Below are 56,235 nucleotides of genomic sequence, written 5' to 3'. Positions count from 1 at the left end.
CCGCTCCACCGCGACGGGCAGCGCGAGCACCAGCCGCAGCGGTGCGGCCAGCCGGCCGGCCACGGCCCGCAACAGCGCGAACGCGGCGCGCTCGCCGTGGGCCAGCCACAGACCGCACAGCAGCGCGGCGAGCAGGTGCGCGGCGAACATGCCGGAGGAGGACGTGTACGCGCCGTCCAGGAGGTGACCGGTGGGGTCCACATGGTCCATGTGAGCGTTCGGGCCCATGTGGACGGTGTGACTCAGGTGGGCGGAGCCCATGTCCATGGCGTCGACGGACACCGCGCCCGCCTCCGCCGAACCCGACGGCCGCGCCAGCTCGAAGCCCAGGTGAAGGGTCGTCTGTGCGGCGACCACGACGGACGTGATCAGCGGGAGGCCGCGCTCACGTCCGGCCAGGCACCAGCCGGCCGCACCGGTCGCGACGGCTCCGACGGCCAGGGCCCACCAGGGGACCTGAGCCCCCGACATCAACACGTGGCCCAGGGCGGCGAGCAGCACGCAGACGGCCGCGAACATCGCGGCGCGTGTCGTGCGCGTAGCCCACCCTGCGGTCATGGCGCCCCATCCTCGCATCCGGACATCGCCGTCATCCCGTCCCCCTTGAGTACGTTTTTCCACCCGCCGTGGCACTCACACCGGCAACTGTGATCCGGATCACTGGGGGACCGGCCGTGTCGATGAGGCAGTCTTCTGCCTCGTGGGGAGCCCTTCGCAAGCCAACAGCCGTACCGGCCCCGGCCGGCAGCCGGGTCCCGCCGACCCCGGCGCGCACATGGTCGTCTGCGGGGACGACGGGCTGGCGCACCGGCTCGCCGCCGAACTGCGCACCGTGTACCGGGAGCAGGTGACCCTCGTCGTGCCGCCCACCGCGCGGATCGCCCAGCGGCCGGTCGTCGGGCGCGCCCGCACCGCCGCCGCGCTCTTCGACCGGGTGACGGCGGCCGTCAACAGGGCGGCGGGCAACGGCGATCCACCCACCGGCGACCGGACCGGCGACCGGACCGGCACGGCCGGCGACCGCACCGGCGATGGCAGGAACAGCCCGCGGGACGGCGGCGAGCGGGTCCTGGAGGCCGCCGAGGCCACCGAGGCGGTGCTCGCCGAGGCCGGGGTGGAGCGGGCCGCCGCGCTGGCCCTGGTGTACGACGACGACGAGACCAACATCCGCGCGGCCCTCACCGCCCGCCGCCTCAACCCGCGCCTGCGGCTCGTCCTCAGGCTCTACAACCGCCGGTTGGGCCAGCACATCGAGGAACTCCTCGACCAGGCGTCGGCGTTGGCGACGGGAGGTACGGCCGCCGACGGGGTCGACGGCTTGGGCGCCTCGACGACCGTCCTGTCCGACGCCGACACGGCCGCGCCCGCGCTGGCCGCGACCGCCGTGGCCGGGACCAGCAAGGTCGTCCAGACGGACGGTCTGATGCTGAGGGCCGTGGAACGCCCGCCGGGTCACGCGGGCCAGGGCGCGGGAAGCCAGGGGCAGGGCGGGCAGGGCTCGGGAGGACGGGGCTCGGGTGGCCTCTGCACCCTCGCGCTGCTGTCGGCCACCACCAACGACCCCGCCGGAACCGAGGGTTCCGAGGGCAGCGGGGAACGCGGACCCCAGCTCCTGCCCGACGAGAGGGCGGTGGCGGCGGCCACCGGGCGCGGCACCGTCGTGCTCGACACCGTGCGCTACACGGGGCCCGCGCTGCGGCCCGGCCGGTCCGGCGGCGGTCCGCTCGGCGCCGTCGGCTCTCTGCTCTCGCGGCGGCTGCGGTGGTCCCTCGCGGGGATGATCGGGTGCGTGTTCGCCCTCGCCGTGGCCCAGATGGTGATCACCGGGGAGCATCCGCTCCAGGCGACGTACGCGACCCTGCTCGACCTCTTCGGGATCGCCGACCCCGCGACCGACCAGAGCGACTCCCGCCAGATCCTCCAACTCCTCTCCGGCCTCATGGGCTTACTGCTCCTGCCCGTGCTCCTGGCCGCCGTGCTGGAGGCGCTCGGCACGTTCCGCAGCGGCACCGCCCTGCGCAAGCCGCCGCGCGGTCTGTCCGGACACGTCGTCCTCCTCGGCCTCGGCAAGATCGGCACCCGCGTGCTCGCCCGGCTGCGTGAACTCCACATCCCGGTGGTCTGCGTCGAGGAGGACCCCGAGGCACGCGGTCTCGCCGAGGCCCGCCGGTTACGGGTGCCGGTCATCCTGGGCGACGTGACCCAGGAGGGCGTCCTGGAGGCCGCCAAGATCCACCGAGCCCACGCCCTCCTCGCCGTCACCAGCTCCGACACGACGAACCTGGAAGCCGGCCTGTACGCCCGTTCCGTACGCCCCGACCTGCGCGTCGTCCTGCGCCTCTACGACGACGACTTCGCGACGGCCGTCTACCGCACCCTGCGCGCCGCGCACCCCGGCGCCCTCACTCGTAGCCGCAGCGTCACGCACCTGGCCGCGCCCGCGTTCGCCGGCGCGATGATGGGGCGCCAGATCCTGGGCGCGATCCCCGTCGAGCGCCGTGTGCTCCTCTTCGCCGCCGTGGAGGTCCGAGGGCACCGGCGTCTGGAGGGGCGGACGGTCGCGGAGGCGTTCCGGGCGGGGGCGTGGCGGGTGCTTGCCCTCGACACGGCGGCGTCCGGGGATGCGGGCGCGGAGCGGGGCCCGGGGCCGCTGCCGGGTTCGGGGCTGATCTGGGACCTGCCGCCGACGTACGTCCTGCGGGCCGAGGACCGTGTGGTTCTGGCGGCGACGCGACGGGGGCTGGCGGAGTTGATGGGGAGACGGGCGGGGGAGTAGCTCTGGGGACGTCAGGTCCGGGGCGTCGGGTCGGGTCGTGGGTCGGATGCGGTCCGGTGGGGCGTCTCGCGCAGCTCCCCGCGCCCCTGAAAGACCAGGCTCCGCGCCCCGGAACGGCCGGGCTCCGCAGGCCGGAAGGGCCAGGTCCGCGGTCTGAAAAGCCCGGGGCGCAGCCCCTGCTTTTCAGGGGCGCGGGGAACTGCGCGAGACGCCCCCACTCACCCGCAGCCGCCCCACAACCGCGCCCACGCCCCCGCACTCGACCTCACTCGCAGGTCACCCCATGCATCTCCCATGCCGGAAACGGGTCGTCGAAGGTCACCCCGGACCGCACCTCGGCCTCCGTCACCAGACACCCGGCGAGAGCCGTCCGCAGGGCGTCCCCCCGCAACCCCGTCCCGATGAACACCAACTCCTGCGCGAACGGGGCCTCGTCATCCTGCGCGGCCGTCGGTTCGAAGCGGGCCACCGACCCGGCCTGCGACCACAGCCCGACGACCTCCGCCCGCCCGGCGAGCGTGAAGAACCCCTTGGACCGCAGCACCTGCCCGAACGCGCCGCTGTCCAGCCCCTCGGTCACGAAGTCCCACAACCGCCCGGGATGGAAGGGTCGTTCGGCGCGGAAGACGGTCGACGAGATGCCGTACTCCTCGGTCTCCGGCACATGCTCCCCGTTCAGCTCCCGCACCCACCCCGGTGCCTGCTGAGCCCGTTCGAGATCGAACGCCCGCGTGCCGAGCACCTCCCCGACCCGGACCCGCCCATGGCTGACCGGCACGATCCGCGCCGCCGGATTGAGCCGCGCCAGGGTCGCCGCGAGCCGCTCGGCGGTCGCCGTGTCCACCAGGTCGGTCTTGTTGAGGACGATCACGTCGGCGAACTCCACCTGGTCCATGAGCAGATCGCTCACGGTGCGCTCGTCGTCCTCGTACTGGTCGAGCCCCCGCGCCACCAGTTCGTCGCCGCCCGCGAGCTCCGGCAGGAAGTTCACCGCGTCGACGACCGTGACCATGGTGTCGAGCCGGGCGAGATCCCCGAGCGTGGCCCCGTCGTCGCGCGCGAAGGCGAACGTCGCCGCGACGGGCATGGGTTCGCTGATCCCGGAGCTCTCGATCAGCAGATAGTCGAAACGACCCTCCCGCGCCAACCGGTCCACCTCCTCCAGCAGATCGTCGCGCAGGGTGCAGCAGATGCACCCGTTGGTCATCTCGACGAGCCGCTCCTCGGTGCGGGACAGCGCCGCCTCGCCCCCGCGCACGAGCGCTGCGTCGATGTTGACCTCGCTCATGTCGTTGACGATGACCGCGACGCGGAGTCCCTCGCGGTTGCCGAGGACATGGTTGAGCAAGGTGGTCTTGCCGGCGCCGAGGAACCCGGACAGAACGGTGACGGGCAGCCGCTCCCGGAGCGTCGTCACGGCCTCAGCCCTCGGGGTGGATCAGCCCGCGCTCGTACGCCTTCAGCAGCCGCTGCGGTACGAGGTGGGTGGTGCCGTCGACCGTGAACGGCACCAGCTGGGGCGTGCTCGCCTTCCACTGGGCGCGACGGTGGCGGGTGTTGCTGCGGGACATCTTCCGCTTGGGTACGGCCATGGGGTCCTCCTCCACAGGGTGATGGACCGGAACGCTACATGAAAATGGATCCCATTACTAAAAATGCGGTCCGGGGGCCGTGAGCAACCGAGGGCCGGGCGCCGTATGGGAGGAAAGGGTCGAACAGGCCCGCTCAGCGCAGCCGTTCCCTACGGAGGTACCGTCCCCCGTGGCCACAACCAAGGAAGAAGCCCCCCACCGCGGCCGGCATCTCGACCCGCCCCTCCTGCTCACCATGCTGCTGGTCCTCGCGGTGGTGGCGCAGGCCCCCCTGCGGGGTCTGCTGTCCGCGCCCGTGACCCAGAGCTGGATGACCGTGTTCGTCGCGGTGGTCGTGCAGGCCCTGCCGTTCCTGGTCATCGGGGTGCTGCTGTCGGCGGCCATCGCGGTGTTCGTGCCGGCGTCGTTCTTCGTCCGCGCGCTGCCGAAGCGGCCCGCCCTGGCGGTCCCGGCGGCGGGCGTGGCCGGGGTGGTGCTGCCGGGTTGCGAGTGCGCCTCGGTGCCGGTCGCGGGCGCCCTCGTACGCCGGGGCGTGACGCCCGCGGCGGCGCTCGCCTTTCTCCTCTCCGCCCCCGCGATCAACCCGATCGTGCTGACCGCGACCGCCGTGGCGTTCCCGGGCAACCCCGAGATGGTGCTGGCCAGGCTCGTGGCGAGCCTGCTGGTGGCGTGCGCGATGGGCTGGCTGTGGCAGCGGGTGGGCCGCGGCGAGTGGATGCGCCCGCCGGAGCGGCCGTCCTACGAGGGGCAGAGCAAGGGCGCGGCCTTCTGGGGCTCGGTGCGGCACGACGTGATGCACGCGGGCGGGTTCCTGGTCGTCGGTGCGATGGCGGCGGCCACGCTCAAGGCCGTCGTCCCGGCGAGCTGGCTGAACGCCGCCGCCGACAACCCGGCGATCGCGATCCTCGCCCTCGCCGTCCTGGCCGTCCTGCTGTCGATCTGCTCGGAGGCGGACGCGTTCGTCGCGGCCTCCCTGACCCAGTTCTCCCTGACCTCCCGGCTGGCCTTCCTGGTCGTCGGCCCGATGATCGACCTGAAACTCTTCGCCATGCAGACCGCCACCTTCGGCCGCGCGTTCGCCCTCCGCTTCGCCCCCGCCACCTTCACCCTCGCGATCCTGGTGTCGGCCCTGGTCGGGGCGGTGCTGCTGTGAACCGCCAGGCCCAGACCGTCGTCCTGTTCCTCACCGGCGGAGCCCTGTTGCACGCCGGCTTCACCGACCTCTACCTCCGCTACGTGAAGGCCGGCCTGCGCCCCCTCCTCATCGGCGCCGGCATCGTCCTGATCACCGCCGCCGTCGCCACGCTCTGGTACGAACGCCGGGCGCGACGCCAGGGGCCACAGGCCAACGAACCGCACACCCAGGGGACCGAGCCGCACGCCCACCGCGAACCCCGGGTCTCCTGGCTCCTCGTCCTCCCGCTCCTCGCCCTCGTCCTGGTCGCCCCGCCCGCCGCCGGTTCGTACACGGCGATGCGCACCGGCACGGCACTCCAGGAGCAGCCCTGGGGCTATCCGACGCTCCCCGCCGACGGCACCCTCCGCCTGAGCGTCGCCGACTACGCGGGCCGCGCGGTCTATGACAAGGGCCGGGCCCTCGCGGGCCGCACGCTCAAGGTCACGGGCTTCCTCGCCTTCGACGACTCCGGCCGGCCGTATCTGGTCCGCATGGCCCTCAACTGCTGTGCCGCGGACGCCCAGCCCGTCAAGATCGCCCTCACCGGCGAGCTCCCCGCCGTCCTCCAGCCCGACACCTGGATCGAGGTCACCGGCACCTACACACCGAAGCGGACCGAGGACCCCCTCAACGGCACCGCCGTCCCCTACCTCCAGGTCACGACGACCAAGCCGGTCAAGGCGCCGCAGGACCCGTACGACGAGGCCTGGAACGGCTGAGACGGGCGGGGGAGGGAAGAGCGCGGGGGCGAAGGGGAGAGTGCGCGGGGGCGGAGCCCCGGCGGGCATGAAAGGGCCCGGTCGCTGGCGACGGGGGATGCACCAGCGACCGGGCTATGGCCAAGGCTAACAAGGCTGTTCGCGAGACGGGACCCGACTGGTCGATAGCGTTGGCAAGTTGTGATCGGGATCACGCGGCCGCACAGACCCTTCCACCCGCCCCCGGCCCCGCCCAGTAGGCCGGACGTGACCGGCGAGAACCGGGAAAAGAGCTGCTCAGGGGCGGTTCAGGAACCCTCGCACGGTGGCTCGTACGACAGCCGGGGCAGGTACTCGTCCCACTTCTCCCGCGTGAGCACCCCGCGAGTCGACGAGCAGATGTGCCGTACGGCGTCGTCGACGTCCAGATTCCACAGCCGTACGGTGTCGGCGCCGCTGGAGACCCCGAGCATGTCGCTCTTCGGGCTGAAGGACAGGAACTGGCCCGTCTTGGCGTTGGGGCTCATCGCCGGGCCGATGGAGGAGGCGTCGGCGGGGCGGGAGACGTCCCAGAGGTGGACGGTGCTGTCGTTGCCACCGCTGGCCAGGGTCCGCCCGTCCGGGCTGAAGGTCAGCGAGACGATCGCCTCGGTGTGGCCGACGAGCGGCGCGCCCAGGCGCCTCGCCTCGCGGGGGTCGGAGACGTCCCAGAGCCGGACCTTGTCGTCGCCACCGCCACTGGCCAGCGTCCTGCCGTCCGGGCTGTAGACGAGATCGCTGACCGCGCCGCGGTGGGCGGTCAGGGGCCCGTCGAGCCGTGTGGACCGGGCCGGGTCCGCCACGTCCCACAGCCGGATGGTGCCGTCCGCGCTGCCACTGGCGAGGGTCCGGCCGTCCGGGCTGAAGACCAGGGCGAGGATGTAACCCTTGTGCCCGGTGAGGGGCTTGCCGAGCGGGACCACGTGCGACGGGTCGCGGACGTCCCACAACTGCACGTCGTGGTCACCGTAGGAGGTGGCCAGGACCCGCCCGTCCGGGCTGTGGGCCTGCGCGTCCGTGTACCGGATCCGCAGCGGGAGCGGCGACGCCCGCAACACCGGGCGGGCAGGGTCGCCGACGTCCCACAGATACAGCGCCCGGTTCCCGGCCACGATCGAGAGGGTGCGGCCGTCCGGGGAGAACGACAGGGAACGGTTGCCGCTGTCCTTGAGCGTGAACGCCTTCCCCAGCAGCACGGGCCGGCCGGGCTCCGCCACGTTCCACAACCGGATCCGGCCGTCGCGCCCGGCGGTGGCCAGCACCCGACCGTCCGGCCGGAACACGCCGTTGCGGCCGACCATGTCCGAGGTCGGCAGGGCCCACAGCCGGACCTTGCTGTCGCCGCTCCCGGTGGCGAGGGTCCGGCCGTCCGGGCTGAATCCCAGGGCGAACATCTCCCCGCTCGCCCCGGCCAGCGGCTCGCCGACCTGCGACGGGTACGCGGGGTCCGCCACGTTCCACAGACTCGCCGTACTGTCCGCGCTGGCGGCGGCGAGCGTCCTGCCGTCCGGACTGAAGGCCACGGACCAGATGGGACCGGTGTGCCCGGTGAGCGGCGCACCGAGCGCGCTCGCCCGCCGTGGCTCGGCCACGTCCCAGAGCCGGACGGTGTTGTCCGAACTGCCGCTGGCCAGCGTCCGCCCGTCGGGACCGAAGGCCAGCGAGTGCACCAGACTCGTATGACCCTTGAGCACGGTGCCCAGCGCGCGCGGCGCACGCGGACCGGCCACGTCCCACAGCCGGATCGTGTTGTCGTCGCCCCCGGTCGCCAGGGTCTTCCCGTCCGGGCCGAACGCGACGGCGCGTACGGGAGCGCTGTGCCCGGTGAGGGGCGCGCCGAGCTCCTTCGCGTGTGCCGGGTCGCTCACGTCCCACAGCCGTACGGTGTGGTCCTCGCCCACGGACGCCAGGGTCTTCCCGTCCGGGCTGAAGGCGATCAGGAAGATCGTGCCGTCGTGCCCGGTCAGCGGTGCGCCCAGCGCGTGCGGCGCACGCGGGTCCCGTACGTCCCACATACGGATCGTGCCGTCGTCGCCGGCGCTGGCGAGCGTACGGCCGTCCGGCGCGAAGACCGCGCTGCTCACCCAGCTGGTGTGTCCGGTCAGGGGCTTGGCCAGGGCCTTGGGCCGGGACGGGTCCGCCACGTCCCACAGCCGTACGGACCGGTCGTAGCTGGCAGTGGCCAGGTAGTTCCCGTCGGGGCTGAAGGAGGTGAGGTAGACGGCACCGCCGTGGCCGAGGAGAGGGGTGGCGAGGGGCGCGTTGACGATCGAGACGAGCCGGTTGCCGGTGCCCTCGTCGTCGGGCCGCAGCTCGTGCGCCACCAGGTCGAGCTGGGCCGACAGCGACGGATCGGAGAACTGGACCCGATCGGCCTGGGCGACCACCTGTTCGAACACTGCGTCGTTGCGCTGCTGCCAGGCGACCACCGCCGAGCCGACAGCGACCAGGGCGAACGCCACCAGCGCCGCCACGGCACTCCGCCGGATCCGGACGGTACGCCGACGCAGCCGGACCGAGGCGGCCAGGAACTCCACCGTGCTACGGGTCAGGAAGGCGCCCCCGGTGTCGCCGGTGTCGCGGATGTCGCTGGGGTCCCCGGCGCGCCTGCCCCCGCCGCTCCGCTCCTTGCCGCCGGCATGGCCTGTGCCCCCTGCGTTCCCTGTGCCCCTTGTGTTCCCTGTGCCCCTTGTGTTCCCTGCGCTTTCGGCGCTGCTGGTGGACTGCGCCCAGGTGTGGGCCTGTTCGAGGCGCGAGCCCCGGTAGAGCAGCGAGGAATCCCGCCCGGAGTCCTCCCAGGCGCGGCCGTCCTCCTCCAGCCGCTGCCGCAGCAGATGGTCGTTGCGGCCCTCGTCGATCCACCCTCGCAGGCGCGGCCAGGCGTGCAGCAGCGCCTCATGGGTGATCTCCACGGTCTCCGCGTCCAGCGTCAGCAGCCGGGCGCGGGCCATCGCCTCCAGCGACTCCTCGGTCTTCGCCGGGTCCGCCGAGCCGTCCGCGAGCTGCCGCCGGGTGCCCCGGCGCCGGGTGGCCTGGGTGTCCTCGCCCAGCCGGACCAGCCGCAGCAACAGCAGCCGCGCCGCCGCGCGGGCCGCCGGGTCCAGCCCCGACCAGGCCCGCTCGGCGGTGGCCGCCACCGCGCCCTGGATACCGCCGGCCGCCCGGTAACCGGCCAGCGTCAACCGGCCCGCCTTACGCCGCTGCCACGTCACGAGCAGGGCGTGCGACAGCAGGGGCAGCACGCCCGCGTCGTGCGCCCCGCGCGGCCCGTCCGCGCTCACCTCGCGCACGATCAGCTCGGCCAGCCCCGGTTCCAGCTCCAGCCCCACGGCCTTGGCCGGGCCGGTCACCGCCTCCCGCAGCTCCGCCGTGGTCAACGGCCCCAGCACCATGTGCCGGTGCTGAAGGGCGTCGGCCAGCTCCGGATGGCCGAGGCACTGTTCGTAGAAGTCGGCCCGTACGCCCAGCACCACGACCACGGGCGCCGCCCCGCCCTCCTCCCCGGGCGAGCAGGCCGCACTGAGCACCTGAACGAACGTCCGCCGGTCCGCCTCGTCGGAGGAGAGCGTGAAGGCTTCCTCGAACTGGTCGACGATCAGGACGGGGCGGAGGGGTGTGGGGGTGGGGGCACTCCCGGGTTCGCTGGTGCTGGTGCTGGTGCTGTGGCTGTTGGCGTGGTTGCCGGTGCCGGTGTTGCCGCTGCTGGTGCCGTGGCTGGTGATGTCGTTGCTGTCCCTGGTCTCGCCGTCGCGGGTCTCGGTCCCGCGTCGCCGTGCCCACGCCGCGACCGCCTCCCGTACCGCCTCGGCGAACATCGGCGTACCGGGCTCGTAGGCGGCGGACACGACCTGCGCCAGCTCCGGTATGTGACGGGTCAACTCCCCGACCGGATCGGCCCCCGGTACGAGCTGGAGCACCTCACCGGCCCTCCGCCCACCGGCGGAGCCTGTGCTCCCGAGGCCCGAGCCCACGCCCGCGTTCCCCTGGCCGTTGCCGCTGTCACCGTCCGACTCCAGGGCCCCGCCGCGCACGGCGGGCACGAGTCCGGCGTTGAGCAGGGAGGACTTCCCGGCGCCCGAGGCACCCACGAGCATGACCAGACCGCCGGTGCGCCCCGCCGCGCGCAACTGCTCCACGAGCGCGTCGGTGCTCCGCTCCCGCCCGAAGAACCAACGGGCGTCCTGCTGCCGGTACGAGGCCAGCCCCCGGTAGGGGCAGACACCACCGGGGAGGGAGGTGCCGTCGCCGGGAGGCTGCTCGTCCGAGACGGCACCCGACGCGGCGGTGGCGGCGCCGGACGCGGAGTCCGCGGGGCGCTCCCCGGCGGGATCGGCCAGGGCCCGCTCCCAGAGCCGCTGCCACTGGGCCACGTCGTACAGCCCCTTGGAGACCGGAACGGGCCGCGCCCGTCGTGCCTCGGGGATCAGCACGTGCAGGACGGCGGCGAGGGCGGCGAACTGCGCGGGCACGTTCCGGGCCCGTCGCCAGTCACTGATGCGCTGGGCCGAGACCCGCACGGGGCGCCCGCGCTCGTCGACCCGCTGCAGCCGGACGACCGACTCGGAGACGCTCTTGAGGGGAGGGTTGCCCGCTTCCTTGTACAGCAGCGCGAGACGTTCCGCGAAGGCCGTGCGTGCCTCTGAGTCGTGACTCAAGGCATCTACCCCTTACCTTCCCCCGCTACGTGGACATCCGGACCGGAAAACTCAGCTTGCTGGTCTGACCTGCGGAAATTCCGTCACCGGACACCAGGGCCCTCCTCTTTCACCAGCCCCGACTGGCAGGATCTGGCCCAAGCCGCCCACGCCGGTGCACGCCCCGCAGGGGCCACCGGCGTAGCGCCCGCAAATCCGATCCATCATGCCGCACGCTTCCGGCCACCCTGGGCGACGCCCCCGGCCACCCCCCTCGGTCCACGTCCCCAAGCGTGGATCGACACCCCGCACCGTTCGGCACCGGTCCCCACGTGGGGAGGGACCGGTGCCGAACGAGGCGCCCCGAGGCGCCGACGCGTATACGGGGAATGAAATGAACTGAGGGCGAGGAAGCGGAACCGGCTCCGAGGTGGCCGGGCCCACCCCCGCGGAACCCGGCCACCGGCTGGGAGCTCTCATGGCCCGCGCCGAAGACAGCCGATCGGAGCCATGGAACACTCTGGTGTGAGTGACCCCCGTAGAACGTACACCGTAGTTGTGGTCGATCGTCAACTAAAGTTGATGAGAAGCCACCACGTTCCGCGCTCACACACACCAGAGTGGATACAGCGGCGATCAGGACAGGACGAACCGGACGTGACAGACGACGAGCCGCGCACCTTCGCGCAGTTGCTGGACCACCTCTTCCAGGAGGTCCACCCTGCGGGTCGCGGGCCCTACACGTACGCCGAGGTCGCGGAAGGGATCCGAGAGGCTTCGGGGGAGGCGGGCAAGGGGCTCACCGCGAGCGCCATCCAGCAACTGCGCACCGGCACGAAGAAGAACCCCACGAGGCACACGATCAAGGCTCTGGCCGACTTCTTCGGCGTGTCCGCGGGCTACTTCGTCGACGAGAAGGCCGCCGAACGCACCCGAGCGGAGATCGCCGTCCTGGCCGCCATGCGGGACCAGAACGTCCGCACGGTCGCCCTACGAGCCAACGGCTTGAGCGCGGAGACCCTCCAAATGGTCACAGCGGTGATCGAACAGGCCCGCATCCTGGAGGGCCTCCCGGGCGACATACCGCCGCCCGACCTCGACCTGGACAATTAGTGCCTGCGTGCCTGCGTGCCTGCGTGCCTGCGTGCCTGCGTGCCTGCGTGCCTGCGGGACTCGGTGCTGCGGGGCCGGCGATCGACGACCGACGGGCACATGCGGAGATCGGCAAGCGGAGGTGATCCGATCGGCGGTCAGTGGCTGATGGCCAGTGGACTCGCGACCGGCGGGTGGCCGGCTCGCCCACGGTCGGGGTGACCATCCCCTGTCCGGCCGGCGTCGACCTCTGTCCTGGACATGTTGGAGCGCGCCCACGCCACTGGCCTCCCACGCCCGGCGGTGGCCGACTCGCTCAGGACGCGCTGACCAGCCTCTTCCGCTGATCTTTCCTCCGCCCCAGATACTTCCCCAGCCCGGAGCCCGGAGCCCGGAGCCCGGAGCCCGGAGCCCGGAGCCCCAGCCCCCGCCTCAGCCCAAGCTCCGGCCCCGGGTCTGGTTCCTGCCCCTCCCCCCGCTCGGTCCTTGCTCCTGCTCCTTCTCCAACCCTGGCCTCGCCCAGGGCCCTGGCCTCCGCCCCTGCCCGACTGACCCACCACGCTCCCGCCCTCGCACCCCACCTCACCTCACCTCACCACCACCCGGCCCCGGCGGCCCGCAGCAGTCGGCCAGCGCTGGTGCCGGCGTTGGCGTCGACCCCGCCCGCGGCGTCGATCGCGGCACCACCCCCTGATCCCCGAAAGCGAGATCCGGCCATTCGGCCACAGCCCGGAGATTCCCTTGGACCGGCCTACGCGTTCGCCTAAGCTTTCGAACGATTCGGTGCCGGGGATCCCGGATCGCACTCCGGCCTTACGGGGGCACGCCGTCAGCGGCCAGACCCGAGCAACGTCAGGACCGGACATGGACCTTGAGCGGTTACGCCGCGCGTGCGAGGAACGCGTGGACGCGCTTCACCTCCCCCACCGCTTCAACACCCGGGACCTCTGCGACGCCGTGGCGGAGAAGCGCGGCCGTCCGATCATCCTCAGACCCCTGAGCACCCTCGGCGCGATCGACGCCCCCTGCGGGATCCGCCTGGAGACACCCGACGCGGACCTCCTCTTCTACGAGGAGGGAACGTCCGCCCTGCACCAGAACCACATCCTCGCGCACGAGGTCAGCCACATCATCTGCGACCACCCGGGCACGCTGGAGCTGGACCCCGAAGCCTTCCGCGCCCTCGGCTTCAATCCCACCCTCGTCCAGCGGATGAACGGACGCACGAGCTACTCCACGGACGACGAGCGCGAGGCCGAGACGATGGCCACCGTCATCCGACAGCACATCTACCGCGGACGTGAGTTACCTCCCCGCGAGCCCGAGAGGGGCGCCGAACGCTGGGAGGCCCTGTTCGCCAAACCCATCAGAAAGGGCCGTCGGCGCCGATGATCGACCTCTTGTTCGCAGGCGTGGCCCTCGTGCTGCTGCTCGCCGCCGGCTACTGGGTCCGGGGCCGCGGCGGCCACCGGCCGACCGGCACCTGGGCCATGGCCGCGCTGCTCGTCTCCTTCGCCTGCGCCTTCGGCTCGTACGTGTCCGTCGTGGAGAACGCCGTCGAAAGCGTCGTCCCCGACGGCGGGCGGCTGCTCAGCAACTCGTTCACACTGGCCGCCGCGACCGCCGTCCTCGCGTTCATGCTCCAACTCGATCTGGAACCCGACGAGGCCCGGCGGAGCATCCGACGGCGCGTGCTCTTCCTCGGCATCTCCGTGACCGGCATGACGGTGCTGTTCACCGCCAGCCGGCTGAACGACGACTCGCCCCAGTTGTACGCGCTCTACGTACTGATCTACATCACGTACCTCAGCGTCACCGCGAAGGACTTCGGCAAGCAGACCTGGAAGCAGGCCGGCCACTCCCGCCGGAGGAGCCAGCGCGTCGGACTGCGCATCACCGCCGTCGGCTGCGTCTTCGCGCTGCTGTACGCGGCCTACAAGGTGTTCGGCCTGGTCTCCATCGGTCTCGAACTGAACCTCCTGCCGCACGGCGTCCGGTGCTCGACGCCCATCAGCCCCGTCCGCTGCGTGTTCAGCGTGACGGCCCCGGCGCTGGCCGTACTCCTCATCACCCTGGGGCTCACGCTCCCGGCGGTCGTCTGGCCCTTCAGCCAGTTCCTGCGCCGTCGCTGGGAGACGAGGTCGTTCGCCGCGCTGGCCCCCCTCTGGAAGGACATCACCGACACGACCCCCGAAGTCGTCCTGGCCTCGGAAGGCTCGCAGCAGACGGACGACTCCGACTTCCTCCTTCACCGCCGGGTGATCGAGATCAACGACGGCGTACTCGCCCTCCGCCCCCACCGCTCGGCGCGCGTCCGGGAGAGCGCCGAACGAACCGTCGCCGCGCGCGGCCTGACGGGCACCCTGGAAGGCGACGCGATCGTGGAGGCCGCGATCCTCCGCGCGGCCGTCCAAGCGAAGCGAACCGGCACCCGATCGGTGACCGGCCCCCCATCGATGACCGGCATCCAATTGATGACCGGAACCCGACCGGGCGACCTCCGAGCCGAGACCGAATGGCTGCTCCTGGTAGCCCACGCATACACCCAGAACGAAACCCCCACCCTCACCACCGAACCCCTGACCCCGTCCGGAACGGACCCCCGAACGTGACCAACCCGCCCCACCCGCCCCACCCGCCCCACCTGCCTCACCCGCCCAACAAGTCCAGCCCGGCCCACCCAACCCAGCCCGACCCGACCCCATCGCGGCCCTCGGCCACCGACCCCCTGCAGGACCCCACCTTCTTCGCCGACCCCTACCCGACCTACGCCCGCCTCCGCGACGCGGCACCGGTACACAAGGTGCCCACCGGCTCAGGGGGAGGAGGCCGCCACAGCTACGTGGTCACGGGCTACGCCGAGGCCCGCGAGGCCTTCACCGACCCCCGCCTCTCGAAGGACACCGCGAGGTTCTTCGCAGGCCGGCCGTCGCAGCGCGATCTCCATCCGGCCGTATCCCGGAACATGCTCGCCACCGACCCTCCGGAACACGCCCGGCTACGGGCGCTGGTGACGAAGGCGTTCACCACGGGGGCGGTGGCGCGGCTGCGCCCCTACATCTCCTCCCTGGTCGACGAGTTGCTCGACGCCTGGCCGGCCCATGGAACGGTGGACCTGATCGCCGACCTCGCGGTGCCGCTCCCCGTCACGGTCATCTGCGAGCTGCTCGGGGTGCCCGAGTCCGACCGAGCCTCCGTACGCACCTGGTCGAGCGACCTGTTCGCCGCCGGAGACCCGCAGCGCATCGACGCCGCCTCCCACGCCGTCGGCGACTACATGACCGCCCTCGTCGCCGCCAAGCGCACCGCACCCGGCGACAGCCTGCTCGACGACCTCATCGCCGTACGCGACGGCCAGGACCGCCTGTCCGAGGACGAACTCGTATCGCTCGCCGTACTCCTGCTGGTGGCCGGCCACGAGACCACCACCAACTTCATCGGCAACGCCGCCCTGGCCCTCCTACGGCACCCCGAGTCGCTCGCGCGCCTGAGGGCCGAACCGCAGCTCCTCGGCGGTGCGCTGGACGAGTTGCTGCGCTACGACTCGCCGGTCGGGATCGCGACGTTCCGCTTCAGCACCGAGGCGCTCACGCTCGGCGGCACCGAGATCCCCGAAGGCGTGCCGGTCCTCATCGCACCCGGCGCCGCCAACCGCGACCCCGACCGCTTCCCCGACCCCGACCGCCTGGACCTCACCCGCAGCGCCACCGGTCACCTGGCCTTCGGCCACGGCATCCACCGCTGCCTGGGAGCCCCCTTGGCCCGAGTCGAAGCAGAACTCGCCCTCCACGCCGTCATCACCCGCTACCCCCGAGCCGCCCTGGCGACGCCCACCGAAAGCCTCCCTTGGCGCCACACCCGCCTGACCCGAGGTCTGGCGTCCCTGCCCGTCACCCTGCGAGATCACTTCAAGTGAGCGTGGTCTCAAGCAGTAGATCGCCGCAACGCCGAAGCCTCTCCCTGTCGTACTGACACACATGGATGCAATCCACGAAGACATCGAGGAGTTGGCGCTCCTGCTGACGCGCCTCAAGGAGCGCTCGCACCGCAGTTACGCGGCACTGGCCGGCCGTCTGGACATGAACGCCTCCACGCTGCACCGCTACTGCGCCGGCGAGGCGGTTCCCCTGGACTTCAACACGGTCAAGCGGTTCGCCGCACTCTGCGGTGCCTCTCCCGAGGAACACGTGGAACTGCACCGCCGCTGGATCCTGGCAGTCGCCGCACGACAACGCCCACGCCGAACCGCAGCCAGGCAGGCACGCGCGGAGGCGAGGAGGCAGCCCCCTCGCGCCACCGGGAGCACCGCCACCGCACCGATCGCATCGCCAAGCCACACCGACCCACCGAACGAGGCACCCGACCCGACCGCGCACCCCACCCCGTCGCCAGCCACGAACCCTGAACCAATCCCATCGGCCGACCGGCGCAACGAAGCCGCGCCCATCCCACGACGCCTCACCCGGCCACGCCCCACCCGACCCCACCCCCTCCGATCCATCGCACTCGCGGCCACGCTGGCCGTCGCGTGCGCCGGCCTCACCACATCCGCCGCCGGACCGCCCTCCGGTGGCGGCGAACCGACGGCCTCGGCCCGCGTCGCACCGGAACCCCTGGCAGCGGCCACCCCCGGCGGCAGCAGCCCACGACCCGCTGCCACACCCTCCCCGGACGCCGGTGAACGATCGATCTCGGCCGGCCCCACAACGAAGACGTCAGAGCCGACCATGATGCCCTCCGACAGCAGCGGCCCTCCTGACAACCGGGCGAACGGAGTTGGCGATGCCGACACGACCGCACGCCCGCCCACGCTCCCCCTCACCTGGACGGCCGACTCCCACGTCTGGAGACCCGAATGCGACCATGACTACGTCATCGCCAAGCCCCCACGGCAGGTCCCGCCGCCGCCCGCCCCGCAGGACGCCAGTGTGTGGGCGACGTCCCTGGGGGCGGTCCACGGGCGTACCACCCATCTGCAGATCACGGTCCAGGGCAGCGGCTCCGCCCCCGTCACCCTGGAAGGAGTGCGGGTGCGGGTGGTGAGCCGCTCCGCCCCCACCGCCCCGAAGGGCATCGCCTACTCCATGTACGAAGGCTGCGGCGCCATCCTGATCCCCCGCCACTTCTCGGTGGACCTCGACGCGCACCGCCCCCTGGCCCGTTCGCTCCCGGGCAACCAGACGGACAGCCCGGACCCGGCCCTCGACTTCCCCTACCGGGTGTCCCTGCGGGAGCCGGAGGTCCTGCTCCTCTCCGCACGCACCTACTCCTGCACCTGCGACTGGTACGTGGACCTCGACTGGTCCTCACAGGGCCGCACGGGAACGGTACGCATCGACGACCACGGCCGCCCCTTCCGCACCACCACCATCAAGGGCCTACCGCGCTACTGGTACCAAGACGCCGGCTGGGTCCCCACGACCTGAGCCGAGGCCGAAACGGAGACCGGCGACCGACACCCCGACGAAGGCACAAACCGCGATCAGCACCTGGAACTGTCGCTGATCCGGATCCCGTTGACGCTGTAGGCGTCGGTGAACACGGTGTGGGAGTTCGGCCCCAGACAGACCGAGCCCCCACTCTGCAGCCGCAGATGCACCACGTCGTCGTTGCGGGTGTTCAGGACCCCGTAGTGCGGCCGGGGCGTGACCGACTGGAAGCCGCTGGTGACGACCTGGTACTTCGCCATCGGCCGGCCTGCCAGCAGGGCGTCGTTGTCCACGTAGAAGCAGACATACGGGTACGGACAGCCCTGCGTGGGGGCCTCCGCGTGGGCGGCGGTCGCGCCGGTCACGGACATGGTCGCCACGGCCACGCCCACCGCCGCGAGGCGGACGCCTTTACGGATGACGGATCTCATCGAATCACCACAGAATCGGTTCGTCGGACTGGGAGGAGTGCGGATCGAGATTCCTCACCTCGACATGACGAAATCCAGGGCGAAACCGGGAGCGGTCGTCCAGTAGGTGACCCGCTGAAAGTCGTTGGCGTACAACGTCTTGACGGGCATGGGCACATCGATCGGCTTGCTCGCGCCGCTGCCGGGCCTTCGACCCTGGAGGCTGAGGGTGATGCTCTTCGCCTCGTACTCGTCCATGGGACCGTTGACCACCAGACCGGCATACGCCTCGTCACCCGGACCGAGAGTGACGGGAACCCCCGGGTCCGAGTCGCTCTCCTTGATCACACGAGCCGTGCGCTTGCCGTCGCCGAGCCGCACGAGAGGGTAGCCGTAGACATCGCACTTCTTGCTGCCGGTGTTCTGGACGGTCAGCAGAAGATGCCTGGCGTCCTTGCTGTCCGCGGGCTCCTTGGAGGCGGACACCCCGAGAACCTTCTGGGTGCAGGCGGGCACGGCGCCCTTGCCGCTCTTCACCACCGGACCAGTGGCGGAGGCATGCGCCGACACACCCCACCCGAGAGCCAGGACGAGACCCGCGGCCACGACCGCCCGCCGGCCCGTAAGGGACTTCACGTTCATTTGCGTGCTCAATGTGTGCTCCTTCGCTGATCTGCATGAGGTCGCACACGCTCACGGCCCGCGTCCCGGGCACTCCAAGAACTGAACGCTCCCGCGGACGGGCAAGGCGGAAACACCGAGACACCGCAGGGCGCCCGGCCGCCCCAGCCGGTGCGACATCCGTAGCCTCGGCCGCCCCACGAACCGAGGACAACACCCGCCCGCCAACCCGCAACGATGGAACAATCCCACCCCCATCACCTGCGAAAACGAGAACACCTGGGATACCGATCCGGGATGCCGCCCCCCGAAAAACAGCCTGACCCCGAACCACCCACCAGACACAGCAAAGCCAGGGGGCCCTTACCGACTGGTGAATTCCAGGGGGCGTCGCAACACGCGGTGAGTTGATCAAGCCGCGAGCAGTTCAGACAGACGCTCGGCTGGGGTTGCCCGGCCGAGCGTCTTGCATGGGCGGCTTTTGAGTTCGGCGGCGACGGCGTCCAGGTGCCTGGCGCACAGAAGCGGGGTGGTGCCACGTGACACATGGCACCACCCCGCTCGCTTCATCGGGCTATCGGCGGCTCTTCCAGGCCATCACGGCCACCGTCAGAGCACCGACGGCCAGACCTGCCAGGGCCCATGGAACGCTCGGTCGGCTGTCGTTCAGCTTGTAACCGACGAAGCACAGCAGGTTGAACTCCACGAAGGCGATCACGGGCCACCAGCGACGGGCAGGCATTGCCGATTCCTTTCCTCCGGTTTTCCCGGCTGGCGTACCCGGCCGCGTCACTTGAACTTGTAGGTGGCGGTCATCGCGAACCAGAGAGTTGTACACCGCTGTCGTCACGCCGTCGTCCGCGTCCGTGTACGAGATCGGTCGGCCGAGCGCGTCGTGATCCTGGAGGATCGTGCCCCGTTCGCCGACTCGATGACGCTGATCTGCGCAGCTCCGCCAGCCGAGCCCGCTGCTCGGCGGTGGTGCCCAGCGCCAGGGCGCGGTTGCCGGCGGAGAGTTGGCGCACCGTGTTGCCGTACCACAGCCGAAGCCACGTGGCACGGCGTGGCAGCGAGACTGGCCGTCGGCCCGGTTGTATGACGCGGTACCCCACCAGGAGACGCGGGACAGGCTCAGCAAGCCTCCGGGGCGCCTCTGTCGATCTCGACGTAGGGGCGGTAGATCCATCCGAAGGTGGTGGAGTACCAGAGGTTGCCCGCGTCGTTCACGTACCAGCAATAGACCTCCACACGGCTGTTGAGAGGGCGGTGGTCCGTGACCCGGCACCGTGCTGCCGGGCCGTTGTGGACCGCAGCATTCCTCTTAGTGATGATGCCGGACGCTGTGAGGACGTCGTCAGCGAACCAGCCACAGCTTTCCGCCGGCGCCGCAGCGGACTGTGCTGCATGCGCGGGCGCGACGGAAAGCGCCAGCGCCAAGACGGTCCCTGCCGCTGCGGACGTCCAACCAGGTTTCACGTGGTCGTACCTTTCTCTGAGGATGGAAGAGGGTGGCGGCCCGAAGTGGCGTGGTCAGGCGACGTGACTGCCGTGCCCTCGGCCCCCGCGAACGGCCGTCGGCTGTCGGCCACCCTGGCTCAGGTGAGCCGCGGATTCGGGTGCTCCGGTGGTCAGCATCCGGCCGTCACGTTTCCGCAGTAGATCCACCCGCGCGTGAAACCGTTGTCGACGTAGTACCAGAGGTTCCCGAACTCGTTGTAGGCGTTGTGGCTCCAGAGCAACTCGTCTCCGTAGGAGGTTCGGTAGTACCAGTCGCAGCTGGCCTTGTAGCACGCCCTGATCGGGCCGCCCAGTGAGGTGGTGGGGTACCAATCCACCTCTTCGGCACTGGTTGCCGGGCTCTCCGCTCCGGCCGCCGTGACAGGGGTGATGGACGTGGCGGAAGCCACCTGGGGCGGCAGCGCCGCAGTGGTGATCAGCGCACTCGCGAGAAGCGCACCTGTCGTCAGAAGCGACAACCTTGCCCGGACGCTCATGGCACCTCCCGTTCTGGGAGAGACCCGCACCGACCGCGGCAGGATCCGATCTCCCGTCCGCGCGGTCCGGGCCACGTATCCCGAACGCGTGAGTAGATGGATGCTCAGGCTTCGAACCACGACGAGCAGTTGGAGTTGACACCGCCGTTGCACACCTTGTACCGGGCGATTCCACGCTCATCCACACCGGTGACGTAACCGGCGATCGGCGCCGGCGGTCCGTCGTAGCCGTTGCTGTTCCGCGCCACGAGTTGCGTCGAACCCCAGCCTGCCGAGGTCAGCGGCTGCCCGTACAGCCGCGGCCCTGAGCCGGACGCCATCACCCCGATTGCAGGGATGACACGGGCCCTTTGAGAGGGCCGGACGCCTCGCCATGATGCACAGACCGTCACGGTCCCCGAGACGCTGGAAGCCGCACGCGCAGCAGTCCACCTTGCTGCGACGCTGGTGCGGTGGCATGAACGCCTTGAGAACGGCGTATGGCGGTGCGCGAGAGCTACGAGCGCACCGCGTAGGCAGGCAACAGACCGATAGCCACACAGTGAGTGGAGGACGTCAGCCTCCAGGGCGCGGTCCAGGGCTTGCAGGAGTGCGGGGGCGGTGCCCATCTGCATCAGCCGGTGACGGTGCACGAGCATCTGCCCGACCGGCACGGCGGTGAGGGGGCGGCGGCCGGACTCCCACCCCGCGATCGTGTCCGTGGACACCCGCAGCTGCTCAGCCGCTTCCTCCTGGGTGCGTCCCTGCTGCTCTCGTGACCCGGAAGACGAAGCCGGCGATGACGCCCACGCGTGGGCGCCCCACCGATCCCTGACTGCCGGTCAGGGTTTGTCGCGAACTCGATCGCATGAACAGACCCTTTCCCCGGTGTTCGCAGCAAACCACTTGTACTCGCAGTCACTTCAAGCAGTGATCACGGTTCTCTACCGTCGTATGCATCACCGAACGAGCCTAGTAGGGCCGTTGTCACGGTGGGCTTCGTTACCGAGGCTTCCGAGTTGAACCTCCGTAGGCGACAACGTCGAAGGGCTGCTGCTCACCCCGGCCACGGGGCCGGACCGAGCAACGGCGGGCGTGCGTCCTTCGCACACAGCCCTGACGGCCGGTGGTGGGGCTACACACGGAACGCGAGCACCCCCGAGGGACGCGACGACGACCACGACGGCTGCAACGGTGGGACCACAGCGCGCGCCTGCACGCCGCCGCCCAGCACGACGAGCTCGCCACCACCGGCCCGTACGCGTGGGTACGCCACCCGCAGTACGTCGGCTTCCTGCTCAACATGATCGGGTTCCTGCTGCAGTGGCCGACCATCCCCACCCTGATCATGTTCCCGGTCCTGGTGTACGTGTACGTACGCCTCGCCCGCAGCGAGGAACGCGAGGTCGCCACGGAATTCGGCGAGCAGTGGGACGCCTACGCCGCCCGCACCCCGGCGTTCTTGCCACGCCACCGCCCGGCCCGCGGCACCACGCCCCCGCCAGGCCCTCACGCTGCATCCGGGCATCAGCCGCAGCCGCCGCGCACGGCCGTCTCCCACAGCTCCCACACCGGGAGGAGCCGATGAACGGGATTTCCGTGGCCCTGCATCCCGCGATCGCCGACAGCGCAGTCGCCGGAATCGCGCTGCTGATCACCGTGCTCGACCGGGCAGAGCGTCACCGCCGACAACCCCGACCCGGCCGGAGGTGACCGAAGCGGACGCCGCTGTCCTGCTGACTTGGCTTCTTCTTGCGCTCCAGATCCTGGCTACTGCCGCCAGTGGGGTGCTCCTGGCCTGGCGGGGCAAGCGTGACGCCTCGCGCCTGGACCGCGGCATCCGCCGTACCGCCCCCGCCCTCCTGATCGCCGGGGTACTGCCCCTTCCGGCACTGCTCGCCACCGACGCACCGGCCGGTGCCTGGGGCCTTTGGGTGTCGGCTACAGCGCCGCAGCCCTCGCCTACGCCTTTGCCGACACTCTCCGTGACATCCGGGCCGTTCAGGGCGCGGCTGGAGCCGGGAGGACGCCGTGACCGGCCCGAGGCGTACCACCGGCCCCGAACGGGTGGAGCTGCCGGGCCGGTAGTGCGCCCGGACAATGGAAGAAACGGTCGGGCTGTGACCTGTGGCGGCGGATATCAGCGCGCACGTGCCCGCAAACGGCCCGGCCGGTCTCTCCCGCATCACCCGGCATCCGAGAGGCGAGAGGAAGGCGGTCGTCATGACCAGCATCACTCACCGTATCGCCGCCCTGTTCCGGATCAAGGCCAACAAGGCCTTGGACCGGGCCGAGGACCCGCGCGAAGTCCTGGACTATTCCTATGAGCAGCAGCTTCAGATGCTGCAGAAGGTACGACGTGGCGTGGCCGATGTGGCGACCAGCCGCAAGCGCGTCGACCTGCAGGTGAACCAGTTGCAGCAGTCCACGGGCAAGCTGCAGGACCAGGCGCAGAAGGCGCTCGCGGCCGGTCGTGATGACCTGGCGCGTGAGGCGCTCACCCGTCGGACGGCCGTGGCCTCGCAGGTCACGGATCTGCAGGAGCAGCAGGCGTCGTTGCAGGCGCAGGAGGAGAAGCTGACCCTGGCCGCACAGCACCTGCAGGCGAAGGTCGACTCGTTCCGTACCCGCAAGGAGACGATCAAGGCCACCTACGCCGCGGCGGAGGCCCAGACCCGGATCACCGAGGCCGTCACCGGTATCGGCGAGGAGATGGGCGATGTGGGCCTGGCTATGCAGCGCGCCCAGGACAAGACCGAGCAGATGCAGGCCCGCGCCGGAGCGCTCGATGAGTTGATCGCCTCCGGGGCGCTGGAGGACGCCACGCTGCCGGCCGGGCGCGACGACATCCAGGCCGAGCTTGAGCGCGTGAGCGCGGGTCAGGACGTGGAGATCGAACTGGCACGCATGAAGGCACAGCTCCCGGCCGCCTCCTCCCCAGCGGCGGTGAAGGGCCCTGAACCCCCGAAGACCCCGCCGGACCAGGAGGCGACATCATGATCATGCGCATTCTCGGCGAGGGACAGTACGAAGTCACCGACGAGCACCTGAACCTGCTCAACGAGCTGGACACCGCCCTGCAGTCGGCCGCCGACGCGGGCGACGAGGCGGCGTTCACCACCGCACTGTCGGCCCTGCTGGACGCGGTACGCAGCCTGGGCACGCCACTGCCGGACGAGCGGATCACGCCGTCCGACCTGGTGCTGCCCGATGCCGACACCAGCCTCGCCCAGGTACGGGACCTGCTGTCCGACGAGGGTCTGATCCCGGGGTGAGTACGCGATGCGCAGCCGCTTCGAGCCCGACCGGCAGCTGACCGCCCGCATGGCGGTCACCATGTTCCTGCTCGGGCTGGTGTACGTGGCATTCATTGCCGCACTGATCGTGCTGCTCAAGTCCGTCGTCCTGGTGGTCGTCATCGCTGCCGGGCTGCTGGCCGCGCAGTACTGGTACTCGGACCGGATCGCCCTCTACGCGATGCGCGGCCGAATCGTCACAGCCGAAGAACAACCCCAACTGCACGGCGTCATCGACCGGCTGTGTGCCACCGCGGACCTGCCGAAACCCCAGGTGGCCATCTCTGACATGGACATGCCGAACGCGTTCGCCACCGGCCGCAACGCCGACCACGCCGTCGTCTGCGTCACAACCGGACTGCAGCGCCGCCTGACGACCGAGGAGCTCGAAGGCGTCCTCGCCCACGAGCTCTCCCATGTCGCGCACCGCGACGTCGCGGTGATCACCATCGCCTCGTTCCTGGGCGTGATCGCCGGCCTCGTCGTCCGCTTCGCCTTCTACTCCCAGCTGTTCGGCGGACGCAACCGCGACCAGAACACCGCCGTCGCACTCGTAGCAGTCATGGCGGTCTCGGCCCTCGTCTACGCGCTCAGTTTCCTGCTCATCCGGGCGCTCTCGCGCTACCGCGAACTGGCCGCCGACCGCGCCGGAGCCATGCTGACCGCGAAGCCCTCCGCGCTTGCCTCGGCCCTCACCAAGGTCAGCGGCGACATCGCCCGAATCCCCACCCAGGACCTGCGCACCGCCCAGGCGTTCAACGCGTTCTTCTTCACCCCCGCCCTCGGCCCCGGAACGGCGGTGGCCAACCTGTTCTCCACCCACCCCAGCCTGGAACGCCGCCTCGAAGCCCTCGCGGAGATCTCCGCCGAGCTGGGCGAACCGGGCAACCGGGCGCCATGAGAAGGAGCTGATGCCCCGTGGGTTTCCTGGATTCCCTGCTCGGCCGATCCAGGCCGGTCAAGCCCGACCTGGACCAGCTCTTCGGCCTCCCCTCGGCGGCGATCACGCTCCAGGCGGCCATCGGCTTCACTCCGACCGGGGCGGGCTCGGTGTGCTTCGCCTCCATCGAGGGCGGGGCCTTCGCACAAGTCCAACAGGAGGTAGGGGCCCTGCTGGACGCGGACTCCGAACGCAGCGGTGTGCCCGTGGAGTTCAGCCGTGACGACTACGGGTACTCATGGCTGCTCTCGCGCCGCGATCCCGACAGCCTGCCCGCGCTGGTGAGCGATCTGCACGCGGTGAACACCGCCCTGCAGGACAGCGGCTTCGGATCACAACTCCTGTGCTCCCTGGCCTCCTTCCACGACGCCGAGCTGCGCCCCCTGGCACTGGTCTACCTCTACAAGCGCGGCACCTTCTACCCCTTCGCTCCGCTGCCCCGCCAGAAACGCGACAACCCGCTGGAACTCCAGGTCGAGGCAGTGGTCAAGGACGACCTGCGTATCGAGCAGGACCTGAGCCGCTGGTTCCCGCTGTGGGGTGCCCCCGGCCTGTGAAGGGCCGGCGATGGCATCCGGGACCGGGGAGGTGGCACGTGACAGGAATCGGCGCCCGTCATGACGACGGGCCGACCGGCGACCGGGCGGTGCTGGCAGCGGCCGGGATAGAGAAGACCTACCGGCGCGGTGTGTGGCCCGCCCAGCGGCGGGTGCGGGTGCTGCAAGGCGTCGACCTGGCGCTCGCCCCTGGCGAGGTGGTCGGCCTGGTCGGGGAGAACGGGTCCGGCAAGAGCACCCTGATGAAGATCCTCGTCGGGGCCCTGCCCGCCGACGCCGGCACGGTGACCCGCAGCGGGCGGCTGGGCTACTGCCCGCAGGAGCCAGTCGTCTACGAACGCCTCACCTGCGACGAACACTTCGGACTCTTCGGCCACGCCTACGGCCTGACTGACCAGGCTGAGCGCCGCGCCCGCCGGGAACTGTACGAGGAGCTGGGGTTCGAGAGACATGCGGCCACGCGTACCGACCGTCTCTCCGGTGGCACCCTCTCCGAACTGAACCTGGGACTGGCGCTGCTGGCCGACCCCGAGGTGCTGCTGCTGGACGAGCCCTACGCAGGCTTCGACTTCGACACCTACCTGAAGTTCTGGGAGCTGGTCGGCGAACGCCGCCGGGCAGGACGATCGGTGCTGATCATCGGTCACTTCGTGACCGACGAAGAACGCTTCGACCGCATAATCGAGCTGCGGGACGGACGGGCGGTGCTCCGATGACGACCGCGCTGTTCGAACGGCGCTTCCTGGCCGAGGCCGCACGCACCCCGGTGAACCTGCTGGTGCTCATCCTGGTGCCGGTGGCGTTCGTCGTAGTGGCCGCCCGCCCACTGGCGGACGCGGCCGAACTGCTCGGCGGCTCCGGCGGGCCGGCGGTGCAGACCGCCACGGCCGGATGGGCCGCGGGGTTCATCGCCGCGATCGCCATGTACTTCCAGATGCGCGCCGCCCGCGCCGCCGACCGTCGCCTGGTCCTGGCCGGGCTCGCCCCCTCACGGCTGGTGGCGGCCCGCATGGCCACCGGCCTGGCCCTGGCGCTGATTGCCACAGCCGCGGCCCTGCTGGCCCTGACGGCGTGAACCGGTATCGGTGACGATCCGGGGCGGGTGCTGGCCGGAACGCTGATGTACGCGGTGGTCTACCTGGCGATCGGGGCGCTGATCGGCACCCTGGCCACCAGCCCGGTCAACGGCACCGTGCTGGTGCTGTTCGTGTGGATCCTGGACGTGTTCTTCGGGCCCGTGCTCGGCGCGGCCGACAGGCCGGTGACCCGGGTGCTGCCAACGCATTTCGTGACCCTCTGGATGGTGGACCTCCCCTCCCGGCACAGCGGACGCATCGGCGATCTCGGCTGGGCCCTGACCTGGGCGGCAGCGGCCATGGCGATCAGCTGGACGGTGATCACCGCCGCCAGCCGCACCGCCGCCCGGCCCCGCCACCGCACCCGGCCCGGGTCAGCGGTCGGCCAACTGTTCGCCGGCGTGCGCATGGGACTGCGGGAAGCGGCCCGCAACCGGGTGCTGTGGGCGCTGCTCATCGCGGTACCCGTCGTCTTCGTCCTCCTCGCGGTGGCCACCACCCCCAACGAGTCCACCACCCTCACCGTGCGCGAAAGCGGCCGTACGCTGCCGCAGCAGGCGTGGCTGCCCGACATCCACGGCGGCACCATGGCCCCGATCGCCATCGCCTCCCTGGCGACACTGGCCGGGCTGTTCACCGTCCTGGACGCCCGCTCCGGCGACCGGCGCCTGGCCATCGCGGGCTTTCGCCCCCTGGCACTGCTCGCCTCCCGCCTGGCCGTCCTAGCCCTTGGCGCACTGCTGGCAACTGCCGCGTCCCTCGCCGTCACCGCCACCGTCTTCGACGCACGCCAATGGGACCTGTACATCGCCGCCAGCATCCTGATCGCGCTCACCTACGCCCTCATCGGCGTCCTGCTCGGCCCGCTCTTCGGCCGGGTCGGCGGCGTGCTCATCGCCTTCCTGCTGCCCTTCATCGACCTCGGCATCGAACAGAGCCCGATGCTCCGCCCCGCCCCGCCCGACTGGGCCCACGCCCTGCCCGGTCACGGCGCCGGCCGGGTCCTGATCGACGCCGCTCTCACCCCCGCCTTCGACGAAACCGGCTTCCTGCTGATCGCCATCGCCTGGCTGGCCGCCCTCACCACCGCAGCGGCCGTCATGTTCCGCCGCACCGTCACCGCACCCCACCGATGACACCTCGCACTGAGCGGCCTCGTGTCCGTCCAGATGAACCGCGAGGCGTTTGGCGGTATCGCCCTGGCGGGCGCTCCCGGCTCCCGTGAACCTGAGTAGGCCGGTCGGCTTCCGGCCGTGCCCTGCCCACAGCAGCCTCGTCCGAAAGGACGCCCCCGTATGTCACTCACCTTTCCACACCGGGGCCGCACCGCACTCGCCATGGGAAGCGCCTGCGCCCTGCTCACCCTGGTCGGCTGCTCGAGCGGCGACAGCACCAGCCCCGCCACCACCAGCGCCTCACCCACCGCGACCAGTGTCGGCCCGGGCGGTACAAGGATTGTGATCGAGAACTTCACCTTCAGCCCGGCGAAACTGCAGGTACGACCCGGAACGAAGGTCACCGTCGTCAACAAGGACTCGGCCGCGCACACCGTGACCGCCACCGAGGACAAGGTCTTCGACACCGGCAACATCGCGGGCGGAGCGACCGTTACGTTCACCGCTCCGTCCACGCCGGGCCGCTACTCCTTTCTCTGCACCCTCCACCCGTACATGAAAGGCACCCTCACCGTGACCTGACACCAAGCGGGGTCCCAACCGGTGACTGTGTGGGGGCCGCTTGGCACGAGGGCTGAGGTGCACTCGTCCGGATCCGGGGACCCACCCCGACGGGCCATGGGTACGCTGATGCGGCCAGCACGAGGATGAGCACTCCGCCCAGGGGCGCGGACGAGGAGCGGCGACGTGACGAGGACAGCCGGAGCGACCAGGGGGCACCTGGCACGCCTGCTGCTGCTCGGCCTGCTCCTCATCGGCCTCGGCGTCGTCCATACGCTCGCCCATGCCGACGCCCATGGAGGCGTCACCGGACACACGTCCGCCCACCACTTCGGCCTGGCCGCGGCGGACCAGGAACCGTCCAACGGGCATCACGGACGCGAGACGGGCACATCCGGCGAAGTCCTGAGCCCCACCGCCGCCCTTGCGACCGCGGACCTGGACTCCCTGCCCGAGGCCGACTGCTGGGCCTCGGCGCCCAACGGGCCGTGGTCAGTCCCCCCGGCGCAGCACGCATCCGGGGCCACGACCGAGCCGCACGGGGCGCCGCTCGCCGACGGGCTTCTCAGCTGCCGCGTACACACCTCACCCCACGCGCTGGGAGTCCTGCGGATCTAGAGAGGAGACCCGCGTCGACGGCACCGCCATGCCTCTGCGCGGCTCACAGTTCCGGTCCGCCGCTCCGGTGAGGGGCTGCCCGACCGCTCTCTCCGTCCCTGTTCTCCGGGCCGCCGTCCAGCGCCCTGACGCGCCGTACGTCCGTACAGCGCATCAGGCCACACGGCAGACCCGTGCCGAAAGGTGTCACTGCTCCCGTGTCCCAGCACCACGTCGCCGAAGCCCCCTTCATGCCGGCACCGTCGTACGCTTCCCACCCGACTCACCCTGTCCACCCACCGCACCCTTCCCGCCCGGCAGATCAGGACAGCCCGCACCTGTTCGATCGAGGCGGCACCGTGCCCGCGCCGCGCCGCGCGGAACCGGCGCCGTACGAGAGCCGGACCGGCGGGCGGCGAGGGCGTCGCCGGGCGCCCAAGCGCACCCCGCTGCTCGGTGACTACCTGGGCTATGCGGCGACCTTTGTCGGAGCCGGGCTGATCAGCGGCGCCATCGTGCACCACCCCCTCGATCCCACCCGCTACAGCCTCATCGCCGTCATAGGCGCCGCCGTCTTCCTCTGCGCCACGATCCTCAACGAGTTCGTCCTCACCCGCAGCCGTCCCGGCGCGGCGAAGGTCTGCGGTGTGGTCGCGGCCTCCCTCGCGCTGTCCTTCGGCATCGGCATGCTCAGCGGCGGTCTGCAGCACTTCGAGGATTTCCCCGAACGCGCGGCGATGCTGATCCCGTTCGGTCTCGCGCTCTCCTTCGTCTCGTACGTGCTGCGCCACCGTCCCGACCGGTGGCGCAGCATCCTCGGCCCGGCAGGGATCCTGGTGGCGGTCACGGCGGCCGTCGCCTTCGTCGGGTTGAAGGGCATCGCCCAGGAGATGGCCGCGCAACCGGGCGGGGACGGCCACGGCCACAGCCACGGGGAGGAGCCCGCCGCCGAAGCCGAGCCGAAGACGACCGGGACGGACGGCCACCGGCACGAACCTGGCTCCTCAGAGAGCCCGGCCCACGGGACGACCCCGAGCGAGGAGCCGGCGACGGCCTCATCTCCGGCGGCCGACGACCACGGCGACTCGGGCCACAGCCACTGACGGACCGCGCGCTCAGTGCCCCCCGGCGGAGGACATGGGCAGCCGTCGGGTGAAGGTCCTGCCGCCGTCGCGGGATTCGTACACGCCGTCCTGTGTGGCGACGAGGACGCGCTTGGCGTCGACGGCGGTCAGGGCCTGGGGCTGCCCGCCCGGAACGGTCCCGGTCTCCTTCCAGCTGGTGCCGCCATCAGTGCTGCGGTGCAGGCCACCGGCGAGGTCGACACCGTACAGGGCGTCGGCCGCGGGCCAGGACAGGAAGGCGAGGACCTGTCCGGTCCCCGCGCGGAACTTCCGGCCGCCGTCGGTGCTCATGGCGACGCCGTCCTCCGTGGTGGCCAGCACGACGTCCCGGTCCTGCGGGCTGACGGCGATGTCCAGGGCGGCGAGCTCGGCGCGGTCGTCCCAGGATGTCCGGTCGGCGCTGACGCGCAGCAGGCCGCGGGTGCTGTCGTAGCCGTAGACGGTGTTGTGCGCGTACTCCAGGGAGTGAAAGTCGGTGGTGCCGCCCAGGGACAGGGTCTTCCAGGTCCTGCCGGAGTCTGTGGACTGGATCAGGCCGCGGTTGCCGTGGTCGCCGCTGCCCTCGGCCGGGTGGCCGCTGCCGAGGAAGGTCCTCGCCCCGATGACGGTGAAGCCCATGTAGTCGGCCGTGTCGCCGACCCGCCGGGCGGTGCCGTCGTCGGCCACGGTGATCACGCCTTCGTGGGTGGCGACGTACAGGCGCCCGTCGGCCGGGTCGATGCCCAGACCGTGGACGTGACTGACGGCGAGGCTGCCGGGGACTTCGGCCGACGTGGCGTCGGACGAGGTGCCGGTGCTGGAGGAGCATGCGGCCAGTACGGCCGCGAGGACGGTCGCGGTCATGGCGGTGGCCGCGCGGGAACGAATCTTCATGCTGAGGATCTCTCGGTGAGGCGCGAGGAGGAGTGGCGAGCAGGGCTAAGGGTCGGCGCAGGACGTTCCTGCACGGGGGCCGGGCTGCGCGGGAAGCAGGCCCGAGCCCCGATGCGGGGGTCGTCAGCTCTTGCCGAGGAGCTTGTTCATCTCCTCGATCTCGGCGTTCTGCGCGGTGATGATGTCGTCGGCCAGCTCCTTGGCCGGCCCGTACTGGCCCTTGTCCTTCTCGGTGGTGGCCATCTCCACGGCGCCCTCATGATGCTCGACCATCATGGTCAGGAACATCGTGTCGAAGCCCTTGCCGGACGCCTCCATCAGCTCGTCCATGTCCTCGGTGTCCATCATCCCGGGCATGTCGGAGCTGCCGGAGTCACCGCCGTGGTCCATGCCCGGCATGGAGGAGGGCACGTCCTCGCCCCAGGACTCCAACCAGCCGGACATCGTCTCGATCTCCGGGTCCTGGGCCTTCTCGATGCGCGCGGCCAGGTCCTTGACCTCGGCGGAGGACGCCTGACTGGCGGCCATCCTCGACATCTGGATGGCCTGCTGGTGGTGGGGGATCATGTCCTGCGCGAAGGAGACGTCCTGGTCGTTGTGGGCGCCGGCGGTGTCCTCGGCGCTGGCGGAGGCCGACGTCTGCGTACCGGATCCGGTGTCGGAGCCGTTGTCGCTGCCGCAGGCGGCGAGGACGAGGGCGGCGGCCACGGCCGTGGTGCCGAGAGCGGCACGACGGATGAGGGAAAGGGTGCTGGTCATGTGGTACTCCTGCGGTCTGCGAGGGATGCTGCGCCGAGCGGCGCGGGACATGGCTGGGTGCCGTACGGCCGCTCGCCGAGGCACAACCGGCGAGGTGGGATACGGCTTGGCCTTGTCCTAGATCCGCAGGAGTTGAAGTTCGGCCAGTGTGGGCGGCGCCCGGCCGCCGTCGGGCGTGGTGGCGAGGAACCCGTGGCCGCTGTCGGTGGGCGCGAGGGTGGCGACAGGGTCGGGCAACGGGGCAGGAAGGACCGGTCCCGTGCCGACGGCGCCGGACGCGCACGTCGCATCGGCATGCTCGGCATGGCCGCCACCGCTGTCACCGTGGCAGACGTACACGTCGCTCGCCATCGCCATCCCGGCATGAGCAGAGGCGAAGGAGGAATGATGGGCGTCAGCGGCCACGGCCCAGCCCGGACTGAGGGCGTGCATACCGAGAAGGCCGGCCAGCAGCCCGAGCACCAGCAGCGCCCGCCACCGCCCACGGGGCGATCGCGCGGAGTGGAGTTGTGCACGGGCTGTCACAACCCCCATGCTACGGAAACCGCCTGGCTCCGCGAGGGCAGGCGGGCATTCGGCTCAGTCGTTGCTTGCGGAGGCGCCGAGCAAGGCCCGCCGCAGCTGGTCGAGAGCTGGCAGTCCGGCCAGGCCGCCCGGCGTTCGATACACCCGGCACGCGATTCCCGGCGCGCGGCCGGGCTCGGCAAACAGGTCCCGCCCGTCGGCCATGAAGGTCGGCGAACCGGTGAAACCCTCCGCCTCTGCCGCGCGCGTATCCGAGATCACGCGCGTGATGAATGCGGCGTCGTCGAGGCCGATGCGGACGAGCACTCGGCGAAGCAACTCGGCTGCGGGACCGGCGTGCGGGCAGTCGGGCACGACGAGAAGCTCGATGTTCACAGGTTCAGTGTCGCGCGCTTCCGGTGAGGAGCTCACGGTCCGTCAGGCGGGGGCGGCCGGCGGGCGAGGTGCGAGGAATCCGGGAGCCGCATCTCGAAGTCGGCCCCCAAATGGCTCCCAAAATGGCCCCCCGAACCACTCAGGGGCCCGACCCGCACTGCGGATCAGGCCCCTGACCTGGTACTTCACTGTCGGGGTGGCGGGATTTGAACCCACGACCTCTTCGTCCCGAATGAGGATCGGTTAATGAGCTTTCCTGCCTGGATTGTGTTTGCGCAGATCAGGTGGGTGGTCCCGGTTGGTCTCGGGTGGTGTGGAGGGGGGTATCGGGAGCAGGGCGGCTCCCAGATGGCTCCCAAGGGTGCTGCTGCCTGGATGGTGCTGGAGAGTCAGCCCTGCGACCCGAAGACGATCCACCGGCCCACCAGTGCCAGGAAGCCGAGTCGGCCACTCTATTCGCCGTCCGCCGCCTGGCGTCGGAGACTGCCGATGTGGTCCGGACAGAGTACGCGATGGCATCGCGGGCGCTCACCGGCGTGGGTGCGGGCGCTGGAGAGGCGCGGGCCGGGTCACACCTTCTTGACGACGATCGTGTCCGGGACCAGCTTCTCCAGGTCGTCGACGTCCGAGGTGAAGACGGTGACCTGTCCCCTCTGCTGTCGCGCGATGACGGCGAGCACGGCATCGATCGCGTACTTGTGGCCGTGCAACTTGGCGTCGGCCAGAAGTCGACGCGCTTGGCGGGCCTCGTCCTTCCCGATGTCGACGACCTGGAGCCGGGACAGTGCCCAGTCCCAGCGCTGCTCGGTCGTTCTGCCGTCGTACGCCTCGACCAGTGTCATCGGAGACGTCACCACTTCGGCCTCCCCGCGTGCCGCGAGGTCGAGCCAGGCGATCATCTTCCGATCGCCGCGTACCGCAAGGGACAGGGCTTCACAGTCCAGTACGAAGACGCGGAGGGGCCGCTGTCCGTGCTCACCGGCTCGCTTCTTCACGCAGCCTCTCCGGCGTCGTGCTTTCCGGCGGTTCGACGCCGCTCGTGTTCGGCGTCGAGTTCATCCAGCTCGACGAGCGCTGCCGCGTGCTCGTCCTCGGTGATGGGGCCGTGCTCTTCCTGCAGCCAGTCGACCAGTTCCAGGAGCCGGTCCCGGTCACGCTTGAAGCGCAGCGCCTCGGCGACATACGCCGACAGGCCCCGCTCTGCCGCGTCCGCGCGGATCTCGTCCAGGAGATCCTCGGGAATCGTCACGGTTACCTTCTTCGTCGCCATATAAGAGACCATACTCCCGGTATTGCACTCCTTACCAGTGGGTCACGTGATCGACGCTCGGCGATCAGGCGGCCGTGGCGGGGCGTGGGCCGCCGTGGAAGACCTGGCTGGTGTGCCAGGAGCGGTGGATCGCCGCGACGGGCTGGGCACCCGGTTGGGGACCGATAAGCGGGCGGCCGGCGAGTGCTATGACGTGCTCGCGGGCGGCGGGACTGTGGCCGACGAAGCGCTGCGAGACCAGGATGCGGTGACTGTCACCGATGCCGAGGACGCCCTTGTCGAAGAGCTTGTGGTGCAGCGAGCACAGGCACAGGCCGTTGTCGACGTCGTCAGGGCCGTCGAACGCCCACCAGCGCACATGCGCGGCCTCCAGCCCGACCGGCACCGCGCCGATCCTGCCGTCGTAGCCGCAGAAGGCGCACTGGTACTCGTATGCCGTCAGGACCAGCTCCCGCATCCGGGGATCCCGCCGCCTGCGCACGGCCGAGAGCTGTTCGGTCTCCGCCGGCTCCAGCTCCAGGCCGACGGCTTCGCAGAGATCGCCGTGGAGCGAGGGCGGGAAGTTCAGGTCGAGCAGGGCCCGTGCCATCCGGCCGAACAACGACGGCTCGCGCCGCAGCGCCGTCCGGAGTTCCGGCGTCAGCCGCCCTGCGGCTCCGACGGCCCGCAACTCCCGCACGCCACTGCCGGGGCTGCCCGGTCCGCGATCGGTGTGCACCTCCCACACGCCGTCGCTCACCAGATGGTGGAACGGGTAGGCGGGCGTCGTTCTGTTGGGCGGACCGTACTCGGCCAGCAGCCGTCTGAGGTCGTCCTCCACTGCGCTGTACCGCAGTTCACCGTCGGCGTCCTGCTGGAAACGCCCGAGCGCGTACAGGAACAGCAGTGGCTTGTGCGGAGCGCGGGTCCCGCTTCTGCTCCACTGCTTCAGCTTCGCGGCGCGCTCCAGCCAGTCCATGACTGGCGATCGTAGTGGCGTTGGGGTGCGGTGGTTTCGAGGGGGCTTGGGGAGCGGGTCGACTCCCAGATGGCGCCCGGACACCGTGGGGTCACTGGCTTCGTGCCGACGTTGCCCGTTGCGGCCTAACGAGTCGTGCCGAGGCGACTGCGACGGGTCTCAACCAGGTGCCGCCATCGTTCGCGCGTCTGTCGTTCTCCGTCGATCCACCGAGCTCGCGCGGTGTGCTCGGGGAACGGAAGGCCGGCCATGAAGTGCGCGATCTCGACGTAGTAGGCGTAGTCGCCGCTCTGCGTGAGTTCGCGCAGGCGGGTGATCGCGTCGACGAAGTCGTCCTGGGCGTCGAGAACGGCGTGGTGGAAGCACAGGGCCAGTTGCAGTTTCGCCGCGGCGTAGGAAATGCCGGAGACGCCGATTTCGGCGAGCAGGACGTCCGCCCGGTCGGGCACGTCTGCGTCGAACCCGGCGTCGCGTACGAGTGCGGCAATGCGAGCGGTCATCTCGCTTGAGCGCAGGCTGAGGTGCGACAGCAGCCGGTCCGCCAGGTCGAGTTCATCGTCGGCGCGGAGCGGGTCGGCGAAGGAGACGGCGAAGGCGAGATGCGCCTGGACCATGGCGGTCTCGCCGGCCGCACCGTGTTCTTCGGCCTCGCTCCTGGCTGCCAGGTAGGCGGCGGTCGCCCGCTCCATGTCTCCCTGCACCCACCACACGTCTCCCAGGACCCGATGGTGCCGCCCTTCCCAGCCCAGCCTCCCAGCGGCTTCCACCGCCGCAGGGAACTCTCCGGACAGTCGGCTCAGGTGTGCCAGGCCGCGTCGAGCGGCGGAAGCGAGCCGACCGTCGGTGGAGGCGACACGCTGCATGCCGCGCCGCGAATCGTCGGTCAGGCCGAGGTCCCGCTGGGCCTTCGCCAGGTAGTACGTGGCCAGTTCGACCAGGTCATCCGGGAGCAGCTGCGATGCAAGGACGGCAGAGAGCCGACCGGCTGTGCGTTCACGGTGTTCGTGCTGGCGCCTGGCGATGGCGCTGAGTGTTTCCACCAGGGCGTCCGCCGCAGTCTGCAGGCCGTCCGACGACCTGGCATCGGCTGCGGGAAGTGCCAGCGGTTCCCAGATGGAGTCCCCTACGTACTGGAATGCGGCATCGGCGAGCCAGCCGAGATCGAGACGGAAGTCCCGTGCGAGGAGCAGCCCTTGTTGGAGGCAGCCGACCAGGACGGTGCGGTCGCGTCGTCGGTCCTGGCGCCACTGTGATTCCAGGGCGCGGAAGGCACGCTTGGCCGCACGCTGCCAGTCCTGCTCCGACCAGCGGTCGTCACTGCCGTCGTCCGCGTTGCGAATAGCGGCGCGGATCAGGTCGTGGACATGGAAGGGCCACACACCGGAGGAGGACTCCCGGATGAAGGGGCGCTCGGTCAGCCGTAGGGCGGGCGCGTCGTGGTCCATGCCGGCGGCCTGGGTGGCCAGGGGCACGGAGAACGCGTTGAGCAGGCTGACCGCGCGGAGCACGTGGCGTTCCTCGGCGGTCAGGTCGCTGAGGGTACGGGCGATCAGGGCGGGGAAGTCGTGGTCGAAGTCGGTGACCTGTGGCTGCCTGCCACTGCGCCGAAGTTCCAGGTAGCGCATGACCGACAGGTCCAGGTACAGAGGCAGTCCGTGGGAGCGCTCGGCGATGATCCGGCGGACCGGTTCGTCGATCAGCGGCTGCCCGTCGCGGCTGAGCCTGCGGGCCAGATAGTCCTCGCAGTCTTCGGAGGAGAAGTCGCCGATCAGGATCTGGCGGCCGGATACGCCTGACCCGCTATTCACTGCGTCGGAGACGAGGCTGGGCCAAGCGTTCGGCCCGGTCCAGTCGAGCTGCCCTTCCAGGCTCGTTTCCGCCCACTGGAGGCGGTTGCGTCCGGTGACGACGAAGAACACGTTGGGCATCAGCCACACGATCCGCTGGAGCAGGCGCTCGAAGTCGCGGTGGGTGCGGTCGCCGGTGTCCTCGAAGGTGTCCAGCAGGATCACGGGTAGCGCGCTCTTGTCGGCCGGGAGTTGGGCCAGGTCCCAGGCGAGCAGGTGCGGGTAGAAGCTGAGGGCGTCCAGGTCGGGCTCGGCTTCCAGGAGGTCGGCCAGGCGGGAGCAGCCGGCGAGGGCGCGGACGGACTGGCGCCGCTCACGTAACGCCTTGATGAGCGCTCCGGCCCCGTGGCCGAGCGCGCCCCCGACGGTGCCGGGCAGGAACAGCGCCTGGGCCACGTCGCTGAGGGCCGACTGCATCTGCTGCGGCAGGGCGGCAGCGGCGCTGAAGCGGCTCAGCAGCCCGCCCCGGCGCAGGTAGTCCTCGATCGGTTCGCCCGGGTGGTTGTGCTCCCAGTAGCGGCGCAGGGCGAGGTCGAAGGCGGGCATCGGCCGGCCGAGCGCGGCGACGGCAAGACGGATGGCGAGGACGACGCGCTCGAAGTCCATGCCCGCGGCGCGCGCGAGGTCGATACGGACCGGCAGCGTCCGCCCCTCGGGGTGGGACGGCGATTCCCATTGCACAGGACGGTGCTCGCTGCCGGCGAGCGACGCCTCGATCTTGCGGGAGAGTGTGGACTTGCCGATCCCGCCCACACCGTGGAACACCAGGATGTTGCGGCGGGGAGCCTCCAGATCCTCCACGTCGAAGTCCGCACGGGTCACGTGCCGTATGTGCTCAGCGAGGCCGGCGGTCACCGCTTGCCACTGTGCCTGCCGGTTCGTGAACGCCTCACTGGCGGCGATGCTCCGGTCGTTCGAGCTGAACAGCGTTCGAAGATCCCGCCCTGCCACCGCTCCCCCTGACGATCAACTGGAGCCAATCTATGCTCCCTTGAGGACGGCCTGGCAAGCCCGCATTCAGGCAGAGTCTGCAGGTCACATCTGAGCACTTGGCAGTGAACGGCTCCGGAGCTGATGGAGTCGCCGGCCTGTCCTGAGTTGAGCGTCGCATTGAGATCGTTTCATCTTGAACTCGCAGGTTGCGGTACTGGTGTGAGCCCGTGATGCGGTGCTCGTGCTGACAGGTGGAGTGATCGCCGTCGGGTGATCGTCTGTCACCGCTGGACTTCGCAGTTCGCCAGAACGAGCAGGGCCCGTAGCAGCGTGGTGGCGTGATGGGCGTTCATGCGGACCTTGGTCAGAATGCGCCAGGTCTTCAGGTTCGCGAAGCCGTGCTCGACGGCGGCACGTTCGCGGCTGACCAGCCGGTTCGCCTCCTTCTCGGCGTCGGTGAGGGGGTGGGAGCGGGTCGCCTTGCGGCCGGTGATGATGACCGGAGCATCGTCGGGGTCGTCATCGAGGCCGGCCTCGCGTAGATGCCTGGTGATGTGGTCGTGGCGGGCGGCGGTGATCTCGCTGGCCCGGCCAGGGCGGGCGGAGGAGATCCAGATCAGGTTTCCCTTCTCATCGGTCAGCGCGAGGAAGAGCAGGCCATGGGCCTTGTGTTTCCCGCTGTAGTTCTTGCGGTTGTCCGCCCCGGTGCGGCGACGGGAGCGCACAAGGGTGCCGTCTGGCAGGACCACCGCACCGCCCCGACGGGCGATCTTCTTCAGGGCGCGGTCCATTCGCGGGGCCCGGGCAGCGAGCAGGTCGAGGACTTCCAGGACCCAGCGGCGGACGGTTGCGGCCGAGACGGAGTTGCCGCCGGCCATGTCGGCCAGGCACTGGTCGTGGCGCAGGACGGCCAGCACGACGATCGCCTGCGTGCCCGGAGCGGCCTTGCGCCAGCGCGTGCCCAGTTGCTTGCGGCGCTGGCGTATCAGTCCGCCGACGAGATCGACAGTCCGCTTCGACACAGGAAGCCGGACCTGGTAGACAACACCGCGAGAGCCCTCGGCGGGCGGCTGTTTCTTCACACAAACGCCAACTCCCGCTGGGGGTCCTCGTGTTACGGCCGGAATCGGCCGCTCTGCCCCAGCCGGCGATCAACGCGGCAGGTACCGTCCCGAGCCCGTCCGGGTCAGCCAGCCCCGGTCGGACAGCTTGCGCAACTGGCCGCGGACCGGCTCGACCTTGGCCGGGGTGTTCTCCCGACCCAGCGCGAGCGCGATGTCCTTGGCCATCACCGGCCACCACGCCTTCGCGACGATCTCCATGATCTGTCGGTACTCCGGCGTGAGCACCTCCGCCCCCATGCCTTCCTCGCGGTCCGGGATCAGCCGCATCCCACCCGCCCCGTGCGTTACCACCGCCGGCTCCGGCTCCGGCTCCACGATGCCCGACGGCCGCCGTCCACCGTCCGCCGCCTCGGCCCACTGTCCGAACACCACCTCGGCCGCCTCCAGCCGGCCCAGCTCGGCGTCGATCTCCGCCAGCTCCTTGCGCAGCAGCTCGGCCCGCTCGGTCAGTCACATCCGCCGCTCGATCGTCCACGTCAACACGTCCACTATGCGCCTCCCTCCCGTTGCGGAACCTGCGAGACGCCTCGGGTGGGCCACCCCAGAACCCACGAACCGGCCCGTGGCAGACGATCACCTGCTAACGATCACGTCCGAGAGCAGCACGAGTGCGTCACTCTCCACGCCCGGCACGCGACCAGGCTCCTGCGGGCCCTGCTCGTCCTCACAGACCTTGAGATCGCCACGTCCAGGCTCGCCGTGCAGGTACATTCCCTTGACACTGCGTATCGTTTATCGATGGTATTGATAAACGATACGCATGTTGTCGGTCGACAAGGGGGAATCATGGGTGCCAAGTCCTGGTGGAGCCAGACCGACAGCCGGTTGCTGGAGGCAGCTCTGGGCCTGGCTGCTCTGCTGGTCGGCGTCTTCGGAGTGCTGCTTCCGGCCCTCGGGGTGGCCGGTCTGATAGATCCGATGGACACCCGAGAGGTTGAGCCCGAGACGCCGCCCCGGGTACCGGGAACCGTGACAGACGCGGTAACGGGCCACGGTATGACCCTCACCGGCACCCACCGGGCGGATCTCGTCTTCGCCGACCCCGACCTGGGTCAGTGTCTGCTGCTCGCCCTGCCGGAGATCGTCGGCAGCCTGCTCCTGCTCCTCATCCTGGCCCTCCTTTTCAAGATGGCCCGGACCCTGCGCGGCGGCGACGTCTTCGTGCCGGTGAACGCCCGACGCCTGAGCGCCATAGGACTCGCGGTACTGGTGCAGGCCCTCCTCGCCCCGGTACTGCCGGCGCTCACCACAGAAATACTGGTCAGCGGTACCCCCATGGCCGAACAGGTCCCGTTCTCGGTCACCTTCACCGGCGAGTACGTGCTGCTGGCCTTCCTCATCCTGGCGCTGGGAGAAGTCTTCCGGCGCGGAACGAAGCTGCGCGCCGATACCGAGGGGTTGGTCTGATGCCACCAGAAGAGGAGCACCGGGTCCAGGTCCACCTGGACCGACTGCTGGCCGAGCACGGCATGACCCTGTCCGAACTGGCGACCAGGGTCGGGGTGACAGTGGCCAACCTCTCCATTCTCAAGAACGACCGGGCGAAGGCGATCCGCTTCTCCACCCTCACCGCGATCTGCCGCGAACTGAACTGCCAGCCCGGCGACTTGCTCAGCATCCGTAAAGACTGACCCTCCACGGAAGACCTGACCAGCGAGATCTCGATCCGTCGCGCACGTCGCCAGCCGGACCACGGAAGCCATCTGGCCTCGTTGTCAGACGATCACGATGCTCGGCAACCGCCCACGACCTGCACGAGAACCGGACACCGCACTCACACCAGCCCCGCGACCAGCAACTTCAGGATGAAACGGGCTCACTGGGGGGAAGACACCGAGATGTTGTAAGTGAGCAGCCAAGGGTGGTGTCCCTCACGATGGCATTGCACCCAGAGCCTCACCGGGTCACGGTCGTAGCGCTCGCGCCACGACGCGCGATCGGCCCACCTAGGGGCGAAGCTTCGCTCCAGGGCGAGCTTGCGCCACTCGCCCAGCTCCATGGGGGCGGCAGGCACCTCACGGCCGTTGCGAGAGGCACCGTCGATGCCGGGTCGAAAGCGGTACGGGCCCTACACGGTGTCGGCGATCTCCTGTATATCTTCACCGGCGAGGCCCACGCCGTGGGTGTAACCATCGTCGCGGATCTTCACCTCGACGGCGTCCAGTCGCTCCAGCGCTGGTGGCCCCTCGAACGTCAGCATCAGGCTGGCCTGGTCCGTCGCCGGTCCCAACCGGGTGATCGTGACATCGAAGCGCGGCGTCATCTCGTGGTGCCACCGGTCCCGCTCGATCTGCGCCACCGCCTCGGCGGCGGCGTTCGCCTGGTCTGCGGCCCGGTTGGACTGGCGGGCGGCCTCGTTTGCGGTGCGGCCGATCTTCAGTGCAATCACGGCCGTGCCAACGCCGGCGAGTGCGGAAACCGCGCTGAGGCCATCGGCCCAGGAGACATTTGCCATGGCCGAGCACAGTAGCCCGCGCAGCCGCTCTGCTGGGACCGAACGATTCGGTGGAAGCCCAGGGCTCCCCCGCCTGCCCGGAGCCTCCTGGGAGCCGGATGGCGAACTCGGCTCCCAAACGGCTCCCAAAACGATCCCAGAAACCACTCAGAGGCCTGATCCACTCACTGGATCAAGCCCCTGACCTGGTACTTCACTGTCGGGGTGGCGGGATTTGAACCCACGACCTCTTCGTCCCGAACGAAGGACACGCAGGCTGCCTACCTGTATGGGATGCCGTTTGCGCAGGTCAGCGTGTCGGTCTCGGTCGGTTTGAGAGAGTCCCGTGGGGGCTCTGGGAGAAGATCTTCTCCCAGATTTCTCCCAATAGGCCGAGCTGTTGTAGTGCCCTCGTGATCACGCTCGAATTCACAGAAGCACATTCGCTGCCGTGGCGGCTCAGGAACTGAGGCTTTTACGGCGGGCACGGAACGTGTACGTGGTGCCGTTCGCGTCCGTGTGGTAACCCCAGCCGCCGGTGATCGCCAGGTCCCAACCGCGCTGCTCTCGCATCTGCGCGGCGAAGGTGCGACGGTCCTTGATGGAACATCCGCAGGCGAGGCGTAGGTCAATGCTCACGTACTGGCTGCGGGGGTTCTGCTCACGGTCCGCCAGGCTCCAGTGGACGTCGTGGACATGGTCGGCAAGGCCGGTTCGCTCCTCGTCGTGGACGATGCCGTGTGCCCGCGCGAACTCGTCCAGGTCGTCGATGGCGAAGAGGTCGCTTCGCCACTGTCCGGGCCAGACGGCGAAGAGGCGGGATGCTCCGGCGACCGCCCGTTGGTGGGCATCGGGCCCCGCGCCCTGGGTGACTCGGCCGTCCTCGTGGACTTCGATGTAGCACGTGGTATCCAGCGTGTACGGGAAGTCCTTCCCGGTGGCGGCAGCGCTTCTCGGTTCCATGGCCCCCATCCCGCGGTGATCGTGAGGCCACGTTACGGCAGGGCCTCGGGGCGCTGCAGCCTTCCTGAGTTTTGCCGGCGGGCGGCAGCCTGCTGGGCCGCGCAGCTATGTTGCCGTCGCCTCGATGGCGGCGACAACGTCAGTAACGCTCGAAGGTGCAGGATCACACCGCGGCTGATCGTGGTTTACCGGCCTTACGGGCACGCCAAGGGCACGCCGTGCGGACGGGGCCGCTGGGAACCCCTTTCCGTGGCTGGAGGACTGCCGACCCTTGGAAGCGAGTGCTGGCTGGAAGGGCGGCATTGCGGGAGCACACGGAGGTGGACTCAGCGTCGGCCGAATAGTTCGGGGCGGAGATGGGTCAGAGGGGCTTCCGCCACCCGGGCCTGCTCAGGGTGGACACCTCCGAGGCGGTAGAGCGGGCCAACGTCAGGGAGGGGGGCCGAGAGAAGGTGTCGGTCATCCGGGTGTGCGAACGCCATGAAGTACGCCTGTTCCAGCAGTCGCTTGTTGACCTTCACGGCTGCTTCCTGGCTTTCCTCCGGAGCCATCCGAAAATGCGAGGGCACGGCAGCGAGAGGGTGGCTGAAGACCAAGAGGGTGCGCCGACCCACAGGTACGACCACGTCATCAGCTCTGGCCAGCCCGCGATTCCTGGTGCTCTGGACCTGGATGAGAGTCCTGGTCTGCCGGATCTCTCGCTGTCCTCGGCGCCTACGGCTACGGGTTCGGCGACGAGCCTGTGGGATCACGGGATCAGGGTCATGCTCTTGGTCGTCGAAGGTAGCGATGGGCTCGTCGCAGGTGAGTAGCGCGCCGTCGGTCAACTCGACTACGGTCAAGGGTCTGCTGAGCAAGTGCTCGGTAAGGGGCTCGGCGAGCTTGCCCATAAGGCTCACGTGCTCGTTGGGGTGGCTGGTGACCTCAAGGGTTCTGAAGTCGCGGAGCATTTCCCGGTAGGCGGCGACCTCTCGGCGCCCAGCACCAACGGGTGCGTTCAACTGCATGATCCGGACGTAGAAGTCCGACATGAGCTCGATCTCGCGACGCTTGCGGAGCCCACGGACGAGTTGGAAGGCCGTGAAGATACACAGGTCTGTTTTGTCTCCGGGAGCTATCGGTCGCCCCCAGGTCACGGCCGACGTCACGCGGCGCAGCGCGCTCGCCGCGTTGCCCTCGACCTTCTGCAGCACCAGTTCCATGCGCCCGTCCGACTCGCCGTGGATGTTCTGGAACGTGTAGAAGTCTCGGATGGCCAGATCGGTCTCTTTACGCAACCCGGGAGTGGGGGACCTGCGATCGCGAACCCACAGCTGCTTCTGGGAGTTGGCGAACCTGCGGAGATAAAAGGCGGGCACCGTGTGGTGCCGTGCTCCCACCTGCTGGCTCGGATCAGCGTTCTCCAGGTCCCAGTCGTCCATGCCATGAGCGTCGCATGAGGCACTGACATCGAGTCGATGAGCCAGATCGCGGTTGAGAGTCCGCAGGGCTGGCATGACAGCGCGTCCATGCAGACTCGGCACCACCCTTTTCAGTGCCCGCAGGCACCGCATGCCGGAGTGAAGTTACTTGCCTGGCATCAGTTCCAGAGTCTGCTGGTCTTGAACACGGCTACTCGGCCGCGCCTCGCTGTATCCGCTGCTGGGCCTTCTCATAGAACTTGTTCGCCATCGGCGTGTCGGTAGAGGTGATGCGTACGTAGTCGGCGCTCAGCTCTCGGACTCTGACCTCGAGGGCTGGCAGGTCGGATGCCTCAGTCATGAGGCTGATCTCGGTGTCGGCACGGTGCTTGAGGGCAGTGTAGGCGCGGGCAGACGCGAGATGGTCAGCAGCCGTCTTTGGCGAGCCGAGGAAGGCCGCAGTGGCCGCGACGGCTCCGGAGACGGCACCGAGCCCACTGAAAAAGACTTCGGGGCCGACTTTGACCGCAACCAGAAGGCTGGATATGGCGGTCACGCAGGCGGGGATAAACACCATTAGCCGGCCCCACTTCTCCGCGCTCTTGGCCGCTTCGAAGTATCCCTGAGCGGTGTAGAGGCAGTTGCTCTGGATGCGCGCCAGTTCGGTCTTGATGCTCTCGAACAGCGTCTCAGAAGTAGACATAGGGTCCAATCCGGGGCGGACTTATGTGTGGGTTGGTGGCAAGGTAGCTGCACAGCCATTCCATGCCGGGGACGGAGGCTCTGATCTCGTTGCGGTACCGGGTGGTGAGGTAACGGGCCTCGTATAAGGCGACGAGCACGGCGCGTCGGACGGCAGCGTTGGTTTCCCCCTCGAAGCGGTGGCGGAGCATCTGAGCCTCGGCAATGGATGCGTGCTCTCCGATGTAGCGGGCGGCGAACTCGCGGGCGTATTCGACCCGGTTGCGGTCCCCGAGAATGTTCCACGCCGCTTCTTTCGCTCGTTCATCCTTGATTTCCATGGCGATGAGGTAGCGTAGGATGCGCTGCTCAATCAGTGGGTGTGTGGCGCTGTTGCTGGAGTTTAGGAAGCGGACCAGGCTGTTTTCGATCTCGGGTGCTTTTCTCTTGGCTGCGTTGAGGTACTTGAACACATGTGTGATGGCGTGTGGGAGGCGGGTGAGATTGTCGAGGCACCAGCCGACGGCGCGATCATCCCTGATCTTGCGGAGCTGGCCGAGGACGAAACGAACCTGGTTGCCGTTGAACTTCCCCTCTTTGGTGATCTTCTCGAAGTAGGCTGCGAGATCTTCGCGAGCCCGTGGGCGTCCGCTCTTGATGGCGCCGGCGAGTGAGTCATGCCGGATGTCGGTTTCGCGTTCCCGGGCGTCCTGGGGGTCGAGGATGACGGTCTTGCTGGAGGAGATAGCGAGCCTTCTGGAGCGCAGTTGGCTGTTCACGCCGAGGAAGAGATCACGCAGCTCGCTCCAGTCGGGGTGGAAGACCTTGATGTCGTCGGAGTAGCGCAGGAAGCGGGCGCTGTTCTGGGCCAGGTAGGAATCGACAGGGGCCAGGTACAGATTGGCGAGTATGCCGGAGGCGTCCGGTCCTTGGGGTAGGCCCCAAGCGTGGTTGATGGTCTGGAACCGGGTGAGGAAGTTGATGATGTGGCCAGCGGCGGGACCGTCACCACCGAGGGCTTCTAGATCGTCTCCGAGCATGGCTACGTCGATGTGCTCATAGAAGGCCGCGATGTCGAGGTAGGCGACCTTGAGGGAAGTGTCGGAGCGGATAGCCCGAAGCGACTTCGCCCGGTAGGAGGACCAGCTGGGCCACCATCCGATGGGCTCGCCCTTGAAGCGGTTCCATCGGTAGCTGGAGACGCCGGGGTGAAGCTGGCAGTCGATCTGATCAGCGATGGTGAAGACCAGCGCGTCGTAGATAAGTCGGTCTCGGGTGGAGAAACGGGCCAGTGGCCGCACGGTCAAATCGGTCTTAGGGAAGTCGATGATGCTGGTACTTTCCGGGCCGCATGCGTCGCTCTCGATGGCCCGCACCAGCGTCTCGCGGTAGCCGCGTTCCCACTGATGTTGTACGTCCTGGTACCCGATGACGTCGGGGACTTCTGATTGGTGTTCGCCCGCTATGAGCAGGTCTTTGGCCTTGGTGAGCCTGTTGGGAAGGTCCACCGGTCCCCTTTGTCGAAATTTATGCGCCCCACCCGGGATGGTATCTGGGAGGGGCTGGGACTCGGTTGCGGTCTGCCTCGCTTGTGACCGGTCTCCCATCAGCAGGTGAGAGGCAAGTGCGGGCGATTAAGCGGATGGTCCACCGGTTGCCGAGGTGGTGCCCTCAGAACTTCCCGCCAGGACCGCCACCGAGAATCGTCTCCCGGGCTGCTCTGGAGTAGATGGCCTGTTGGCGGGTGGTGAAGCCCATCCGGTTCCAGTGGAAGAGGATGTGCCGGGCCAGGATGCCGCGCAGGCCGAGCTGAAGGTTGCCCGCGTGTGCCGCGTCTGCCAGGGCTTGGCCGGAGTGCTCCAAGCCGGTCACCCAGTTCCCGAGCGGTGCGAGTGGGCCGTCGGTGAGTGTGGGGTCGGCGTCGAGCGTCAAGAGTCGCCGTATCGGGGCCACCATGCCGCTGATCTGGTCGGGGTACACGTCTGCGGGCAGTGGGCGTCGTGTTTCGACCTGCCCCCATACGTCTCCTTGTTCGCCCCACTCCAGCCCGGCGGCACGCAGCAGCAGAGTGGTGACGAAAAGGGAGGTCTCTTTGGGGCCGGGGAGTCCGCTGGTGCTGTCGGTCACGTGCTGGTGGTAGTCGAGGACTCCTACGCTGTCGGTGTGGAACAGGGTGTGGGCGAGCGTCATGCCGCACGGGCCGCCGAAGGCGATGGTTTCCGGCTCGTACAGGTAGGGCTGCCACCGCTTGGCGACGCCCAATGACAGGGCGCTGTGGAGTACTTCGGCGAGGTGCGTGACGGCGTCATCCATCCGTGTACCTGGGCCTGGCTGGACGCGTAGACGCCAGCAGGGGTGCTTGCGCACGAACCACCATGCTCCGATCGGACCGGTGCGCAAGGCGGGCAGGAGATGGGCGCGGAAGGTTCGTTCTGCCGTGGGGTAGTCGGTGAACTGGATGTTCACCTGGTGCCAGTCGCCGAGTTGGGGGTCGAGTGCTGACCGGCCGGCGTCACGGTAGCGCTCGGCGGCCTCGGCGAGATGCTCGGGCGACGTCTGCGCTCGTCTGGCGGCCTCCGTGAGCGGGATGCCGGTGAGGACGGCCAGGATGGCCCGCTCGATTGTGCTGCTGTCGGGCAGGTTCATCCGGATCCTTCCGGTGGCGGGGTCAGATGAGGAGGAGGCAGGCGTCCCAGTCGCTGGTGGGGAGGGTGCCTTCTTGGATGTTTTGGAAGGCGAGGGTCGCGCCGACCGAGCCGTTGAGGAAGCCGGTCTCGGCTGGGGGTTCGGTGGTCAGGAAGCGTTCGGTGAGCTGTGGCAGGTGGTGGACGAAGGCTCGTGGTTCGTCGGCGTCCTGGGTGACGCGCTGTACGACGCGGAGTAGGCCGCCGAGGCCGTGGCACAGGCCGCGGCTGGTGAGTTGGTCGAGCTGGGTGGGGTCGGCCAGGCAGTAGAGGAGTGCCCGTTCGGCCATGCGTTTGCGGTCGGGGTCGTTCAGGGCGAGGGCGGCGAGTTGGTGGGCGCGGGCCAGGCCGGGGGTGCCGTAGCACCAAGAGGGGGCAGCTAGGTGTGGGGGCACGGTGGTGGCGCCGGTGATCCAGCGTGGCCAGCGGGTGCCTCGGTGGTCGTTCACGCGTATCTGGTCCAGCCAGCGGCAGATCCGCAGCATCGCCTTCTCGTGGCCGGGCACGGTGATGCCGCGGAGCTTGGCGAATGCGAGCAGGACGAGCGGGCCGGTGATGCCGTGGGCGAGGCCGGCGTTGGCGTGGCCGCCAGGGGTGGGAGCACTGAGGTTGACGGGGCTGTGGCTCACCCACCAGCCCAGGCGGGGTCGCCCTTGGGCGGTGGGGAGCGGCTCGGTCAGACGCACCAGGTACTCCAGTACGCCCTTCAGTTCGTCGCCCTCGGGGGCGCGGCGCAGGAGGAGGGCGCCGAGGCCGGTCAGGCCGCGCAGGAGGTCGTACTCGGCGAAGGCGGGCGGCTCGCCGCGGTCGATGCGGGCGTGTGCTGCTGTCAGTCGGCGTCGGATGTGGGCCGCGACGATGCGGTCGAGGGTCTGCAGGGCGCCGGTGTACCGGTTGCTGTCGACGGTGGTCCAGTGCAGCACGTACGCCATCGCGGGTGCGCCGAGGAACAGGCCCGTCTCGTCGCCGTCCAACAGGGCGCCGACGGCAGAGAGTTGCCGGTGGGCGGTCTGCCAGGATCCGGTGCCCTGGCGGGCGCGTTCGACGTGGAGCAGGGCGATGCCGAGGGATCCTCGGGCGAGGGACTGCCGGTGGGTGGCGTCCGTGTCCAGGGCGGGTGGAGCGGTGGTCACCGCAGGGCTCCTTCTTGTCTCGCGGTCCAGGAAAGGGCGGCGGCGCGGGCCAGGCGGCGGCAGATGGCTTCGCTGTCGGGGGCGACGCCGGCGGCCCGGTTGTGGTGCATGTGCATGAGGGACGGCAGAACCGCGGCGGGGTCGGCACCGTGCGTTTCGAGAGCCTGGCGGTAGGCAGTCAGGGCGGCGCGACGTATGGCCCACGTCGCAACGAGGTGCTCACCGTTGGGCAAGATCCGCAGGGCGGCGCGGTCGGGGCCTGGGGCAGAGAAGCGGACGGCGGCGGAGAGTACGTCGCGGGTGGTGGCTTCGCCGTCGTTCTTCAAGAGGTTCGTGGTGAGCCATGCATGTCCGTCCGCTGGGGAGCCGAGGAAGGCGTCGGCGATGTCGACGAAGCTGCTGGCGGTGACGGCGGGCCGGAGGCTGTCGGGGATGGGGAGGGCCATCTGTGCGAGGGCGGCGGCGGAGTCTGCGGCGAAGACCTGTTCCGCTGCGGTGAGGGCGGGGCCATCGCCGTAGCGGCCGGTCTCCGGCTCGTCGGTGTCCCACTGGACGCGTTGGACCAGGCCCTCCGCCCGCAGCTCACCTGCCCAGGCGGCGACTTGCTGCGCCACCTCACCGAAGGTGTTCGGGTCCGGGAGGCGGAGTCGCAGCCGGAGGTGGCTGTCGGGGTCGTTGTAACGGGTGAACCACCATGTCGGTGCGTCGGCGTCCCGGTCGTGGAGGAGGCGCGGGAGGTGCGTGGTCAGTAGTTCGGGTGCCCGGTCGGCGTTGCCGTACAGCTTCAGGTAGGCCCACTCGCCAGCGCCGGGCAGGCGGCTGGAGTCACGGCGGACGACGGTTGCCGTGCGGTTGATGGGTGCGGGGGAAGGCGGTTGGTCGGAAGCGAAGGATACGGTGATTTCGTGGGCGCGGCCGACCCAGCCGAACGCCGTCTCGTCGGGCGCTTCGTGCACGGTCACGGTTCCGTGGCGGTCCAGTTCCGCGCGCAGGAGTTGCCGGTGGGCGCTGATGTCGAGGTCGAGGCGGAGCCGTTGGTCGTTGCCGCCGACGTACACGGTGCGGGGTACGCCGTAGCGGATGCGCCAGTCGGTGAAACGGAACGTCCAGTCGCGACTGTTGTCGGAGAGGTCGCGTGCGTTCAGCCGCCAGCAGGCGGCGGACAGGATGGTGCGGCCAACGCGGACTTCGGGCAGGAATGGCAGCCGGGCCGCCGCGCCCCAGGCGAAGGGGGTGAGGATGGCGGTGTGGGAGCGGTGCAATTCAGTGACGAAGCGGACGAGGGGGTGGGTGGCGCTGCTGAGTTCCACGGCGTTCAGGACCGAGGGCTCGATGAGCTGTCCGGTGGAGAGGGAGAGCAGGTAGAGGCGTCGGGAGTCGGCGAGGACGCCGAGGTTGTCCAGGTCGAGGGTGGCGTCCGGGTTGTGCTCGCTGACCGAGAGGACGTGTGGGACGACGGCTGGGGCGCGGCCGACGTTGCGGGTCGGGATGCGCAGGGGTGGGCTGGAGACCTGCCCGCGTACGGCTCCGGCGGCCAGCGTTGGCAGGGCGGCGTACTCGGCGGTCATCCGGTCGCGGTCCGACTGGTCCAGCATCGTCAGGAAACGGCCCGTCGTGGTGCCGGCCGCGAGGGACAGACCTGCGGTGACCAGATGGAATCGGCCGTGCTCCAGGTCCTCCAGTGAGGGGGACAGCACGGTGAAGCACAGTTCGACGTGCGCGGGCACCTGAGTGGGTTCCCCGAGTGACATGGCCTCGATGTCCTCCTCGGTGAGGACGACTTCGCGCCGATCGTTGAGGGCCGCCGACTGGGCGAGGGCGAGGAGGTGATCGTCTCGGCGGGTCGTGGCTAGCACCGGCCGCTTCAGGACGGTGCCGCGGTAGCCGACGGGGAAGCCTAGGCCGGTGTCCGGGTCGGTGAGGTCGCGCAGGGGGACGATCGCGCCCATGCTGTAGCGCTCCAGGAACCGTGCGCGATAGTCCTGCCACGCTGGAGAGCCGTTCGGGTACGGCGAGATGCGGGAGACGACCTCCAGGGCACGCTCCGCCTCGCGTGTGACCGCTGTCGGCAGGACGATGTCGCAGTCGGGGCGCACATTGACGACCAGGGTGTGGGTGGTGGCGTCGGTGAGGGTGTTCATCCGCGCAGCCGCCTGGACGCGTAGGGCCTGCTGCTCACCCTGCGCAGCGATGTCGTGCAGGGTGAGCAGCTGGTGGATCTTTCGCAGCTCCTCGGCTGTCTCCGCCCCACCTGATGTGGCGGCGGCACCCGTGGCGTCGAGCTGCGCGATGAGATGTCCGAGTGCGTCGTCGCACGTCATGGGGGCGTGGAGGTTGGTCAGCAGGACGCGATGGGCGACGAGGCTGGACACCATGTCCTCGATCACCGCGGTCGGCGTATTCGGGTAGTCGCCGTGGAGTTTGGCTACGAGGTCGCCGACCGTGATCGGCGTACGGGCCAAGGTGAGCACCGCTTCCACGGCTCGGGTTCGTCGCAGTGTGGTGTCGGTGGGGCCGTTCGTGCCGGACTGGTGCGGTACTGCCACCCGAGTGCCTCGTACCGTGCAGGTCGGATCTGCCATCACCGGCAGGCGCCGCAGCACCTCCCGATTGCCTTCCAGGGCGGTGATGGCGGCGTTCAACCACTCGGCATCGGCCCGGGCGAAAGCACGGTGCTCCTTCCCCCATTTCACCCGAGCGGTGCCGCCGATGCTCACGGGGGCGGGGCCGGCGAACAGCCCGAACGGTGTGGCGCGGTGCTGCATGCGCAGCAGGTAGCGGGCGAGGGAGGCCGCGGTGCGCCGGACGGAGCGCGGCCGTTGCCGCTCTCCGTCGAGTACGTCGCGGATGGCGGAGGCGAGGAGCGGCGCGGCGAACTCGATGGCGGCAGCCCGGGTGTCGTCCGCCCAGACCTGGGCGATCCAGTCGCGCCGGCGTTCGACGTCGGCGGGGGTTTCCCCATCCAGGTCGGGCCAAGGAGGAAGCGTCGCCGCCAGCGGGAAGACTGATGTGCGGATCATGCTCGCGTCGATTGCGTGGTACATCGCTGTGCCTCCTTCTTCGTCACGGTGCTGCGCGGGGCCGGGCGCGTCGGATTTCGCCCGGCCCCTGGTTGGGTCAGCCGCCGATGCAGGTGCTATTGGTGCAGGCGGACTGGCAGGTGGAGGTGCAGTTGTCGCTGGTGTCGTTCAGCAGCGAGCCGATGACCGGGGCCGAGGCGAGGGTCTCGATGTTGAGGTCGAAGTCCGACCCGGTGTTGGTGCTGTAGTCGGTCGCGGCCTTCAGCGTTGTCGTGGGGTTCTGCTGTGCCATCACGTACTCCTCACGGGAAAAGGCGGGTGGGATGTGCTGTGCCGGCCTGGCCGTGGCGCCGCCGACGGCGTCACGGCCAGGTGATCGTGACCCGCGTGTGGGGTCGGTCGACGAGACGGCCCGCGGGAAGCCGGTCGTCCGGCGTACCTGCCGGGTGGACCTCGATGTGCGCACGGTGGGCCCGGTGGTCGCTGTGCCAGACCTGGATCTCCTCCACCAGACGGTCCGCGACCTTCTGTCCCTGCGGCCCGTGGCCGATCGCCCCGAGCTCGTACCGGTCGGGGTCGTCGATGGGGCGCGCGGTGCGGTAGGCGAAGCTGTCCACGTCCACCAGCGTGGGGACGCCGATCGGCGACGTGGAGCCGACCAGACCACGCTTCCGTGCGCCGATCTTGGCAGCCATCAGGGGCAGGTTGTCGAGGGCGGTCGTCAGCCACAGGTCCAGGTGCTCGGTGGACTCGTCGCCGGCCACGGTGACGCCCGACCACGCCTCGACACGGGGCATGCCCAGGGCCACACGCAGGGCCTCGGCGTCAGGCTCGAAATGGCCGTCGAGGCGGAGGGCGATCTCCTCCCCTTCCACGTCGTGGAGCAATACCAGGCGCACGCGGTTCTCCCCGACGCCCTGCATCGGCACGAACCCGCACAGCTCGAACCCGTCACTGACGAGCCGCTCCCTGTCGCGGACGAACGCCACCGTGCGGGTCATGCCACGCATCCGCAGCGGCACCACGAGCCGACCACCCTCCTTCAGCTGGTGGACCCAGGCGGACGGGATGTCGGCGGCCTGCACGGTGACGACGATGCGGTCGTACGGCGCGTGGCCGGCTACGCCGTGCTCGCCGTCGGCTGTGATCACGGTGACAATCCGGTCGTAGCCGGTCGCCTTGAGGAACTCCTCGGCACGCTGGGTGACGTCGTGGTCGATGTCCATCGTGACGACGCGGCCCTGCTCGCCCACCATCTCGGCGAGGTAGGCCGCGTTCACCCCGCCGGAGCCGATCTCCAGGACGTTCATCCCCGGCTGGATGTCCGCCTGCTCGATCTGCATGGCCTGGATGCGCGGGGCGGACACCGAGCTGATGTTCACGCCCGTCGCATCCGTCTTCGTGACCGGGGCGAACTCGGCCTCGTAGGTCTTGGTCATGTCCACTTCGGGGGTGGCCAGGTGCCGGGGTACCGAACGGAACGCGGCCACGACGCGGCCACTGCGCGCGGCCCTCAGTTCGATCAGCCGCTCCACCATGGCATCACGCATCTGCTGTTCGGATGCGGGGGCGTTGTGCTTCTCGGACGTTGGGGCGGGAGTGTCGTTCACAAGCATTCTCCTTCTCGGCACTACGTCGTCTTCTTGAACTGGGCCAGCCTGTCTGCGGTGTTGTCGGCCAGGTCAGCGGTGAGTTCGCGCACGTCAAGGGGAAGGCCCTCGTCCTTACTGGCATTGATTCCGGCGCCGAGGGCGCCGATCAGGTCGAACAACGTGTCGTCGTCTGGTTCCTCGGTTGCCAAGGCGGCTCTCTCTTCTTGTGGCGGTGCGGCCCGCTCCCGCTGTGACCTGTCCTTCTGAGGTCGGGGATACCTCCAGCTCGAACAGCGGGAGCGGGGGTTGAAGGCCCGCCTAAGACGCGGCCGTTCTCCTACGCGACGTGGGCGGGCGGTCTGTTGAGTGGCGCTTTGGTGGGCCACTGGCAGAGGGGACGGGGCTGTCCGGGGGCCGGGGCATTCCGCAGGCGGGTGGCGCGCTCGCTCATCGTCCAGTGGAGCTGTTCGAGCCTGAAGACGCATCGCTGGCAGGCGCAGAGGGGAAACGCCGTGCCCGCCATCGCGATCTCGCCGACCTCGGGCACGGGGACGTTCGTCTGCTCGCATCTGAAGCAGCTGCCGGTCGCCCAGTCGAAACGGCTCCACAACTCTCCTGGCCTCACTCCCATGGCGGGCCTCCTCCCAGGAGATGGGGCATCGGGTTACCGCCGACGAGGGGCAGAAAGGCGACGGGGCGCGCATGCCACACGAAGGAGCACGACCCCGCTGCGAGCGGCAGCGTGAAATCCACACCTTGTTGAAGAGCTGAGACGGCGTCCCGCCAGCTCTGGGCACGTCGGTCCACGAGAAGGCCGATGAAGTCCGGCTCAGCGGCCGAGGCGATGACGCGGACTTGAATGCGTGCCCATCGGACAGCCGAGGCGGCGGTCGGCTGCGCGGCACAGCTGATGCGCCGCCCGTCCGCGTGACGCCATTCGCACCAGAACCCGGACTCAGGCTCGCGGACGGCGCGTGCCGGCGTGGGAGAGAGATGAAGGAGCACGGGGTGATCAGGGCGCATGGCCGCCTGCCTCCGGGCAGACCCACAGCAGCCGACGGGTAAGACTGGCGACATCGCGCATGAAGAAGAAGGCGCTGAAGGCCGGCGTCTCCTTCGTAGGACGCGCTGACAGCTCCAGCAGTGTGTTCGCCCGGCTGACCAGACTCCTGATGTCGGGGTCCTCGTCCGCGCCCAGGTCCACGCCGAGAAGCCGGTTCAGCTGCTCGATGACGGCCGTGGTCCTGATGTCGATGCTCTCGCGGGTGGAGGTGCCCAGCTTCATCCTCAGGGCGGCGTCGGTGCTGTCCGCGATCAGCTTCGTGTCGATGGGCTGCTTGTCGACGGCTGGAGCCTTGCGTCTGTCCGTCACGGTGCTCACCACGCATCTCCCCTCGGTACCGCAACCTGCGGCGACTGCCTCGGTTGCTCGGGTTCGGAGACGAACGTAGAGCGGCCGTCACCCATGTCCCAAGGAGATTGCGCGAGTTTGCAGCAAGCCGATTGACGGCCCACAACCGCCCATCGACCATCGTCATGTCGCGCAAACCCAAGCAAGGCAGCAGACAGGAGAACGGCCATGAAGCTACGGTTCCTTGGTAAGAACTCCACGGTCGGCGACTGCCCGACCCTGTACGCCACGGACCGGGACACCTACCTCGTCCAGGGCTGGAAGATCTTCGCGAACGTCCTGCTGATGCAGCTTGAGATCCTGGAGGGGGAGACGGCGGTGGAGGTGCCCACAGAGCTGTTCGAGCACCTCACCAACGACGGCCTGGCGGCCGGGGAGATCAGGCGCGTCGAGGATCCGATCATGATCCTGACGCCGAGCGGTACGTTCGTCGTCCAGGGCCGCGAGGTGACCGACCCCGAGGCGTTGGCCCAGATGGAGATTCCGGACTACGAGACCGTGGTCGAGGTCCCCAAGGCCGCGATCACCGCCCTACTGGAGGAACCGCGTGGAGCTGATCTCCAGCGCCGAGCGCAACCGGCTCTTTGAGAGCTTCGCGCAGGACGCATTCCATCTGGAGCTGAGGGACGACTACTCCGTCCCCGACGAGGACAGCCCGTTCACGAGCTGGCTGCGCGGCGAGACCGTCGACTACTCCTACATGGAGCCCTGGACGCAGCTCATCCGGCGCGTCACCGGAGAAGGGAAAACCGTCCGACGCGTCCGAGTCATCACCGAGCCGCACACCCCCTACATCCAGTGGGAGCACGCCACCACCGCCCTCAACGAGGAGGCCGGCGAGGAGATCCGCTGGCTGCCCCGGCACCGCCTGCCGGAGGACGTCACCTTCCCCGTGGGAGGCAACGACTGGTGGCTGTACGACGACCGCCTCCTCGCCGTGGGCCACTTCGCCCCCGACGGCAGGGTGCTCGGATCAGAACTGATCGAGGACCCGGACACCGTGGCCGAGTGCGTACGCCTACGGGACCTGCTGTGGTCCGCCGCCACCCCGCACCCCGAGTACAAGCCCTGACCGACCCGTGAGCACCCAAGTACAAGAAGCACTGCAAGCGCTCGGTGCCCGGCTGCGCGGCTTCCGCAAGGACGCCGGATTCGCCAGCGGCCGGGCATTCGCGCGCGCCACCGCGTGGCAGGAGTCGAAGGTCTCCCGCATCGAGAACGGCAAGCAGCGCCCCAGCGAGGACGACATCCGCGTCTGGTGCGAGAAGACCGGCCAGGGCGACCAGCTCGGCGACCTGGTCGCGATCGTCCGCCACGTCGACGAGCTGTGGCTCGAATGGCGCCGGCAACTCCAGACCGGCGTTGAGAAACGACAGCGCCAAGCCATCCCGGTGTACGCCAAGACCAAGGTCTTCCGCATCTGGCACCCCACACTCATCTGGGGAACCCTCCAGACCGCGGACTACGCCGCCGAGGTCTTCCAACAGGGCGTCAGCTACTACGAGATACCCAACGACACCGAAGCGGCCGTGGCGAAGCGACTCGAACGCCAGCAGTACCTGTACCAGGGTGAACGCATCTTCAACGTCCTCCTCGGCGAACAGGCCCTCTACACCAACTTCGGCGGCCCAGAAGTGATGAAGGGACAGCTCGACCGCCTCCTGGCGGTGATGCGCCTTCCCCGCCTCAGCCTGGGCATCGTCCCCAAGTCCGCCCCGACCCTCATCTGGCCGGGCAACGCGTTCTCGATGTTCGACAGCCGACTCGTCCTCGTCGAGACCTACTCGGCGGAGTTCTCCGTCTCCCAGCCCCGAGAAATCGAGCTGTACACCAAGGCGTTCGCCCTCCTGAAGCAGTCAGCGGTCTACGGCACCGCCGTCCGAGACCTCATCTCCACGGCGATCCAGCACTACGACCAGATCCCGAACGACTAGGAGAGCGCACCGTGCGGGCGATGACACCGAACTGGCGAACCAGCTCCTACACGGAAACGCAGAACTGCGTCGAAATAGCAGACAACGACGCGACCACAGTGATGATCCGGGACACCAAGGCACGCGACCGGGGAATGATCGAAGTCCAACGGGCCACGTGGACGGCCTTCGTGGAGCACGCCAGGCAGAGACAGCATTGATGACGTTCGCGTAGGACGTGATGAACGGTGCCGATCGCCCCTCAGTTGTCCGCGCCATCCAATAGAGGGGTTTGCCAGCGAACCCAATCGTTCCGGATCGCAGCAGCGCTGTCGGCTGCACGAGCACCGAGTGCAGCCCGTGTTCCGGATCGCACGCGGCCAACAGCGCGGCCCGGGGCCCAGACGTCGAGGCCGGTCCGGACGACGAGGATGCGACCGCTACCCGTGAGGTCAACCCGCGCTTCGAATCTGCCCGGTTGGACAGAATGCCGACATGGTGACCACCGTCGGGTACTCGGAGGAGGGTGTACGGGGCGACCGGACGGCAGCACTCCGGCTGTACGATAAGTGCGAGATCGCTCTCAGTGGACCGGGCACTTTCATCGACGCGGCCGTGCGCTATCTCTGGCCG

At 69.5% G+C, this 56,235-nt stretch carries 59 protein-coding genes and 1 pseudogene (2 of these 60 only partly in view); 27 read left to right on the top strand and 33 right to left on the bottom strand.

Annotation, left to right across the window (positions count from 1 at the left end; all coding sequences use genetic code 11):
• Positions 1-558, bottom strand: the 5' portion of a protein-coding gene (locus tag P8T65_RS20260; RefSeq protein ID WP_316726687.1) for a hypothetical protein. It extends 108 nt beyond the left edge of the window; only the first 558 of its 666 coding nucleotides appear in the window; the start codon lies at positions 556-558; its stop codon lies beyond the left edge, outside the window.
• 217 nt (positions 559-775) lie between these two features.
• Here P8T65_RS20260 and P8T65_RS20255 point away from each other — a divergent pair, with 217 nt between their 5' ends.
• Complete coding sequence (locus P8T65_RS20255; protein WP_316731646.1) at positions 776-2,776, top strand: NAD-binding protein; 2,001 nt, start codon at positions 776-778, stop codon at positions 2,774-2,776.
• Between the two features lie 265 nt (positions 2,777-3,041).
• Here P8T65_RS20255 and P8T65_RS20250 read toward each other — a convergent pair whose 3' ends face one another.
• Together P8T65_RS20250 and rpmF are read right to left on the bottom strand one after the other, a co-directional pair.
• Entirely contained in the window at positions 3,042-4,193 is a 1,152-nt protein-coding gene (locus P8T65_RS20250; RefSeq protein ID WP_316726686.1) for a GTP-binding protein, read from the bottom strand.
• Positions 4,194-4,197: 4 nt separating this feature from the next.
• Positions 4,198-4,368: a 50S ribosomal protein L32 gene (rpmF, locus tag P8T65_RS20245; protein ID WP_033524576.1), complete on the bottom strand. Its 171-nt coding sequence runs from the start codon at positions 4,366-4,368 to the stop codon at positions 4,198-4,200.
• A gap of 169 nt (positions 4,369-4,537) precedes the next feature.
• Here rpmF and P8T65_RS20240 point away from each other — a divergent pair, with 169 nt between their 5' ends.
• Both P8T65_RS20240 and P8T65_RS20235 read left to right on the top strand, forming a co-directional pair.
• Positions 4,538-5,521, top strand: a complete 984-nt coding sequence (locus tag P8T65_RS20240) for a permease (protein ID WP_316726685.1) — start codon at positions 4,538-4,540, stop codon at positions 5,519-5,521.
• A complete protein-coding gene (locus tag P8T65_RS20235) occupies positions 5,518-6,264 on the top strand; it encodes a TIGR03943 family putative permease subunit (protein ID WP_316726684.1) in 747 nt (248 codons plus the stop codon). The genes P8T65_RS20240 and P8T65_RS20235 overlap by 4 nt, the downstream gene beginning before the upstream one ends.
• A gap of 287 nt (positions 6,265-6,551) precedes the next feature.
• Here the strand turns inward: P8T65_RS20235 and P8T65_RS20230 are convergent, their stop codons facing one another.
• Positions 6,552-10,937 (bottom strand): hypothetical protein, encoded by a 4,386-nt coding sequence (locus tag P8T65_RS20230; RefSeq protein ID WP_316726683.1) that lies wholly within the window; start codon positions 10,935-10,937, stop codon positions 6,552-6,554.
• A gap of 636 nt (positions 10,938-11,573) precedes the next feature.
• Between P8T65_RS20230 and P8T65_RS20225 the strand changes: the two genes are divergently transcribed.
• The 5 genes from P8T65_RS20225 (at position 11,574) to P8T65_RS20205 (ending at position 17,434) form a co-directional block, all read left to right on the top strand.
• Entirely contained in the window at positions 11,574-12,029 is a 456-nt protein-coding gene (locus P8T65_RS20225) for a helix-turn-helix transcriptional regulator (RefSeq protein WP_184905453.1), read from the top strand.
• A gap of 882 nt (positions 12,030-12,911) precedes the next feature.
• Positions 12,912-13,400, top strand: coding sequence for a regulator component (locus P8T65_RS20220; protein WP_316726682.1), 489 nt, complete (start codon positions 12,912-12,914; stop codon positions 13,398-13,400).
• Positions 13,397-14,620 carry an MAB_1171c family putative transporter gene (locus P8T65_RS20215; RefSeq protein WP_316726681.1) on the top strand — a complete coding sequence of 408 codons (1,224 nt, stop codon included), beginning with the start codon at positions 13,397-13,399 and terminating at the stop codon, positions 14,618-14,620. Before P8T65_RS20220 ends, P8T65_RS20215 begins: the two co-directional genes overlap by 4 nt.
• Positions 14,617-15,924 carry a cytochrome P450 gene (locus P8T65_RS20210; RefSeq protein WP_399099433.1) on the top strand — a complete coding sequence of 436 codons (1,308 nt, stop codon included), beginning with the start codon at positions 14,617-14,619 and terminating at the stop codon, positions 15,922-15,924. Before P8T65_RS20215 ends, P8T65_RS20210 begins: the two co-directional genes overlap by 4 nt.
• A 61-nt stretch (positions 15,925-15,985) precedes the next feature.
• On the top strand, positions 15,986-17,434 hold the full coding sequence (locus P8T65_RS20205) for a helix-turn-helix domain-containing protein (protein ID WP_316726680.1): 1,449 nt from the start codon (positions 15,986-15,988) through the stop codon (positions 17,432-17,434).
• Between the two features lie 56 nt (positions 17,435-17,490).
• Here P8T65_RS20205 and P8T65_RS20200 read toward each other — a convergent pair whose 3' ends face one another.
• The 6 genes and pseudogenes from P8T65_RS20200 to P8T65_RS20175 form a co-directional block, all read right to left on the bottom strand.
• Positions 17,491-17,868 carry a hypothetical protein gene (locus P8T65_RS20200; RefSeq protein WP_316726679.1) on the bottom strand — a complete coding sequence of 126 codons (378 nt, stop codon included), beginning with the start codon at positions 17,866-17,868 and terminating at the stop codon, positions 17,491-17,493.
• Between the two features lie 54 nt (positions 17,869-17,922).
• Positions 17,923-18,501 carry a DUF4232 domain-containing protein gene (locus tag P8T65_RS20195; RefSeq protein WP_316726678.1) on the bottom strand — a complete coding sequence of 193 codons (579 nt, stop codon included), beginning with the start codon at positions 18,499-18,501 and terminating at the stop codon, positions 17,923-17,925.
• Positions 18,502-19,042: 541 nt separating this feature from the next.
• Positions 19,043-19,210 carry a hypothetical protein gene (locus tag P8T65_RS20190; protein ID WP_316726677.1) on the bottom strand — a complete coding sequence of 56 codons (168 nt, stop codon included), beginning with the start codon at positions 19,208-19,210 and terminating at the stop codon, positions 19,043-19,045.
• A gap of 886 nt (positions 19,211-20,096) precedes the next feature.
• Positions 20,097-20,462: a hypothetical protein gene (locus P8T65_RS20185; RefSeq protein ID WP_316726676.1), complete on the bottom strand. Its 366-nt coding sequence runs from the start codon at positions 20,460-20,462 to the stop codon at positions 20,097-20,099.
• A 104-nt stretch (positions 20,463-20,566) separates the two neighbouring features.
• The gene (locus P8T65_RS20180; RefSeq protein WP_316731965.1) at positions 20,567-20,782 is read right to left on the bottom strand and encodes a hypothetical protein; all 216 of its coding nucleotides are present in this window, start codon (positions 20,780-20,782) and stop codon (positions 20,567-20,569) included.
• Positions 20,783-21,010: 228 nt separating this feature from the next.
• Positions 21,011-21,311 (bottom strand): annotated as a pseudogene (locus tag P8T65_RS20175) (helix-turn-helix domain-containing protein); the annotation flags it as partial.
• A gap of 259 nt (positions 21,312-21,570) precedes the next feature.
• Between P8T65_RS20175 and P8T65_RS20170 the strand changes: the two are divergent.
• The 12 genes from P8T65_RS20170 (at position 21,571) to P8T65_RS20115 (ending at position 29,686) form a co-directional block, all read left to right on the top strand.
• Positions 21,571-22,029 carry an isoprenylcysteine carboxylmethyltransferase family protein gene (locus P8T65_RS20170; RefSeq protein ID WP_316726675.1) on the top strand — a complete coding sequence of 153 codons (459 nt, stop codon included), beginning with the start codon at positions 21,571-21,573 and terminating at the stop codon, positions 22,027-22,029.
• Entirely contained in the window at positions 22,026-22,154 is a 129-nt protein-coding gene (locus P8T65_RS20165) for a hypothetical protein (RefSeq protein ID WP_316726674.1), read from the top strand. The genes P8T65_RS20170 and P8T65_RS20165 overlap by 4 nt, the downstream gene beginning before the upstream one ends.
• Positions 22,155-22,664: 510 nt before the next feature.
• A complete protein-coding gene (locus P8T65_RS20160) occupies positions 22,665-23,441 on the top strand; it encodes a PspA/IM30 family protein (protein ID WP_316726673.1) in 777 nt (258 codons plus the stop codon).
• A complete protein-coding gene (locus tag P8T65_RS20155; RefSeq protein WP_316726672.1) occupies positions 23,438-23,716 on the top strand; it encodes a PspA-associated protein PspAA in 279 nt (92 codons plus the stop codon). The genes P8T65_RS20160 and P8T65_RS20155 overlap by 4 nt, the downstream gene beginning before the upstream one ends.
• Positions 23,717-23,723: 7 nt before the next feature.
• Positions 23,724-24,638, top strand: coding sequence for a zinc metalloprotease HtpX (htpX, locus tag P8T65_RS20150; RefSeq protein ID WP_316726671.1), 915 nt, complete (start codon positions 23,724-23,726; stop codon positions 24,636-24,638).
• 17 nt (positions 24,639-24,655) lie between these two features.
• Entirely contained in the window at positions 24,656-25,234 is a 579-nt protein-coding gene (locus P8T65_RS20145; protein ID WP_316726670.1) for a PspA-associated protein PspAB, read from the top strand.
• Between the two features lie 38 nt (positions 25,235-25,272).
• The gene (locus P8T65_RS20140) at positions 25,273-25,950 is read left to right on the top strand and encodes an ABC transporter ATP-binding protein (RefSeq protein ID WP_316726669.1); all 678 of its coding nucleotides are present in this window, start codon (positions 25,273-25,275) and stop codon (positions 25,948-25,950) included.
• Positions 25,947-26,309, top strand: coding sequence for a hypothetical protein (locus P8T65_RS20135; RefSeq protein WP_316726668.1), 363 nt, complete (start codon positions 25,947-25,949; stop codon positions 26,307-26,309). The genes P8T65_RS20140 and P8T65_RS20135 overlap by 4 nt, the downstream gene beginning before the upstream one ends.
• Positions 26,310-26,336: 27 nt before the next feature.
• Entirely contained in the window at positions 26,337-27,446 is a 1,110-nt protein-coding gene (locus tag P8T65_RS20130) for an ABC transporter permease (RefSeq protein ID WP_316726667.1), read from the top strand.
• A 159-nt stretch (positions 27,447-27,605) separates the two neighbouring features.
• A complete protein-coding gene (locus P8T65_RS20125; RefSeq protein ID WP_316726666.1) occupies positions 27,606-28,007 on the top strand; it encodes a cupredoxin domain-containing protein in 402 nt (133 codons plus the stop codon).
• Between the two features lie 165 nt (positions 28,008-28,172).
• Positions 28,173-28,604 (top strand): hypothetical protein, encoded by a 432-nt coding sequence (locus P8T65_RS20120; protein ID WP_316726665.1) that lies wholly within the window; start codon positions 28,173-28,175, stop codon positions 28,602-28,604.
• Positions 28,605-28,942: 338 nt separating this feature from the next.
• Positions 28,943-29,686: a hypothetical protein gene (locus P8T65_RS20115; protein ID WP_316726664.1), complete on the top strand. Its 744-nt coding sequence runs from the start codon at positions 28,943-28,945 to the stop codon at positions 29,684-29,686.
• Positions 29,687-29,698: 12 nt separating this feature from the next.
• On the opposite strand, the gene P8T65_RS20110 is transcribed toward P8T65_RS20115, so the two are convergent.
• The 10 genes from P8T65_RS20110 to P8T65_RS20065 all read right to left on the bottom strand — a co-directional run bounded on the left by P8T65_RS20110 (position 29,699) and on the right by P8T65_RS20065 (position 38,743).
• Positions 29,699-30,580 (bottom strand): F510_1955 family glycosylhydrolase, encoded by an 882-nt coding sequence (locus P8T65_RS20110; protein WP_316726663.1) that lies wholly within the window; start codon positions 30,578-30,580, stop codon positions 29,699-29,701.
• A gap of 123 nt (positions 30,581-30,703) precedes the next feature.
• Positions 30,704-31,339: a DUF305 domain-containing protein gene (locus tag P8T65_RS20105; protein WP_316726662.1), complete on the bottom strand. Its 636-nt coding sequence runs from the start codon at positions 31,337-31,339 to the stop codon at positions 30,704-30,706.
• A 117-nt stretch (positions 31,340-31,456) separates the two neighbouring features.
• Entirely contained in the window at positions 31,457-31,873 is a 417-nt protein-coding gene (locus P8T65_RS20100; protein WP_399099418.1) for a DUF6153 family protein, read from the bottom strand.
• 45 nt (positions 31,874-31,918) lie between these two features.
• Positions 31,919-32,239 (bottom strand): hypothetical protein, encoded by a 321-nt coding sequence (locus tag P8T65_RS20095; protein ID WP_316726660.1) that lies wholly within the window; start codon positions 32,237-32,239, stop codon positions 31,919-31,921.
• A 569-nt stretch (positions 32,240-32,808) separates the two neighbouring features.
• A complete protein-coding gene (locus P8T65_RS20090; RefSeq protein WP_316726659.1) occupies positions 32,809-33,234 on the bottom strand; it encodes a PIN domain-containing protein in 426 nt (141 codons plus the stop codon).
• Entirely contained in the window at positions 33,231-33,509 is a 279-nt protein-coding gene (locus P8T65_RS20085; protein WP_316726658.1) for a CopG family transcriptional regulator, read from the bottom strand. Before P8T65_RS20085 ends, P8T65_RS20090 begins: the two co-directional genes overlap by 4 nt.
• Before the next feature lie 64 nt (positions 33,510-33,573).
• Positions 33,574-34,467 carry a phosphorothioated DNA-binding restriction endonuclease gene (locus tag P8T65_RS20080; protein WP_316726657.1) on the bottom strand — a complete coding sequence of 298 codons (894 nt, stop codon included), beginning with the start codon at positions 34,465-34,467 and terminating at the stop codon, positions 33,574-33,576.
• Between the two features lie 125 nt (positions 34,468-34,592).
• Positions 34,593-37,265: an ATP/GTP-binding protein gene (locus tag P8T65_RS20075; RefSeq protein ID WP_399099413.1), complete on the bottom strand. Its 2,673-nt coding sequence runs from the start codon at positions 37,263-37,265 to the stop codon at positions 34,593-34,595.
• A gap of 263 nt (positions 37,266-37,528) precedes the next feature.
• The gene (locus tag P8T65_RS20070; RefSeq protein ID WP_316726655.1) at positions 37,529-38,269 is read right to left on the bottom strand and encodes a transposase family protein; all 741 of its coding nucleotides are present in this window, start codon (positions 38,267-38,269) and stop codon (positions 37,529-37,531) included.
• Between the two features lie 129 nt (positions 38,270-38,398).
• Entirely contained in the window at positions 38,399-38,743 is a 345-nt protein-coding gene (locus P8T65_RS20065; RefSeq protein WP_316726654.1) for a winged-helix domain-containing protein, read from the bottom strand.
• A 414-nt stretch (positions 38,744-39,157) separates the two neighbouring features.
• On the opposite strand from P8T65_RS20065, the gene P8T65_RS20060 reads away from it, so the two are divergent.
• Both P8T65_RS20060 and P8T65_RS20055 read left to right on the top strand, forming a co-directional pair.
• The gene (locus P8T65_RS20060; protein WP_316726653.1) at positions 39,158-39,778 is read left to right on the top strand and encodes a DUF2975 domain-containing protein; all 621 of its coding nucleotides are present in this window, start codon (positions 39,158-39,160) and stop codon (positions 39,776-39,778) included.
• On the top strand, positions 39,778-40,002 hold the full coding sequence (locus P8T65_RS20055) for a helix-turn-helix transcriptional regulator (RefSeq protein ID WP_316726652.1): 225 nt from the start codon (positions 39,778-39,780) through the stop codon (positions 40,000-40,002). Before P8T65_RS20060 ends, P8T65_RS20055 begins: the two co-directional genes overlap by 1 nt.
• Before the next feature lie 437 nt (positions 40,003-40,439).
• Here the strand turns inward: P8T65_RS20055 and P8T65_RS20050 are convergent, their stop codons facing one another.
• From P8T65_RS20050 to P8T65_RS19990, 13 genes are all read right to left on the bottom strand, one after another.
• Positions 40,440-40,826, bottom strand: a complete 387-nt coding sequence (locus tag P8T65_RS20050) for a hypothetical protein (protein WP_316726651.1) — start codon at positions 40,824-40,826, stop codon at positions 40,440-40,442.
• Between the two features lie 438 nt (positions 40,827-41,264).
• Positions 41,265-41,768 carry a hypothetical protein gene (locus P8T65_RS20045; RefSeq protein WP_316726650.1) on the bottom strand — a complete coding sequence of 168 codons (504 nt, stop codon included), beginning with the start codon at positions 41,766-41,768 and terminating at the stop codon, positions 41,265-41,267.
• Between the two features lie 326 nt (positions 41,769-42,094).
• Entirely contained in the window at positions 42,095-43,189 is a 1,095-nt protein-coding gene (locus P8T65_RS20040) for a DUF4238 domain-containing protein (protein WP_316726649.1), read from the bottom strand.
• Positions 43,190-43,379: 190 nt separating this feature from the next.
• Positions 43,380-43,871: an SLATT domain-containing protein gene (locus P8T65_RS20035; protein WP_316726648.1), complete on the bottom strand. Its 492-nt coding sequence runs from the start codon at positions 43,869-43,871 to the stop codon at positions 43,380-43,382.
• Positions 43,858-45,357, bottom strand: coding sequence for an RNA-directed DNA polymerase (locus tag P8T65_RS20030; protein ID WP_316726647.1), 1,500 nt, complete (start codon positions 45,355-45,357; stop codon positions 43,858-43,860). Before P8T65_RS20030 ends, P8T65_RS20035 begins: the two co-directional genes overlap by 14 nt.
• 163 nt (positions 45,358-45,520) lie before the next feature.
• Entirely contained in the window at positions 45,521-46,495 is a 975-nt protein-coding gene (locus P8T65_RS20025) for a thiopeptide-type bacteriocin biosynthesis protein (protein WP_316726646.1), read from the bottom strand.
• Positions 46,496-46,517: 22 nt separating this feature from the next.
• The gene (locus P8T65_RS20020) at positions 46,518-47,666 is read right to left on the bottom strand and encodes a lanthionine synthetase C family protein (protein WP_316726645.1); all 1,149 of its coding nucleotides are present in this window, start codon (positions 47,664-47,666) and stop codon (positions 46,518-46,520) included.
• Positions 47,663-50,710 (bottom strand): lantibiotic dehydratase, encoded by a 3,048-nt coding sequence (locus P8T65_RS20015; RefSeq protein WP_316726644.1) that lies wholly within the window; start codon positions 50,708-50,710, stop codon positions 47,663-47,665. Before P8T65_RS20015 ends, P8T65_RS20020 begins: the two co-directional genes overlap by 4 nt.
• Before the next feature lie 73 nt (positions 50,711-50,783).
• Entirely contained in the window at positions 50,784-50,978 is a 195-nt protein-coding gene (locus P8T65_RS20010; RefSeq protein ID WP_220647796.1) for an FxLD family lanthipeptide, read from the bottom strand.
• Positions 50,979-51,048: 70 nt separating this feature from the next.
• Entirely contained in the window at positions 51,049-52,296 is a 1,248-nt protein-coding gene (gene fxlM, locus P8T65_RS20005) for a methyltransferase, FxLD system (RefSeq protein ID WP_316726643.1), read from the bottom strand.
• A 20-nt stretch (positions 52,297-52,316) separates the two neighbouring features.
• On the bottom strand, positions 52,317-52,487 hold the full coding sequence (locus P8T65_RS20000) for a hypothetical protein (RefSeq protein WP_316726642.1): 171 nt from the start codon (positions 52,485-52,487) through the stop codon (positions 52,317-52,319).
• A 128-nt stretch (positions 52,488-52,615) separates the two neighbouring features.
• Positions 52,616-52,909, bottom strand: a complete 294-nt coding sequence (locus P8T65_RS19995; protein ID WP_316726641.1) for a hypothetical protein — start codon at positions 52,907-52,909, stop codon at positions 52,616-52,618.
• Between the two features lie 381 nt (positions 52,910-53,290).
• Positions 53,291-53,659 carry a hypothetical protein gene (locus tag P8T65_RS19990; protein ID WP_316726640.1) on the bottom strand — a complete coding sequence of 123 codons (369 nt, stop codon included), beginning with the start codon at positions 53,657-53,659 and terminating at the stop codon, positions 53,291-53,293.
• Between the two features lie 198 nt (positions 53,660-53,857).
• Between P8T65_RS19990 and P8T65_RS19985 the strand changes: the two genes are divergently transcribed.
• The 5 genes from P8T65_RS19985 to P8T65_RS19965 form a co-directional block, all read left to right on the top strand.
• A complete protein-coding gene (locus P8T65_RS19985) occupies positions 53,858-54,277 on the top strand; it encodes a hypothetical protein (protein ID WP_316726639.1) in 420 nt (139 codons plus the stop codon).
• Positions 54,237-54,761 carry a DUF6879 family protein gene (locus P8T65_RS19980; RefSeq protein WP_316726638.1) on the top strand — a complete coding sequence of 175 codons (525 nt, stop codon included), beginning with the start codon at positions 54,237-54,239 and terminating at the stop codon, positions 54,759-54,761. The genes P8T65_RS19985 and P8T65_RS19980 overlap by 41 nt, the downstream gene beginning before the upstream one ends.
• 7 nt (positions 54,762-54,768) lie before the next feature.
• A complete protein-coding gene (locus P8T65_RS19975) occupies positions 54,769-55,623 on the top strand; it encodes a helix-turn-helix transcriptional regulator (protein WP_316726637.1) in 855 nt (284 codons plus the stop codon).
• Positions 55,624-55,643: 20 nt separating this feature from the next.
• On the top strand, positions 55,644-55,823 hold the full coding sequence (locus P8T65_RS19970; protein ID WP_316726636.1) for a DUF397 domain-containing protein: 180 nt from the start codon (positions 55,644-55,646) through the stop codon (positions 55,821-55,823).
• A gap of 274 nt (positions 55,824-56,097) precedes the next feature.
• On the top strand, positions 56,098-56,235 hold the 5' portion of the coding sequence (locus P8T65_RS19965; RefSeq protein ID WP_316726635.1) for a hypothetical protein. Its footprint extends 867 nt past the window's final position; the window shows 138 of its 1,005 coding nt (coding positions 1-138); the start codon lies at positions 56,098-56,100; the stop codon falls past the right edge of the window.

It is taken from the genome of Streptomyces sp. 11x1 (assembly GCF_032598905.1).
GTDB lineage: Bacteria > Actinomycetota > Actinomycetes > Streptomycetales > Streptomycetaceae > Streptomyces.
Note: the sequence above shows the minus strand (reverse complement) of the source record. Positions and strands in the feature narration are given on the sequence as shown.

Coding starts and splice junctions, on each gene's coding strand:
- P8T65_RS20255 (WP_316731646.1), top strand. CDS start 776: ATGGTCGTCTGCGGGGACGACGGGCTGGCGCACCGGCTCGCCGCCGAA.
- rpmF (WP_033524576.1), bottom strand. CDS start 4,368: ATGGCCGTACCCAAGCGGAAGATGTCCCGCAGCAACACCCGCCACCGT.
- P8T65_RS20215 (WP_316726681.1), top strand. CDS start 13,397: ATGATCGACCTCTTGTTCGCAGGCGTGGCCCTCGTGCTGCTGCTCGCC.
- P8T65_RS20205 (WP_316726680.1), top strand. CDS start 15,986: ATGGATGCAATCCACGAAGACATCGAGGAGTTGGCGCTCCTGCTGACG.
- P8T65_RS20200 (WP_316726679.1), bottom strand. CDS start 17,868: ATGAGATCCGTCATCCGTAAAGGCGTCCGCCTCGCGGCGGTGGGCGTG.
- P8T65_RS20190 (WP_316726677.1), bottom strand. CDS start 19,210: ATGCCTGCCCGTCGCTGGTGGCCCGTGATCGCCTTCGTGGAGTTCAAC.
- P8T65_RS20185 (WP_316726676.1), bottom strand. CDS start 20,462: ATGAGCGTCCGGGCAAGGTTGTCGCTTCTGACGACAGGTGCGCTTCTC.
- P8T65_RS20180 (WP_316731965.1), bottom strand. CDS start 20,782: ATGGCGTCCGGCTCAGGGCCGCGGCTGTACGGGCAGCCGCTGACCTCG.
- P8T65_RS20165 (WP_316726674.1), top strand. CDS start 22,026: ATGAACGGGATTTCCGTGGCCCTGCATCCCGCGATCGCCGACAGCGCA.
- P8T65_RS20160 (WP_316726673.1), top strand. CDS start 22,665: ATGACCAGCATCACTCACCGTATCGCCGCCCTGTTCCGGATCAAGGCC.
- P8T65_RS20155 (WP_316726672.1), top strand. CDS start 23,438: ATGATCATGCGCATTCTCGGCGAGGGACAGTACGAAGTCACCGACGAG.
- htpX (WP_316726671.1), top strand. CDS start 23,724: ATGCGCAGCCGCTTCGAGCCCGACCGGCAGCTGACCGCCCGCATGGCG.
- P8T65_RS20135 (WP_316726668.1), top strand. CDS start 25,947: ATGACGACCGCGCTGTTCGAACGGCGCTTCCTGGCCGAGGCCGCACGC.
- P8T65_RS20125 (WP_316726666.1), top strand. CDS start 27,606: ATGTCACTCACCTTTCCACACCGGGGCCGCACCGCACTCGCCATGGGA.
- P8T65_RS20110 (WP_316726663.1), bottom strand. CDS start 30,580: ATGAAGATTCGTTCCCGCGCGGCCACCGCCATGACCGCGACCGTCCTC.
- P8T65_RS20105 (WP_316726662.1), bottom strand. CDS start 31,339: ATGACCAGCACCCTTTCCCTCATCCGTCGTGCCGCTCTCGGCACCACG.
- P8T65_RS20100 (WP_399099418.1), bottom strand. CDS start 31,873: ATGGGGGTTGTGACAGCCCGTGCACAACTCCACTCCGCGCGATCGCCC.
- P8T65_RS20085 (WP_316726658.1), bottom strand. CDS start 33,509: ATGGCGACGAAGAAGGTAACCGTGACGATTCCCGAGGATCTCCTGGAC.
- P8T65_RS20080 (WP_316726657.1), bottom strand. CDS start 34,467: ATGGACTGGCTGGAGCGCGCCGCGAAGCTGAAGCAGTGGAGCAGAAGC.
- P8T65_RS20060 (WP_316726653.1), top strand. CDS start 39,158: ATGGGTGCCAAGTCCTGGTGGAGCCAGACCGACAGCCGGTTGCTGGAG.
- P8T65_RS20055 (WP_316726652.1), top strand. CDS start 39,778: ATGCCACCAGAAGAGGAGCACCGGGTCCAGGTCCACCTGGACCGACTG.
- P8T65_RS20050 (WP_316726651.1), bottom strand. CDS start 40,826: ATGGCAAATGTCTCCTGGGCCGATGGCCTCAGCGCGGTTTCCGCACTC.
- P8T65_RS20045 (WP_316726650.1), bottom strand. CDS start 41,768: ATGGAACCGAGAAGCGCTGCCGCCACCGGGAAGGACTTCCCGTACACG.
- P8T65_RS20040 (WP_316726649.1), bottom strand. CDS start 43,189: ATGGACGACTGGGACCTGGAGAACGCTGATCCGAGCCAGCAGGTGGGA.
- P8T65_RS20035 (WP_316726648.1), bottom strand. CDS start 43,871: ATGTCTACTTCTGAGACGCTGTTCGAGAGCATCAAGACCGAACTGGCG.
- P8T65_RS20025 (WP_316726646.1), bottom strand. CDS start 46,495: ATGAACCTGCCCGACAGCAGCACAATCGAGCGGGCCATCCTGGCCGTC.
- P8T65_RS20015 (WP_316726644.1), bottom strand. CDS start 50,710: ATGTACCACGCAATCGACGCGAGCATGATCCGCACATCAGTCTTCCCG.
- P8T65_RS20010 (WP_220647796.1), bottom strand. CDS start 50,978: ATGGCACAGCAGAACCCCACGACAACGCTGAAGGCCGCGACCGACTAC.
- P8T65_RS19995 (WP_316726641.1), bottom strand. CDS start 52,909: ATGGGAGTGAGGCCAGGAGAGTTGTGGAGCCGTTTCGACTGGGCGACC.
- P8T65_RS19985 (WP_316726639.1), top strand. CDS start 53,858: ATGAAGCTACGGTTCCTTGGTAAGAACTCCACGGTCGGCGACTGCCCG.
- P8T65_RS19970 (WP_316726636.1), top strand. CDS start 55,644: ATGACACCGAACTGGCGAACCAGCTCCTACACGGAAACGCAGAACTGC.